The following is a 57,671-nucleotide window of genomic DNA, read 5'->3' as shown; positions in this document are numbered from 1 at the left end:
AACACCACCAATTACCAATCGGCTCTTCGAGACGCTAATAGTATTACTGGCGAGTTGGCTGCTATCGATGATCCAGCGCGACGGTACAGGGTTACTGCCAGCCACGACGTCACTTATGAGCTTCACGCTGGTGCCTTCATTCAACCCGATCAGGTACTCACCTCCTGCCCCCTTGATTTCGTAATGCAGATAGCCGTGCAGTTCTTTAGGAAGCTCCGGCACGATCAGTTTCCTGTTGCGTTGATCGAGTACCACTTCGATCGGGGTTGCTACATATTCCTGATGGATCCTGCGGATCGTCGCCTCACCCGGGAAAATGTAAAAATCATAATCAAAGCGTTTATCCTTTTCGAGTCTGCGAATGACATCGAAACCCGTGTCATGACGCGTAGTTGCACCAGGAAGTTGCATATATTCGTACCTGATAAAGGATTTGGGTGTCCCCGGCAGGATTAATACGCTACTGTCACTGTGATCGAGTTTATGAGAGGCATCCTTGTAGCCGATCCCGCTACGTATCTCGATCGCCTGGCTGCGGTCATGAACCATCTTGGGAAAGTCGCCGACCCAGAAGAAATAATTGATTTCTCCTGAACCAGTAGGGCCTGAATGGGTGCGATAAATGTACTGACTGTCAAAGCCAATCTGATTATTGCGTAGATCCAACGTCTTAATCACCGCCCCAGCTAATGGTATCAACACCTTATTTTCGCTGTCATACCGATAGCCATTGCCCTTGTAAGCCTTGTCGAGCATATCGAAGTAACGACCCACCTCTTTAACATCGTCAGCAACGGCACCAAACGCTTGCGCCAGCGCGGTAAAGCCCACGGCAAGCCCACCAAGGAGCACTCCTGCGCCACCCAATACAGCGGAGGCCGTTGAGGCACCAAGCAGCCCCGCACCCACCCCGGCAGTACCTGTAATAAAGCTGGCCGAATCGAATGCGAGCTGGGTTCCGAACACCGCCTTTTGTGTATCCGTTTCGGCATGGGCGAGTTCATAGGCATCCAACCCAACCAAAGCTCCACCAAGAAGCACGCCTATACCTTCATTAGCGGTATGAGCCAGAGTTGAAGAAAACTGATTGAGCGAGGTTTCAGCAACCACCACTTCACCACGTAATGCCGTGCGCACCAACTCGATAACGTTGGTGGCATCGTTCACACCAGCGTGAATCATCTGGGCGTAGTTAAGGTAACTGTGGATTTTGAGTGCAGTGGCCAGATCAGGCGAAACATTATCATGGGTCGCATCATTGCGATTTTTGTCGGCAAACCATTGAATTAGCGTCTGTACTGCAAATCCAGCATTCAATCCATCAACCGGAGCTACCTCACCACCAACGCCATTAAACTGTAACTTGCCGCGTTCAAGATCAAAATGTTTACCCAAAGTGAGTATATGTTCATCGACAAAGCGGCGGAATTCGAAAACAGTGGCATCGTTACTGCTCACCAAAAGCGTCTCCTCAAGCTGATCGCGATTGATGAATTGGACACTATAACGGCCTTTCTCTTGTTCCTTAATGCTGCCAATTACTGGCATCCAACGATGATCAAGCTTATGTTCCTGAGCCAGCGCTGTAATGGCCTTATCAAATTTTGCTCCCCACTGTTCGGTATCAAGAGTAGCCAATGAGGTGCGTAACTGAGCATCCTCGGCAATTTTCACTTGAGCATTGACTGCTTGCTTGACCCACTGTCGTTGTTCTATCACAGTGGCAAGTTCGTCTGGGCGGGTTAAATCGGCAACATCTAAGCCATTGCCTACGGGGACACTTGCCATTTTGGCGGGATCAATCTCCACCAGATTGAAGGTAGGTGCAGACTGGCTACCAAACGCACTATAGTGAACAGCCAGGCCACGCTTCACTAAATGTTTTTCCATCGCACGTAAAAAATTAGCTGAATTATCGAATGCAAATATCCCGAAATTTGGATCATAGAAATAGTAACGACGCCCTTTAGCGCCGACAGTGCTCCCCACCATCATGGCATGGTTTTGGGTATTGAGAGCGAACGTCGAAGTTCCGGTCGCTTCCTGCAACAAAGAAACCACCTTAGACAAGGTAACCTTTTCTTCCAGCACTTTTGACGCCTGACTAGCCTCAACATTAGAGTGCAGTCTTGCCAGACTATTTTTTAGCAGTGTGGAACTGCCCGCCTGGGGGGAAGCGGCGGCAAAGAAGAGTTTTTCCACCAAACTATTGATACTTGTTTCACCACCATTGGCGAGTGCTACCGCCATAGCCCTGACCAGGGGATAACAGCGGCCACCAGATGCGTCCCCAACCAGCGACAGATAGAAATCTTGTGGTATCAGACGACTGAAGCTGCTACCGGCCCGCTGAAAGTCTTCACTGAACACCGCTGTCTGTTTCAATACCTTGTCGATATATTCAGCCCGACTAACTTCGGTAATACGACCGCTCAAAGCTCCTCGTTGTTTAGGGGTAAGCGGGCTGTCAAGAAACAGTTTTTTCATCTCCAGGATTGACATTCCATCATTAAAACCTGGAATAGTGATATCCTGAAAGTTCTGTAATCCATCAGAAAATTCAGTGCTTCTCGGCCCACTTCGCTGATAAGCTTCGACAATAGCATAGCGCTCACCCACGTTATAATCGTGTTCCTGCCCACCTTGAATAGCGGTATCATCAATCCGCACTACTGCATCTGTACCATTTTTGGACTTGATCTGCTGCCACAACCAGCTTTGTTCCACAGAAAACACTTCGCGCAAAACTGAATCGTATTTCTCCTTGTAGTGATCCAACGTGATATTGATATACCTTATCTTTTCATCAATCCGAGAAATCTCAGAACTGTCTCTGGTTTTTCTTCGCTTTTCATAGAGTGTACTGCGGGTATCCACCAACGGCTGGGTTTCTGCTCCAATCGCAGCCTGAACCTGGTCACGCAACTTAAGCCACCCAGTAATTGCCGGATGATGAGGAGAAAATTCCCCTTGTTCATATACACCATCCGAGATCCCTTCAACTGACACACCAAACTGCTCAGCAGCCTTTTTCAGTTTTTGATGGATCTTCTCACGATAAGTGGCGAATTGAGCCTTGCTACGCTCAATCGCTTGACTGTCAACTTCCTGAATTAATATGGGTTCCTCACCACGACGCAATGTCGGCCAAATATTCTGACCTTCTCGCTGATACTCCTGACGTTGGAACACCAATTGCCATTTACCCTCAACATATTGCATGTAGGCCGCAGCGAGACCTTCAGCGGTGTTTGCTACCTGATAATCCTTAAAATCCACTGCCATGACCACGTTATCATAGAGCAGCGAACTGTTGACCCGTCCGTCGTGATAGACTCGGTAAGTATCAGCATCAAGGTCGGTCACCACCAGTGAACATCCCGACAACGATCCCGTGAACAGAAAACTTCCCGGAATGGGATGCTTAGGAATATCTACATAGGCCGGCAACGCATTAGCCTGATTTGCACCGTTATAGCCAAGGAAATAGGCTGGCACGCTGTTAGCATCACTACCGGCTATCTCATTCGGGCTTCGATCAGCATATTCAATCTCGTATAAGCCTGACTTAACTTTCACTAATTTGGCGTTTCCCTCTGTCGGAAGTCGCCCTGCTCTAACCAGAGTCTCGGCACTGATAGTGTTGGATTTTGCAAATAATTCAGGATTGATAGCAAACTGCTGGATATCAACACTGCCCTGGCGGGATACCGCCTGAGCGGGCGCAAGCAGTGACGGGTAGCTGTTATTGGGCATGAACACTTCTCCTTATAAAAAAATCCTACTGATGCTCTTTACGGGGTTACTTTTTCTTTCATCTGCAAGGCCCACAGCCGGGCATAGAGTCCGCCCATGGCAAGCAATTGCTCATGGCTGCCCTGCTCAACGACTTGCCCCTGATCGAGTACCAAAATTCGATCAGCATGGCGCAAGGTATTGAGGCGATGAGCAACACTGATCACAGTGCGACCTTGAGCAATGTGCTGCAAGTTGGCTATCACCGCCGCTTCCGATTCATAATCCAAGGCACTCGTGGCCTCATCCAGCAGCAGAATACCTGGATTAGTCAGCAAGGCTCTGACCAGAGCAATACGCTGACGCTGTCCACCAGACAGGAGCACGCCCTTCTCACCCACCTGAGTGCTGTATCCCTGTGGCAGGTGGCGAATAAATTCGTCTGCCCCAGCCAAAGTCGCTACCTGAATCACTTCAATATCACTGGCTTGCGGCCGACATTGGCGGATGTTTTCTGCCACCGAGCCTGAAAACAGTAAACTCTCTTGTGGTACGACACTCATGTTGCGACGCAGCTCCACCGGATCTGCAATCGCCAGGTCGATCCCATCCACTAATACTTGCCCGTGTTGGGGGATATAAAGGCGTTGTAACAACCGCGTCAGGGTGGATTTGCCCGAACCTGATGGCCCTGTAATACCCACAAATTCACCAGGTCTAATTTCGATATTGAGGTTACGTAATACTTCCTGACCTTCCTCGCTATAGCGAAAACGCACACCTTTGAAGCTCACCCCACCTTGCAACTTGGGGATTGAAGCCAGACCTCCGCTACCGTTTTCTCCCTCTTCATCGAGGATGTCACCAAGCCGGTTCAATGAGATTAACGTGTGTTGAAAGTCCTGCCAGACCTGGGCTAAACGCAGGATCGGTTGGGTAACGTGCTCCGATAGCATATTAAAGGCCACCAGCTCCCCCAGACTGAGTTTTCCCTCCATCACCATAATAGCTCCCCACCACAGTAGCAGGGCGGAGGTCAGTTTCTGGATCAACCCTATCCCCTGTCCGGCGAGGAGTCCTACCACTTTGGCGCGAAACGAGGAATGAACAAACGCAGATAGCTGGCGCTCCCAACGACGCGCGAAACCCGCCTCAGTCGCACTGGTCTTAATCGTTTCAATGCCGGTCACTGATTCGATCAGGAAAGCAGTGTTGTCAGCCCTTAACTCATATTCCCGCAACACCCTGGCACGCAGCACAGGTCCAACGATCATCCAGAACAGGAAATAGAGCACCAGAGAGCCGAGTACCAGCCATGTTAGTTCAGGGGCATAGAAGAACATCACCGCCACAAACAAGCCGACAAAGGCCAAATCCAGTACCATCGTCAGTGCTGAACCGGTAAGAAACTGCTGTATCTGGCTCATTTCACGCACTCTGGCGATGATTTCTCCCGTCTGACGCTGCCGGAAATAGTCCATTGGCAGGGCAATTAAGTGCTGATAGAGACGACTGGAAAGCTCAGCGTTGACTTTACTGGCAAGGTTAGCGAACAGCCAGGAGCGGAGAAAACTATAAACAGGCTCGCACACGGCCAAAATAAGCATGGCAAATCCGAGCACCTGTAAACTTGACAGACTGCGGCTGACCAGCACCCTATCGATCACATTCTCGAACAACATAGGGGTGACTAAGGCAATCAACTGTAGCATCAAAGACACGAAGAGCACGTTTCTGAACTGGGCGGCATGCTTACAAATGGAAGGTATAAACCAGCCAAAACCAAATTTCTGTCGTTTCGGTTGCTCGGCCGCCTCCGCCAGTAACACAACCCTGCCTTGCCAATGGCCGGCGAGAAAAGTCCGGGGATAGTGCTTCTCTTTACCCAAGTTTGGCTGATACAAGACAACAAACTCGCCTTCAACCCTTTCCAGTACTAACCACCCCTGTTCTGTATCCAATAAGACAGGGAGGGGAAGATGTTCGAGACGACTCATCTCTGTAGTGATATAGCGAGCCTTTAAACCGATCCACAGGGCACAACGGCAAAGATCTTGGTAGTCCGTGCGCCCTTGAGTGTGTCCGAGACGGTGACGCAATAACTTCGGCTCCACCGCCACATTGAAATGGCGGGCGGCGTAGGCCAGAGCCAAAAGACCACTATCTACGACGGTAGACTCGTCTCCGCCAGATGGCTCTAATAGGGTAGATTCGATAGCTGGCATTAGCGTTCCTTCAATGCTTCGGACTGGTACTGTTGCAACGGACTGATCAGGTAGTCGATTACCCGTCTATCCCCGGTACGGATTTCGGCGGTAACACTCATACCTGCTTGTAATGGGACTTCACTCTCATCCACTGCAATAGAGGTTCGCTCCATTCGAACCCGAGCAGGGAATACCAGCCCCAGCTGCTCATCCTTAACTGCATCCTTAGAGATATGAGCCACCTTGCCCCGTACGGTGCCATAACGGGTATACGGGAAAGCATCGACCTTAATTTCTACCGACTGACCTGCGTGCACAAATCCCACATCCTTGTTCAAGACCATCACTTCGGCTTCAAACAGAGTATCATCAGGGACGATCACCATCAGTTGTTGAGCCGATTGCACGACGCCCCCCAACGTGTGGATCGCCAATTGCTGCACCACCCCATCAACGGGTGCCCGCAGGGTATACAACCGCAACTTTTCGCGAGTTTTAATTAACTGCTGCGCCATGACAGCGATTGCGGTCTGTGCTTCATTCAACTGGTCATAATATTCGCGGTTGATCTTCGCCAGGTAGCGCTCTCGGCTTTCCTGCAATCCTTGATATTGCTCCTCAAGGACAACCAATTCGGCATGTTGTTGGGAAAGAGAACGTTCTACCTCCAGCCTTTCTTTCTCTTGCCCCAGTAGCTCAACTTTTGATAGCAGATTTTTGGCAGCTAGGATCCGGTGCGCTTCAAGACGTACCTTGATATTGGCTGCAAGATCCGCCAATGCGGAGATATCGGCACGACAAGCGTACTGGTTCGCCTGATTAACCTTCATTTCGCCATCCAGACTGTTTAGATTGGCAACCACTTCTTTCCAGATACTCGCCAAATGCTCTCTCGCTTGCATGGTCTGTGCTGGTGGCGTACTTTGCGGAACCACGAAATTTTCGATAGGAGCATCGGTCAACAGGGCCTGCAATCTCGCCTGTTCCAACTGTTTGAAGTTAAGCTGCTCCTGCAACTCCTTCAACTCAGCTTCAACGCCTAGGGTGTTGAGTTTGATAAGTACATCTCCCGCTTTTACTCTCTGGCCATCGCGAACGAATATCTCTGCAATTTCACCAGTCTCAAGGGGCTGAATTACCTTAGAATTGCTGGATACAAGTAATTTCCCCACAGCATTGGCATGGATATCTAGCCGACCAACAATTGACCAGATCAAAGCGATTAGTAATAACAGAGTCAGTGCCCCCGCAGTGAGCCTTGCCCAAGGTGCTGGAGGACGTTCAATGATCTCCAGATAGCCAGGCTGAAACTCGTATTCGTCACGGGTACGCTTTGGTGCCTTGGGTGCATAACGTTCCTGACGCCAGGCCAAAAGTGCGGTTTTCAGATGCTTGAACGACATCACACCACCTCCTGCCTCAGTTCCTGTTGCAACTGCCACAGTCTGGCGTAGCAACCGCCCTTAGCCAGCAACTGGTGATGGCTGCCCGATTCAGTGATCTGGCCCTGTTCTACCGTGATGATGCGGTCACAATCACGCACCGTAGACAGGCGGTGAGCAATGGTGATAACGGTACGTCCCTGGGAAATCTCAGCCATGTTAGCCTGGATTAAGGCTTGAGACTCATCATCAAGGGCGCTTGTCGCCTCGTCAAAAATCAAAATCTTGGGATTAGCCATCAGCGCCCGAGCGATAGCAATGCGTTGGCGCTGCCCTCCAGACAGAGAACTACCTGCTTCAGCCAGCACAGTGTCATAACCCAGAGGCAACTGGAGGACAAAATCATGAGCACCTGCTAATTTGGCAGCAGCTATCACCTCCTCCAGCGAAGCAGTAGGCTCCTTGAGTGCAATGTTATGGCGCACACTGCGGTTAAACAGGTAATTCTCCTGCAATACGACTCCGATCTGGCTACGCAGGCAGGTAGGATTGAGTTGATGCAGAGGAATACCATCGATCAAGATCTCTCCTCCATCTGGAGCATAAAGTCTTTGTAGCAGACGGGCCAGAGTGCTTTTCCCTGAGCCGGAAGGACCAACTATTCCCAAAGACTCGCCGGCCTTGATATGCAGATTGACCCCTTTCAGTACAGGCTCTTGATCGGGTTGATAACGGAACACCACATTACGCAGCTGTAAATCACCGTTAAGCGGCGTCTGGGGATAAATATCCCCTTGCGCCTGCTCAACAGGCAGATTGAGCATGTCGCCAAGTTTGTCAACAGCGACTCTGGTCAGGACAAATTGCTGCCACAGGTCGATCATCTTAGCGATAGGTTGGCTGATGTGTGACACCATCATATTGAACGCGATTAGCTGACCAATGGTAAGCTCCAGAGCAATAACCTTGTTCGCTCCTAACCAGATAATCCCGACACTCGTTACCTTCTGTAGCAACATCACCCCGTGGCTGACGAAGCTATTAAGAACTTGGGTACGGAAACTGGCTTCAACCATATTTGCGGTTTGAGACTCCCAACGCCGCTGCATATTGGGTTCCACCGCCAGGCTCTTGATGGTTTCGACACCGCTAACGGATTCGTTCAAAAAAGAAGTATTGCAGGCCGCAGTCTGGAACTGCTGTTCAATCCGTTGTTGCAGCGGTTTTGAACTCAACCAGGCCAGCAAGAAATAGAGAGGCAATAACGCCAGTACCACGCAAGTCAGAGGCCATGACAGCCAGGCCATGACTCCAAAGAAAACAAAAGTGAAGGCAACATCTACACATAAGGTCAGCATAGAGCCAGTCAAAAAGTCACGAATACTATCAAGCTCTTGCACCCGAGTGATAATAGAGCCTACCTGACGGTGTTTGAAGTAGAGCAGGGGCAAACCCAGCAAATGCCGGAAGAGTTTAACGCCCAAGGTAATATCGATACGGTTAGCGGTATGCGCAAACAGGTATTCACGTAATCCTCGAAGTATCACTTCGAACACCCCTACCACTATTAGCACGATCACCAGCACATCCAGGGTGGACAATGCCCTGTGTACCAACACCTTATCCATCACTACCTGGAAAAGCAAAGGAGCCACAAGCGCGAGTAGTTGCAACATCAGGGAGAAAATCAGCACCTCACCAAGGAGGTGACGGTGATGAATAAAGGCAGGAATAAACCAGGAAACATCGAACCTGTGGCAACCCTCCCGCAACTGGATCACTTCACAACTCCACCTGGCTTCAAGTTCATCAATAGGAAGCACTTCAGGTGAAGCAGAATAAGGAGACTGGATCAGCGCCTGATTAGGAGAGAGGCGTACTAATACAACAAACCCTCCCTGTTTGTCCCGAAAAGCCAAAGGTAACTGTTTTGGTGTTAGCTTATGGAATTTTAAACGGCATAATGCCATATCAACATTATGTACTTTACCGTATTCTTTTACTGCAAATTTCAGCTTGCTATCAGAGGACAAAGAAGGCGTTTCTTGAGCTTCGCCTTTAATCAACTGCAACAATAATCGGCAACAGTTAAGGGCAGAAGACAACGTATCGGTAGATATATTGTCCTTATCAATCGTAGTACCCATCATGTGATTCCATTCTCATGTTATTGGAAAAAAGCATATTAATAGGATGGTTAATCCACATTAACTAAGGATATCTGTATGGCTGTGGAAAAATTTTTTCATAGTTAAAATAACTAAAAGGTATGATCACAAATAATGATAATTACAAATACTATAATTATTACCAACATCAATCCAGAAAAATAATAACCCTTAAAATCAATTACTTAAATTAAAATAGCAATATTTGTTATTGGATTGTTTTTTATTTCTGCCTGTTTTGTATCTATATAAGTTGCAATTGACAACACGATATGAAACCTGATTTCTCCCCGCTTCGCGGGGAGAAATTACACGCATCTTGAAGTTGGATTGGTATAACTCAGCAATAATCATCATGTTCTGCTACAGGAAACTAAATAACATCGCCTTGTACCAGATAGGTTGGATATATGACGATGATTAAACAACGATTGGATGCCCTTCTTCATTACATTGATGAACATATCGATACACATATGGATGGAGAAAGTTTGAGTAACATTGCAGCTTGTTCTAAATATCACTTTCACAGATTGTTTTCCGCAACTTACGGTATTGGTGTTGCTGCATATATCAGGCAAATTCGATTGAAAAGAGCTATTTATGAATTAGCGTATAACGATAATTCAGTCATAGATATTGCTCTTGCATGTGGATATGAAAGTCCTGAAGCATTCTCCAGGGCGTTCAAAAGTTCGGTTGGTCAAAGTCCTATTGAATTCAGAAAAAAACCTGATTGGTCTGTCTGGCATAGCCACTACCAAATCATAAATAATATTAGGACTAAAATGATGAGTGAGAAATTATCTCCTGTTGAAGTAAAAATCGTCAATTTTCCAGAAACCACCGTGGCAGTAATGGAACACAAAGGCCCACCCTCAAATATTGGTAATACAATTAGAGAGTTCAAGGCGTGGAGAATAAGCAATAAATTATCCCCAGAGCGTCACCGAACTTTTAATTTTGTTTATGCAGATCCTGCAAACGTTGAACCACAAGAGTATCAGTTTGATTTGTGTGTAGAGATCTCGCCAAAGTTTGAGGTTAAGAACGAAATAATTGCATTAAAAACCATTCCATCAGGAAAATATGCTTATGTTAGATACACGGGTTCAGATGAGGGAATCACCCCCATAGTCAATTACTTATATAGAAATTGGTTATCAGAGCATAATCAGGAAGTTCGGGATTTCCCACTATTTTTTGAACGAGTAAAGTTGTTCCCAACAGTGACTGAAGCCGAAGCTATCACTGATATTTACCTGCCTCTGGCGTAAAGTTTTGCTACGTTAGCTTGACGATAGTTCCAGTCTCTTAATCAGATCTCTTCGATTAAGAGACTGGCTACTAGTTCAGAAAATTCGCCATCCAGAATAGATATTCCTATCATATTTAATATGGTATTAAGAGGAATACCAATTAGATGACAGATGAATGTTTTTCTGTTAAATAGCAACAGCAAACTTGAAAATATAAATGAATTTCCCTGGTGATGCCCTAATCGGACGCTACATTTTTATAATAAATAAGGATGGCAGACAGTTACTACGGAACGGTGAATTTCGCATTTTCTGTCTCCATCACCCTAATTAAAGATAATCATTTTTATCGTAAATTAAATGGGTGAAAAACACTCTTGAAATTAAATTAAAAAGATGATAGCGATTGCTTTAGGGGAATTTTAGTTTCATTTACAAACAATTATATCCAAAATTATTACAATGGAAAGGTATCTTTCAAAATGAAAATACATATTACTGACACTCCAAATTCCCTAGATGAAGCATATGTCATTCAAAATCTCTGGGCACATAACCAACAATATAGTGATGTTGATATCCGACCACTATTTCTCACTATCACTGATGATAATAACCAAATTATTGCCGGCCTCGTTGCTAAAACCTGGTGGGGAGGTCTTGAAATTCAATATCTTTGGGTGGATGAGAAACACCGTAAAAAAGGCTTTGGAAGACAACTTATGTTACAAGCTGAAGAAGAAGCATTAAAAAGACACTGCCATATGGCTTATGTTGATACTTTTAGCTTTCAAGCCAGAGGTTTTTATGAAAAGTTAGGATACAAAGTCTATGGAGAGCTTGGAGAATACGCCCACAAGTACACTCGCTTTTATCTCGCGAAAAAATTCAGTGTGTCCAATCATATGAGATAAAAAATGAAGTTTCCCTACAACAATAACAACTCCTATCTAAAGGGATTAATCGCCATGATGGAACATCTGAGCGAACCTTGGGGAATTAAAGATTTGAACTCCCGCCATATCTACATGAACAAAGCTGCATATTTCTACACTAATACCCCCATAAATTTTGATATAGAGGGAAAGTTTGATAATGAGTTTCCGGCTGACTGGGCTGAATTGGCCGAAGATCTAACAAATCATGATAAAATGACCGAAGAATCCCAAGATAAAGTTTCTGTTATAGAAACACATTATTGGTATGGTCGGGACAGTTTAACACCATACATTAGTGAAAAGTATCCAGTATACAACAGCGACAAAAAATGTATTTGGATCGTATGGAATGCTAAGCCTCTAAATACATTGTCCCCTTTACAATATATCAATCAACATAAACCCAGCGTTTTGACTACAGAAATTGATACCAAACTGTTTACCAGAGCCGAGATGGATATCATTTTTTTTATGCTTCACCGATTTTCAAATAAGGAAATGGCCAAAATATACAATGTGAGTAACAAAACCATAGAAAACAGGATATATAACATTTACCAAAAAGCCAATGTCCATTCTCTCCAACAATTTGAGGAATTTTGTAGGCATTTACATCTGGATAACTACATCCCCGAACGCCTAATTGAGAAAGGTATTCTCTTTATCTAAACTCCAGAGGAATCACGAAATATCATGGTCAAAATTGAAAATTATCCATTGAGCCGAGTACCACAAACACAACGTGTGTCATTGTTAAGCGTGGCTATTGTGCATATGGGCATGTTGACGGCATTGGACCAATTTATGCTTGGAGCTGTGTTGGGCAACTCTATGGCTTTAATCGATGCTTTTATTGCTATTTTCGTCGGCAGCTTGATCTTTGGCATTGTCACATTTGGGCTCGGTTTCGCGGGAATGCGTGAAGGCTTATCCGGCAGTCTATTGGCTCGGTGGTGTGGTTTTGGTCGCATAGGATCTGTATTAATAGGCCTAGTGATTGCAATCAGCTTATTAGGCTGGTTTGGTATCCAAAACGCAATTTTCGCCCACTCCCTTAATTTTGCCTCCGGCGATAAACTTGGGTTTGGCTGGTCAGCAGCTTTCTCCGGCACTTTATTGACAACACTGGTCGCTTTTGGCTTTAAGGCATTGCGTTTTACCGCCAGAATCGCTGTTCCTCTGTTCATTTTGTTGGTTGCTTATATCTCCACTATAGTACTGTCCGGTAACACCACTCAGCAGCTACATGAAATTATTAACTTACCTTATTCTGGTGATACCTTAACCATTAGTGCAGGTATTACGATCGTCGTGGGTGGCGCAATTGTTGCAAGTTTAATGACGCCTGATTTGACTCGCTACACCAAATCAGGCAAGCATGTTTTTGGGATCACCTTGCTGACCATTATTGCAGGAGAATTTGTGATTAATGGCCTGGCGATCCTTATCGCAAAGGCTCTGAATACGTCAGATGTGGTCACTATTATGTCACAAGTGGCAGGAGGAGCAGGTCTTTTAGTTGTCGTTTTCTCCACATTGAGGGTCAACGATTTAAATCTGTATTCTTCATCATTAGGTATTATCAATGCCGTAGAGGGTATTACTGGCAAAAAACTCCGTTATCCCCCAACGACCGTAATTATTGGAATACTTGGAACGCTACTTTCTATTCTGGGTATCCTGGAACGGTTTGTGGATTTCCTGACTGTGTTGGGTGTTGTTTTTCCACCCATTATTGGGATTATGTTGGTTGATTACTATATTCTGCGTTCCCATCGCAAGATATTAGATGAGAGCCGAGAGCAAGGCACACTTCCGCATGAAACACCAACTATCGGCTGGGCTGCCATTATTGCCAGTGTTATCGGCAGCGTAATTGGCCTGGTGGCAGAATGGGGTGTTCCAGCAATTAATTCATTATTGCTAGCGAGCTTAACCTATGGGCTATTTAAGTCAGTTTGTAAACGCGTTTAGCAAATCACTCTATGATATTGCTCCCCTAAATGGGAGCAATACCTAACGGCTGGCATGTTTCTCCGCATATTCTTTGCCATTAACCCATTGATGATCTTTTTCCCAAGTAAATAACCACTTGCGTGTCGGACCAGCCATAACATTGAGGTAGTAACTGTCATAACCCGCGATGGTAGCCACAGGATGATACCCTTTTGGCACCATCACCACATCCTTGTTATAAACCGCCATTGTTTCATCCAACGAGCGGTCGTCGGTATAGACTCGCTGGACACAGAAACCCTGGGGGGGATTCAGGCGATGGTAGTATGTCTCTTCCAAGTAAGTTTCTTGCGGCTCGTTGTCAGTATCGTGCTTGTGGCTAGGATAAGAACTGGTGCATCCTTCATCGGTATAGACTTCAACAACCAGCAGACTATCCGCCGGTTGATCATCTGGCAGGATATTATGGACATAGCGTCGATTATTACCATTGCCACGCTGTTCAGCCCCAATATCTTGTGGGGCGATTAAGCGGGTGGGATAACTGCCTTTTCCTTTCGCCTGACATACCGCCAGTTCCAGTTGAGTCTCGGCAACGATTTCCATCATTTCATTAGGTGCCACATAGACGGCATAAGGCTTTTTGCGCTCAAATGGATCCATGCGCTCCCCAATTTTTTCAAACCGTTGCTGAGGTGTCACTACCGTGGCTTTTCCTGCCACCAGTACCAAACACGTCTCATTTCCTGAAGCGGGTAAGGTGATGATTTCCCCTACATTCAATTCATAAACCGCAAAATGAACATATCCCCAGTCTGCTGTTTCCGGCGTAATATGCTGCGTTCGTTTGCCCTGATTTGGTGCGTGGTATTTTGACAGTAGTTTAGACATTTAACCTCCTCCCAATCTCCGCGTTTAAATCAATCCCGCTGCTTTGGCAAATTTATGCAAATTGCGATATCCCATCGTGGCATAAGTCAATGGATGGGCAACAGCAGGATCTTGTTCTGCTTCAACCACTAACCAGCCGTGATAGCTATTTGCTTTCAAAATAGCAAAAATGGCTGGATAATCGACGCAACCATCTCCTGGTACGGTAAAAACACCACTTAATACCGCATCAAGGAAACTGGTTTTACGATTTTTGACATCTTTTAACACGTCAGGCCGAATGTCTTTGCAATGCACATGATTAATACGTTTGCACCAACGTTTTGCCACTGTTAATGGATCATCCCCCGCAAAGGTCAGATGCCCTGTATCCAATAACAATCCCACTTCTTCACCTGTATTTTCCATCAGGTTATCGATATCTTCCGCACTTTCAATCACCGTTCCCATATGGTGGTGATACGCAACCTGTACACCTTGTGATTGAGTATAACGGGCAAATTTTGTCAGTTTTTCACCATATTCCTGCCAACGCTCTGCCGGAAACAGTGGTCGAAGATGCACTGGCTTTTCCTGATTGCCATGAATGCAGTGGGTCACTTCAGCAAATACCATCACTGTAGCCCCTAGTTCGCGCAACAGGGTCAAATGCGGCTGAACTGCGACAATCTCTTCTTCAACACTGCGTGTCAGAAGTTCAGCGGAATACCAGCCAGACACGAGCTTCAAATCATGAGCAGCCAAAATGGGGCCTAAAATCTGTGCCTGACGAGGGAATTTATTGCCCAGCTCGAAACCTGCAAATCCTGCTTGTCGCCCTTCTGTCAGGCAAGTTTCCAACGGTGTTTCTTCCCCCAAGGATGGCAAGTCATCATTGGTCCATGTCAAGGGGTTGATGCCAAGTTGAACAACCATGAAGATTCTCCTGTAAAAAGTGCTGTTTTATTCGCTTTGTTATTCAGCTATCCGCGCTGACGCCAGTAGTCAATCAGGTTGTGATAATTAGTTTTTATTTTCTGGATAAGCGTTTCATCATCTATTTCTCCCGCCAACCATTGCAGTGACGGTTGACCGAATAGCGTTCTGCCAACGGCAAAACCTTTGACGATAGATTTACCCGCTGCTGCATTGAAACTGGCTTTTAAGATCGTTTCCGGTGCATCAAGGCCAAGGATCACAACCCCATGACAATAAGGATCACGCTGTCCAATTAATGCAGCGATTTGGTCCCAGGTTGCAGATTGCATCGGTGGCAATTTCCACCAGTCCGGTTTAATACCAAGATTGTAAAAACGCTGGAGCGCCCGTAGATAAAGCTCATCAGAATGGGGCATATCGACTGGCAAAATCACTTCCAGCAACAATTCATGACCAGACTGACAACAGGCGGCATAAACTTCTTGTACGGTTTTTTCCTGTTCCAGACGCAGTGGGTGGCGATCTTCTGGATGAAAGAACACTAAACATTTAACAATATGTTCCCGCGGCCAACTAACTAGCTGGGAACCAATATCACCATGTTCGAGGCAAAGTGGTCGGGAGCCAGGCAGTTCAATCGGACGACCAATCCATAACCCTTTCCCTGTTGCAGCATTCAGTACATCTTGACCAAAACTGCTGTCACATAATATCCCCGCTCTTCCTGCCAAATAAGCTTCTGTGCTGACTTCCTGACTGGCACGGAACAGGAGTTGTTTCAACTGTGGAATTCGCTCAAGACCAGCATTCACCTCGCGCGCCATTTCGACAAACTGGATACGATGATCAAATGCCATGACACATAATTCATCCCATTGTTTATGACGATTGCTAACCCGATGCAGGTGATTGAGATGTGGATCTAAATCTGGGGATCGTACTTCTGTTGCTCGCCTTAAATAGTTATCTAACTCCGTCTTATCTGGCATAGCGGGCGCACACCCATGACGGGAAACAACCAACGCTCCACAAGCATTGGCATAAGTGCAAGCCTGTTCCCAACTTTCGTTATTAAGGTAGCCGCGCAATAAACCAGACATAAAGGCATCCCCAGCCCCCAAAACGTTCAAGACTTCTACCTTGACGCCCCGTACAGTGATCCCCTCGTCTAAGGTATCGGGAATATTGGCAGCAAATACCGAACACCCTAATGCACCACGCTTACAAACCAATGTTGCCGCCGTTAATGTCCGTATTCGACGCAAAGCTTCGACAGTATCCGTAGTGCCACCCGCAATATGAAATTCCTCTTCGGTTCCCACAATCAAGTCAAACAGGGAAAGCACTTCTTGCAATTGTGCTGTCACTGGTTCAGAAGCGATATAACGAGTTTCACCGTCACCTAATGATGTCAATCCCCACAGTACCGGACGATAATCGATATCAATAACAGTCCTGACACCATTGCAGCGGGCGTAAGTCAGAGCAGTCAAAACAGCATCACGAGTTTGTGGATGGGAAAGGTGAGTTCCGGTGATCGCCAGACAACGGGCAGATGCAATATAATCTTCGTTGAAATCATCTCGGGAGATCGCCATATCAGCACAATTATCACGGTAAAAGATCAGCGGAAAAGTTTCGTTATCTTTAATGCCGAGTAAAACCAAAGCCGTTAACCGCTCTTTGTCGGTGATCAAATGGCTGGTATCACAACCCACCCGCTCCAGTTCTTCACGCAAAAAGCGGCCCATGTGTTCATCACCAACCCTTGCCAGCATTGAGGATTTTAATCCTTGACGTGCTGTTCCATAGGCGACATTACCCGAAGAGCCACCTAAGTATTTTGCAAAGCTTGTCATGTCTTCCAGACGGGAACCAATTTGTTGACCGTACAGATCAACCGCAATACGTCCCATGCAGATCACATCCAACTTTCTATGCTGTTCCATTGATTCACCTCTTACCGGATACGCTATTTTGCTGAACGCCTTATATTGTTCGCTTTCGTTACCCCTTTGAGCCTACCGGAAACCAGACTTTAGTTAATTTCAGTGACATTAACCCAGCATTTCTCTTGGTGGGAGCACAAGATAGCGTCCAAAATGCGTGAAACTTTCCAGCCTTCAGTAAAATCAGGCCATATGTCTTTACCCAAAGCGATACCATCTATCAGGTCTCGAATTTCCACGGTTTTTTGGTCATTGAAGCCGATGCCATGCCCTGCACCATTGCAGAAAGGAGCATAATCGGGATGCTCAGGCCCCACTAGAAGAGTTTTAAATCCCTGGCGATTTGCAGGCTCGTCATGACGATAAAGCTGCAACTCTGCCATCCTTTCCTGCGTAAAACTCAGTGTGCCTTTAGTGCCTGTGACTACATAACTCAACCCCATTTTGCGGCCACACGCGATACGGGATGTTTCAATGACTCCCATTGCTCCTGTATCGAAACGCACCATTGCATGTGCCTGATCTTCATTTTCAACCGGGAGCATCACAGAAGAGCCTGCTTTTTCAGGGCGCATTTTCACTACCGTTTCCAGATCACCACAAACAGTCACAATATTCCCCACCAAATAGTGCGCCATGTTGATAATATGGGCTGCTAAATCTCCCAAGGCTCCCAATCCTGCATGTGCTTTAAAACAGTGCCAGTGGATTGGGCTAAGAGGATCAGCCATATAGTCCTCATTATGAGTACCGTAAAAATGCACAATCTCACCAATTTCACCATTGGCAATAATCTCTTTCGCCAACTGTGCTGTAGGGTTTTTCATGTAGTTAAAGCCAACCAGAGTCTTAACTCCTGCTTGAGTGGCAGCTTCTACCATCTGTTTTGCATCATAAGAGTTCAATGCCAATGGTTTTTCACAATAGACATGCTTACCGTGCCTGATAGCTTCCAACGCCATTTCTTTATGCAAAAAATTAGGCGTGCAGATATCAACAACATCAATTCTCGGATCAGAAACTAATTCATGCCAGTCGCCTGTCGAGCGCTTAAATCCAAGGACTTTTGCCTGTTCACCAGCCTGCTTTGCCGTCACATCAGCAACCATTTCACGTATCAATCGCCCCTTTAGCGGAAATACTGTAGGCGCCTGGGCATAAGCAATAGTATGAGTTCGGCCAATATAGCCTGTGCCAATTAATCCGATACGAATCTCTTTCATGCAATTGATCCTCTATGCTTTTAATCTTTGGTTTCACTATCTGGGTTCTTAGCTTTGTTCTCCAGCTAACCAACTGAGATTGATTGCAATTCCTTCTGATTCCACAAGAAACATTTATTTTAAATAAAATTGGGAACATAAATTTGACATCGTGATCCAGTAAGGACTTTTCTGCTAATTGCGCTCTTATTTTTCTGATATCCCTGTTTTTTCTGATGTGCTCGTCACCACCGGACGTTTAAATAACACCCTGCCTATCTGGTAGAAAACATAGCCCAATATACTAGCGACAAAGAGATAGTAGAGCGCCATCACATAAGCCGGCACGTTCTCAGCAAGGAAAACATACATGGAGACAACAGCCAGTGTAATTAAGCATCCTGCCGGTTTAACCATCGACCAAGGGGTAATATCCACCTGTTCTGTATACACTTCCTGATAAGATTCAGCTGGGAAAAAATACCCAATCGTCAACATGAAAATGATATTCAGGACAAACAGAATGCCAACCAGATGGAAGAAATGAATATTGAAGTTCAAGATAAAGTGACAAATGATGTAAGCCGACATACCAAACAACAATCCCAGCTTTGCTGCAATCGGGGGAACCCGTTTTGTCATCAGCCCAACCAGAACTACACTGAGGATCGGAGCATTGAAGATCCCTTGTAGCTGTTGAATCAGGTAGAACAAGCCATCAGGCGCGTTAGCGACAAATGGGGCAATGAGCATCGTTGCCAGTGCAAGACCAATACCTAAATATTTACCGACTGTCACAGCCTGTGTTTCAGTGGCATTCGGGTTAATTCGTGGCTTGTAAATATTGACGGTAAATAATGTCACGGAAGAGTTGAGACCACCGCTGAATGTCGAAAATACAGCTCCCACAACTACCGCAGCAAAGAAACCAACCAACACTTTAGGCAATACCAATTGCACTAATGCAGGATAGGCATTATCTGGGTTGTCTATTTGGCCATTAAAAATATGGAATGCAATTATCCCTGGTAAAATAATAATGGTAGGAATAATGAGCTTAAATAAAGCACATAACATTACGCCTTTTTGCCCTTCCGCCAGATTCTTAGCGCCCAATGATTTCTGCACAATGGATTGGTTAGTACACCAAAAGAACATGTTGGAAATCAGTAGTCCTGTGAACAGGGTCGAGAATGGAACAAGTGAATCTTCACTGCCGATGGAATTAAACTTCTCTGGGTGGGTCTGATAGACATCAGTTAATCCTTTCCATACACTGCCATCTCCCACATACAACAGGGCAAATACCGTTACCATCAAGCCGCCCACAATCAAGCCTACGCCATTAATGGTATCGGCCACTGCAATCGCTTTGATCCCACCAAAGATTGCGTAAATTGCCCCCAATCCTCCCACTCCCCAAACCATGATCCAGAGTGCCGTGGTTTTATCGACCTGAAAAACCCGGGAAACCTGAAACAGACTTTCCAGAGCAATCGCTCCGGTATACAGAACGATAGGTAATAATGAGATCACATACATCGCCAAAAATAGGATTGATGTAATTAACAACGTGTTTTTATCAAACCGGCGTTCAAGATATTCTGGGATGGTTGAAATACCTAATTTCAGATATTTCGGCAAGAAATAAATAGCAAATAGGACAATAGTTAAAGCCGCAATCACTTCCCAGGCCATAACAATAAACCCAGTCCTTAACGCCAGCCCATTCAAACCGACCAAATGTTCTGTAGACAGATTCATGAGCAACATAGAGCTGCCGATATATATTCCTGTCAAGGAACGCCCGCCAAGAAAATAGCCTTCAGTCGAATCACTTAAGTGTTTGTTGTGCGTTTTATAATAAGCAAACCCGGCTACCAATAAGGTAAAGCCAATAAAAGAAAGAAAAGCTAACATATACCCTCCCCCCTGATTAACCGTTTAGAGCCATATAGTTACCTCCGCTGAGGATTATTTCCTTTGCCACCGCCCTCAGAAATCTATTGGGTACAAAACGGCCTGCCGAAGTTATGGCTGCCGGAACAGATATGTGATTTTTATGAAATAAATGTTCCAGTAATGTTTGTTATTGAATATAATCGTTATAGTTTGATTTCCTTACCGGCTTGCAAGGATTCGAGTGCCTTGTCTGCGAGATATAAAGCCCGTTCTCCATCAATACCATTTGTCTCAGGCATTACCCTGCCAGCCATGACATCAACAAAATGGCTCCATTCCGCGATGTATGCGTCACGGTAACGTTGCAAAAAGAAATGTTCTGGTTTCGCGGCGGTACAACCGTTTTCTCCCCAGAATTCCACACTGTTTTCCTTTATATTTCCGGCAGTCAGAAGCCCTTTTTCGCCATGCAGTTCCAACCGTTGGTCATAACCATAACCGGAACGACGGCTATTGGTGATGGTTGCCATTACCCCCGATGGAAATTGCATGACAATAAACGCAGTATCGATATCACCCGCCGTACCGATCGCTGGGTCAACCAGATTGCTGCCCTGGGCATAAATAGCACATGGCTCTTCACCAATGATAAAACGAGCCATATCTAAGTCATGAATGGTCATGTCTCTGAACATACCACCAGACACACGAACATATTCTGCGGGTGGCGGGGAAGGATCACGGGAGATAATAAGTAAGGATTCTGCCTTACCAACCGTTCCTGCATCAAACAGGTTTTTCAGCCGACGAAATTGCGGATCGTAGCGACGATTAAACCCGACAAACAGAGGAACCTGACACTCTTTTACCGTCGCAAGACACTGATGAACTCGTTCAAGATCAAGGTGAACCGGTTTCTCGCAGAAAATCATTTTATTGTGTCGGGCGGCCAGTTCTATCAGATCGGCATGGGTATCTGTTGCTGATGCAATCAGGACACCATGAACATCAGGATCTGACATCGCTTCTTCAGTGGTCTGTATTTTAGCCTGATATTGGTGTGCCAATGTCTTAGCACTTGTCAGATGTGGATCTATCACAGAATAGAGGTTAGTTTCTTTATGGTTAGCAATGTTAACAGCGTGAACCTGCCCAATTCGCCCAGCGCCAAATAATGCAATATTGAACATGAATGCTCCTTGATACCTTGGTATCTGCTTTTTGGTGTGGATGAAAACATATCAAATAAAATATTTATTTCAATTTTGTTTTATTTGAAAATTTTATTTTTTAGAGCTGGCTCATATAACTTTCACCAAAGAGCGCCTTGCCAATAGTTTCATTCATAATCTATTTCTAAACTTTATCATTTTAAGTAAATTATAGTATTTTTTAGTAAATATGATTTTTTAATAAATTAAAAAAGTTAGATTGCCATTTTTCATAAAAATATTTTCTAAGGCTATGTGTGCAAGGTTTATTAATAGAAAAAATGAGTTTATCTGCAAATAATGAAATTTTTGAACATATACATGCGTTATTAGTTAACCAAAGAGGAACATTATTGACAGAAGAATATTTCTCAGGTCGTGACGAGGTATGGGGTGAAGATATTGGCAAAATAGATTTCAATAAAGATACCTTACATGACATAAGATCAGTGACAAAAAGCATTGTCTCTATTTTATATGGCATAGCTATGGAATATCAGCAGGTTCCTCATTTAGGAAGTTCGATAATTGAGCACTTCCCCGAATATCGCAAAGATGCTAATTTCGATCATATTAATATAGAACATGCGCTTACTATGACAATGGGCATAGAGTGGAATGAAAATTGCTCTTATCATGATATCAGCAATGATGAAATAGGTATGGAATTGGCACAGGATAGATATGGATATATTTTTTCCAAAGCAGTGACAGGTAGAGCTGGTGAAACATGGTGTTACTCGGGGGGAAGTACTGCTCTCTTAGGTCGCATAATAGAAAAATATACGCATTGCACTTTGCCTGAATTTGCCAATAAAGTATTGTTTAAGGAATTAGGTATTACGAACTTTAAATGGCATAAAGGAATAGATGGCGTCGCATCTGCGGCTTCTGGATTACGTCTAACTGCGAGAGATTTATTGAAGATAGGTCAGTTGATATTAAATAAAGGCAGATGGTCAGGAAATGACATTGTTCCTGCCATATGGATAAAAGAATCTATTACCCCCCGATTTTTCACAGGGACAGAACATTATGGCTATCTTTGGTATATTGATCAATATAAATCCCCTGTAAGTGGTCATACATATGATTGGTACGCGGCATTTGGCAATGGTGGACAGATATTATTGATTATCCCTGATCTAGAATCTGTTATTGTTATTTTCAGTGGCGAATATAATAAAGTTGACATATGGAACAGTTTATTTTCCTTGTTAGAAGAAATTATATTCCCCAGGCTAGAGGAGAAAATATAATATTATGTGGCTGTCCTAGATAACAATTACATTTCCAAGTTCAGTTATGAAAAAGATGATTTAAACTTAACAAAAAAACCAAAAAAAATGAAATTCAGATTAAAATTAATCTTGTCAAAAAATAGATTCATTTGGTCTATTTCAAGGATATTATTAACTCATAGAAAAAATACCATATCTGACTAAGTAAAAATCTTATAACTCTTTAAACAATCAATAACATATAAGGCCTGAATAAACAGGCCATTACGTTATCGGCTAATACTGACGCGCTTTTTTCTCCACGTATTCCCTGATTTTTTCCGCTGATGCAGCAATTTCTGGATTATCAGCAAGCTGCGCAGTTCCTGTTCTCCACCATGATGCATAATCATGTGTCATGGTTTTGGGCAGTACTTTAATATCGATTAGCGTCGCACATGGCTGCTTCTGCGCATCCTGCAATGCTGCGATCAGTTGTTGTTCATCATGCACCCGATAGCTTTTACAACCATAACTTTCCGCATTCTTGGCAAAATCCACCGGTATCAAAGCGCCGTCCAACCTGCCATTTTGCTGATTACGATAACGATTTTCCGTGGCAAAACTTCCCATGCCTTGGCTCATTTGTAAGTTATTGATGCAACCAAATCCCGCATTATCAAACAGTAGCACGGTGATCTTAATGTTTTCCTGAATAGCCGTTTGTAATTCACTGTTTAACATCAAATATGAACCATCACCGACCATTGCGTAAACTGGCTGTTCAGGACAAGCGAGTTTTGCCCCCAATGATGCAGCAATTTCATATCCCATACAGGAATAGCCATATTCAAGGTGATAAGTATCAGGCACTTTCGGTTGCCAAACACGCTGTAAATCTCCCGGCAGAGAACCCGCAGCTCCCACAATGATAGCGTTGGGTTCCAAATACTGATCCATCAAGCCAAGCACACGGGTTTGAGTCAGATTGGTTTGCAACGTTTCGCTGTACTCTTCCAATTTTTCATCCAAATGCCCCGCGATCTCCGGCTTAAATCCAGCCTGATATTGAATGAAAAATAATCGTTTCAATTCCCGTTGCCAATTTGCCTTCGCCTGAACAATTTCTTGTTGCCACTCTGAACGCCATTCTGTTTTTGACAGTGCCTGTGTGATGGCATTGAGTCCTTCTCTGGCATCTGCCAGTACACCTACGGCATCCAGTTTGCAGGCGTCAAACTCTGCTACATTGATGGTAAGGAATTCCACTTCCGGGTGTTGGAACAGTGATTTTGAGGCCGTCGTAAAATCGGTAAAACGGGTGCCAACACCAATAATCAAATCGGCTTCCTTAGCAAGCTGGTTCGCTGCCAAACAACCCGTTGTGCCAATGCCGCCGCAATTCAGTGGATGGGCAGCCACAACCGTACTTTTTCCCGCCTGAGTTTCAGTAAATGGGATATGGAAGGTTTCAGCAAAATGGCGGAAAGCTTCATGAGCTTCGGAGTAACGTACACCACCACCACAAATCAACAGCGGCTTTCTCTTCCGCTGAATCAGTGTAATTGCCTCTTGAATACGCACCTGAGAAGCTGGACGGCGTTCAATCTGGTGAACCCGTTTCTGGAAGAAGTAATCTGGGTAATCCCATACTTCTCCCTGAACATCTTGCGGAAGGCAGATCGTGACAGCACCCGTATCTGCCGGATCTGTTAATACTCGCATAGCGTGCAACATGGCTGTCATCAATTGCTCTGGCCGCGAAATGCGATCCCAATAACGGGATACCGGACGGAAGCAATCATTGGTGCTAATGGTGCCATCGCCATATTGTTCAATCTGCTGTAAAACGGGATCAGGCTGGCGGCAAGCAAAGGTATCTCCCGGCAATAATAGTAATGGAATACGGTTCGCTGTTGCCGTTGCAGCAGCCGTCACCATATTGGCCGCCCCAGGCCCGACAGAAGAGGTTACGGCAAAAATCTGCCGACGTTTTTTCTGTTTGGCAAATCCCGTCGCAATATGTGCCATTCCCTGTTCATTACAGCCCTGATAAACGCGAAGATGTCCCGATTCCTGTTCCAATGCCTGCCCTAAACCTACCACATTACCGTGACCAAATATCGTGAGCACACCTCGAATAAAAGGGTATTCTTCTCCATCAACATTGATATATTGCTGGTTAAGGAATTTGATCAAGGCTTGAGCCATTGTCATTTTCTGCGTGTTTATTGCTCTGTTCTTCATAGGATAGCTACTCCATCGTTGGCATCACAAAATGGCTATCGTGATGTTCCAAACGCACACTGGCGAGCCAACGGCTGGTGACGGTTTTCATACGGGTATAGAAGCGCACTCCATCATTACCATGTACATTCAACGGCCCAAAAATGGAACGCTTCCAGCCACCGAAACTATGAAATGCCATCGGTACTGGGATAGGAACATTCACGCCGACCATACCCGCTTGAACGTCTTCACTGAATTGGCGTGCCGTTTCGCCATCACAGGTAAATATTGCCGCTCCATTGCCATATTCATGCTGGTTAATCAAGTTCAATGCAGTGTCATAATCCGGTACGCGGACAATGGCAAGCACAGGGCCGAAAATCTCTTCTTTATAGATTTTCATTTCTGGCGTGACATAATCAAACAGCGTCGGTCCCACGAAATAACCATTTTCATGGCCTGCTACCTGATACTCTCGCCCATCAACCAGCAATTTTGCTCCCTGCTCTACTCCACTGCAAATGTAGTCACAAATTTTTTCCCTGTGCTGCTGAGAAATCACTGGCCCCATGTCATTTTCTTTCCCATTGGTAATGCCTATTTCTCGGTTAATACCAGGACCAACTGACATTTGGGCTATTTGTTGCCGGAGTTTTTCTACCAATGTATCAGCAACTTCATCCCCAACCGCTACGACAACAGACAATGCCATACAACGCTCTCCTGCCGCACCGAATGCCGCCCCCATGATGGCATTTGCAGCCATGTCCATATCTGCATCTGGCATCAAGACGCTATGGTTCTTTGCACCACCTAATGCCTGACAGCGTTTCCCGTACGCTGATGCAGTGGTATAGACATATTCTGCAATCGGAGTTGAACCGACAAAACTCACAGCCTGAATGCGAGGATCGGTCAGCAGCACATCAACAGCTTCTTTATCCCCTTGCACAACATTAAACACGCCATCCGGCAAACCAGCTTGTTGCAATAATTTCGCCAGTTCAATTGAAAGAGATGGATCTTTTTCAGAGGGTTTCAGGACAAAGGTATTTCCCGTCGCCAACGCGACAGGAAACATCCACATTGGCACCATGGCAGGAAAATTAAATGGCGTGATACCGGCACAAACACCCAAAGGTTGCATCAGGGAGTGACTGTCAACTCCCGTTCCTACATTGGCAGAGTGCTCCCCTTTTTGCAGATGCGGGATACCACAAGCAAATTCGACCACTTCTAGACCGCGAGTTAATTCACCCACAGCATCGGAATAAATTTTTCCATGCTCTTCAGAAATCAGCTTTGCCAATCTATCTTGGTTTTCTTCAAGTAATGATTTGAATTTGAACAAAACCCGAGCACGTTTCAATGGGGGTATTTTTGACCATTCCTGAAAGGCCAGATGGGCAGATTCAATGGCATGTTCAGTCTCATGAACTGTACTCAGGGCAACTTTTCGAATCTCCTGTCCCGTGGCTGGATTGAAAATGAGTGAAATGCGATCACTTTGGCTATCAACGAGTTGCCCGCCAATAAAGTTTTTAATCTGTTCCATTCTGAGCCTCTCTAAATACAATGACCTAAATTTAATTAAGATTGAACTATAAGCGTTTAATCACGATGCTACAGATATATGAAATATATATTTCATTTTCAATTGAATTTGAAATGCTCTTCAATTAATGTGATCAACACGCTATTTTTGCATATGGGGGACTGATGTCTGCTGCGTCTAATCTGAATGAACTTCAAGAACAAGTACGATCCCGTTATGGTGAGTTAAGTAAACGGTTACAACAAGTTGCAAAATATGTACTGGATAATACGAATAGTGTCGCATTTGATACTGTTGCCGTTATTGCCAAAGAAGCCAATGTTCCACCTTCCACTTTGATCCGCTTCGCCAATGCCTTTAATTTCAGTGGATTCAATGAAATGAAGCAACTGTTTCGCCTGAATTTGGTGGAAGAGACCGCCAGCTATACCGATCGGGCACGGCTGTTTAAAGAGCTGGATAACGATCATCAGATACCAGAAGATCCTCAGCATATTTTACAGGAGTTTGCTCATTCCAACGCTCAAGCCATGCAGCAACTCGCAGCCCGTACTCCCGCAGAGGATTTGGATAAGGCAGTGAGTTTGCTGGCGAATGCCGACAATATTCACATTATCGGCCTGCGCCGCTCTTTCAGTGTTGCCTCATATTTTGCCTATGCCCTCAGCCATCTGGAATGCCGCCCCCTGCTTATCAATGGCTTAGGGGGGATGTTCCACGAGCAGATGAATATGATTGGCCCTCAAGATGTCGTGGTATCTATCAGCTTTACGCCGTATGCCGAAGAAACAGTGATGGTCAGTGAAAAAGCGGCACAGGCGGGTGCGAAGCAAATTGTCATCACGGATAGCCAAATTAGCCCACTCGCAAGTTTTAGCGATATTTGCTTTGTGGTGAAGGAAGCCCAAGTTGATGCCTTCCGTTCTCAATCTGCCACCTTCTGTTTGGTGCAATCTTTAACGGTAGCACTGGCGTATCGGCAGGGATAATAAGGGGGCAGACAACACAGTTTTCATAAAACCGGAAATAAGTGTCAGCGTGATCATATGAGATTAAAGCATATTGATCACGCCTACCATGATCAACACAGCCATTAAATAACTGCCACTAAAATTTTAGTTCTTAATATTTTATGGATATTGATTTACTTAAAATAGTCTTTAATCGTTTCCGAGCTATAGGTATCCTTTTCAAACACATATACCAATCTAACTTCAAGATGTATATGATTTCTCCCCGCTTCGCGGGGAGAAATCAGGTTTCATAGAGTGTTGTAAACTGCAACTTGAAGTTTAATGCGTATAACTTAATAATGGCAAAATTGCATCAATGAATAAGTTTTTTATAAATCAATGCACTGACAAAAAAATCCCCTTCTTTGCCAGACAGAAGAATCAAATTAAGAAAATGTATAATGTCATAAAGCGGTAATATTAAATATCAATAAATTACTTCCTGCGATAACGATTAATTTCATTATTGGAGTAGATTTAATTCACTGTTCTTTTCATTTAACAAATGATACGGACTAAATATGCTTAAAAACAGTTATCAGTCTGTATTGAATATAATTTATAATCATAGCGGAGTATTCACATGGACAAGATTTTGGCTTCTCCATTTATTCATTTCTTTTGGAAATCATGGGTTCTCGAACCTCACTCACCTAAATACAATATTGTTATAGAACAGAATATTAAGGGAAATTTAGATGAAAGTAGATTAAAATGGACTCTGCAAGAATTTATTAATCTTTATCCTTTATTCAAATATCGGATTGAAGAAGAAAATGATGAGTTATATTGGATATTTGGCTCAGATGATATTGAGTTTACATACCTTTCTAATAATGAAGAACAATTGAATCAGTTTGCTCTGCGCCCATTTGACCTCAGAAAAGGGCCAGTAGTTCGTTTTGGTTTAATCAAAGAGACAGAACAGCAATTTCACTTGTTCATTGTACGGCACCATATCATCTGTGATGGACAAGGTATAGAAGAGTTTTTTCACAATATCGCTGATCTGTACAACCAACGTCCTCTGCGCCATTCCCCCATGACGCTGCAACAAGCATCAGAGAAATTTGAACAAGATCGTCAACTTTTACAATTATTGGGCAAATATAACCCCAAACAATACTGGAACAAATATTTGTCAAAAATAACGACCAGTAATCCATTGCCCTATTTACCTCAACAAGCGATAGGTGAGCCTGAATTACCTAATGAATTTCGTTTCAACTTGCCATTGGAAGATTGGAATAGTCTCACAAAATCTTTATCCCCTTGTAAACCGTTCCTCGTATTTAAAACGTTATGGGCAACATTAGTGGCCCAGTATACTGGAACTGGTGACGTTCATCTTATTTATCCTATTGCAGTCGCTGGCGGGGCATCCGTTTCGCTCGGTGCACAAATCAATGCGACTATTTTCTCCCTACATTTTAGTGAGATGGATAGTTTTAATTCTCTCTATCAGGCTACGTTAAACTATAGCGCATCATTGAAGGCTCAGCCTGATTTGCGTTTTTCAAGTTTGCCTATATTCCAAGCCGTACCCACCGATCTTATCAATAAGTTCAATGTCGGTATCAATCAGGCCAGTTTTAAGGATCTCAATCTGGAATTAGACGGATGTGAGGTCCATTACGGTAATCGTTTCAATAACGATTTAGCCGTCACAGAATGGATATTAGAATATCATCTGAAAGAAGGTCATTGGGCTTTTCGCATCCGCTATCATCCTAACCTTTTCCATGCAAAACAAATCAAAGCGTTAGGTGAACAATTCCAGCAATTGTTGGTTAATGCCTTGTCTCATCCCGAAACGCCAATATTACAGTTTCCTTTACTAACGCCTGCTCAGATACAGACATTACTGGAATACGGTAGATCAAAACAACCCGATCCTCTATTGTTTGATTTGGTACGGAAACATTATCAACAGGCAATTGGACAATCACAATCTGCTGAAATATCAGATATCCAAGCCTATGTGTTGAATGAACGATTACAAATGGTGCCTATGGGGTTAAAGGGTGAGCTTTATCTCTCTGGGCCAGGATTGGACAATAAATATTGGGAGCAATCAGTATTGGCAGCAAAACAGCTTATTGCCAACCCGTTTGTTCAATATACCAAGCATAAGTGGCTCTATCGCACTGGCGAGCAAGTACGCTGGTTGCCAAATGGAGAGCTGGAATCTCTGGGAGCAAAAAACTACGATTTTCTGAAAGAAGCAAGTAAAATTAACAACTGATAAAGCAACGGCGTGATCATTATGCTAACCAAACCTACGGATCACGCCAAATTATTACAGCATCAAACGCTACATGACTACGGTTTATTCACTACCACTTATTCAAAATCCTTAAAAGTCGGGCCTTGGAAATAAATAGCTTTAATGTGGCAACTACGGGGTTGAGTGACAACAAACCGGATGGTTTCCCATACTGAACGGCCATTCAGCAATTTCTCCCCCATTTTTTTCTGGTTATCCAGACTTTCATCAAAGCCATTAAGTTCAAAGTCAGGCGGATAAAGTCCGGTCACGCGAATATTTTCTTTGCTTAAATGATGAGCTAAGTTCTGACTAAAGCCACTCATGGCATGTTTGGCGGCAAAGAATGCCGGATGAGCGACAGATTCGGTAAATTGGGGAATACCACAAACCGATACCATAGCAACAATATCGGCACCTTGTGACTGGCGCAAGCTCGGCAATAGCGCTTTGGTCAGCAGGATAGAACCTGTTATACCTGAATTCACCGTATTGACGATATCGGTGTCATTATCACCTTCTCCCAAATACCCTTCCAGCCATTGAGCCGCACTTAAGATCAAAATATCGATGGGTTGATTATCTTGCAGCAACTGAGTAGCAAAATCGTTAACGGATTGAGCATGACTCATATCACATTGATAACCTCTGGCAATGCCACCTTCACGGCGAATAATCTCACATGTTGCTTCAGCACGGGTTAATTGGCGGGCACAGAGATCAACATGTGCACCTTCTCGTGCCAGCCAAACAGAGACCGCTTGTCCAAAATCGCGCCCTCCGCCTGTTACCACCACGCGTTTACCTTGTAACTCACTCGATCCATTAACTTCATTAAACTTCATGTTGGCTTTCCTTATATCAGTTATTAAAGCTGGATGAGAAACCGTCACTTTGTCGGTTCGATTTATTGATAATTCACTGTCTAGAAAGACAATCTTACTTGAGAATTATCCCTCTGGTTCTATTATTTTGTGCTCATTGCTCTGATTGCAGAAGATCGCATTTAAGTAAAAATAAACAAATTCTACTTTACGGCTGACTCTGGGAAGCACGCTGAAAATCGAAAATGTTTACATCTGCTAAACTTTAGGCAACAGATAACGTCAATCGTGTGCTCTGGATTACTGTCATTCTTAACACCATAAATCACAACCATTACCTGTGAAGGGGGTTATATGAAAGCACTTGTTTATCATGGAGCCGGAAAAAAACGCTGGGAAGAAAAGACTCCACCCCAACTCATTGAACCAACAGATGCTATCGTCCGTATCGTCAAAACCACCATCTGTGGTACAGATCTGCATATCCTCAAGGGCGATGTTCCTACTGTCGAGCAAGGCCGAATATTGGGCCATGAAGGTATTGGGATCGTTGAATCAACTGGGGAATCGGTACGCAATATCAAAGTCGGTGATAAGGTAATCATTTCCTGTATCACCGTCTGCGGCAGTTGCAACTATTGTAAACGCCAGCTTTATGCGCACTGTAAAGATGGTGGCTGGATCCTGGGACACAAAATTGATGGTACACAGGCAGAAAAAGTGCGTATTCCCCATGCTGATAATAGCCTGCATCGCCTGCCAGAAGGCGTCGATGAAGAAGCAGCATTAATGCTCAGCGACATTCTGCCAACTGGCCTTGAAATTGGTGTTATCAATGGCAAGGTCCAACCAGGCCAGACTATCGCTTTAATTGGTGCTGGGCCAGTTGGGCTATCGGCGTTACTGGCATCACAATTTTACTCCCCGGCACATATCATCATGATAGATACTGATGATAACCGCCTTAGCGTCGCCCGGCAGTTTGGTGCTAATACGGTTATCAACCCGGCAAGACAAAACGTCGTAGAAGCTATCAATAAACTGACTGACGGCATTGGTGTAGACGTGGCTATTGAATGTGTGGGTATCCCTGCGACCTTCAAAATATGCCAAGACATCATTGCAGCAGGTGGATTCATTGCCAATGTTGGTGTCCACGGCAAATCTGTTGACCTGCATCTGGAAAGCCTCTGGATCAAAAACATTACCATTACCACTGGACTGGTAAACACAAGCAGTACTCCCATGCTGCTGAAAAGCGTTCAATCCGGCAAAATTGCACCTGAAAAGCTGGTCACTCATCATTATCCATTGAGTGAAATAGAAACCGCTTATGAAATATTTGGTAATGCGGCTCAAGAAAAAGCACTGAAAATTGTCTTGTCAGCTTAGTGGGTATAGCAAAAAGAGGGCAATCCGACTCCCTCTTTCTGCTAAATTATGAGCTATACGTTTCGACTGATACAGAAAAGCCGCCGCAATATACTGCATCAATACTCTTGTGCAATTCATTACGGCGGCCTTTATACTGTACCTGGTATTAAACTTGATTTTTTGGTGAGTTAACTAATTCACACATTAATGAACCTTCAAGCTACAGTTCGCATTCTTCATCCAAATCTTGTTGAGAAAGGTTCCCAATAGCAATAAATTCATCCAATAACCCTAAAAGTTGGGCCAATTTTTCTGGAGAAAAAGCGTCCTCAATCGCCTTATATCCCTCAGCAATCTGTCCTTTTGCTTGCTCATAAAGCTCTTGCCCAGCCGGAGTCAAAGAAACATACAGCTTACGCTGATCATTCATAGGCTTCAGGCGGAAGATAAGCCCATCACGCTCCATACGTGTCAAAATGCCTGTCAGACTTGGGCGTAAGATACAAGTGAGACAAGCTAAGTCATGAAAATCAATAGAACGGCTACTCGCAAGTACACGAATAATACGCCATTGCTGTTCAGTTAAGTTATAGCTCTTCAAAATAGGTCGAAAAAAACCCATAGCGGTTTCTCTCGCTTGAAGCAATGCAATTGTCAAGGATTCATGCATAAGTAAAAGTGACTCTTTAGTTAATCGCTAGTCATTCTCTATAAGTTTAAAGCCCATGCTATTTATTATAGACAACATGAACACCAAAAAGCCTAACACGCTCAAAATCATCCACAAAGGGGAAAGACTTCAATATTAACAAATAAATAAAATCATCCCACCCACAAAAAGTTAAATAAAAGTTAAATTTAATCTCAAATGACCTTGATTAAAAATATAACAAGCTGATCTTTATGTAGTAAAAATGATCAACAATAAAGTGTTGTTACATAGATCACAATTAAAATTAACAATGCATTTAACATATTGAAGATTGCCCACACATGATTTATTAATATATTAATAAGTGATCTTGCAACACGTCATCCAGGTTTCAAGGAGCTGTTCATGAAAGGCACTGTCTTCGCCGTTGCCCTCAACCATAGCAGCCAGATCAATTTCTGGCATGAGGCATTTAACAAAGAACCTTATAAAACACCACCCAAAACACCTATTTGGTTTATCAAACCCCGTAATACCGTGATTAGTTCAGGGGATGTTATTCCTCACCCTGTCGGGGAAACGGTACAGAGCGGTGCAACCCTAGCGCTATTTATTGGAAAAACAGCACGCAAAGTTTCAGTTCAGAATTCCGAACAGTATATTGCTGGTTACGCATTGGCAAACGAAATTAGCCTGCCTGAAACATCATTCTATCGTCCTGCCATTAAAGCAAAATGTCGGGACGGTTTTTGTCCGATAGGTCAAATGATCAAAGCCAACTCGGTAGCATCACTCGATATTGTCACTGAAATCAACGGCCAGGAAGTTGATCGCTGGTCTACCCAAGACCTTATTCGTTCAGCAGCTGAATTATTGGCAGCATTGTGCGAATTCGCCACCCTAAACAAGGGTGATGCCATTCTATTGGGAACGCCCCACCAGCGCGTTACCCTTCATCCTACCGATAAAGTCACAATCAAGGCCAACGGCTTCCCTAACTTAGAAAATACGGTTGTATTGGCAGGAGGTCAGGCATGAGATACGCCAAAATTCATTATCAGGGACAAGATCTCAATGTCACCGTTGACGAACAAGAAAATGTCTTCTTACCAGATGGAAATATGGTCAGTGGTGAAGAGGTTATTTGGCTTCCCCCTGCCAGCGGAACGCTGTTCGCATTGGGACTGAATTATGCCGATCACGCAACAGAGCTGGAATTTAAGCCCCCAGAAGAACCCCTGGTATTTATCAAAGCAGCCAATAGCTTAACTGGGCACCGCCAGGTTTCTGTCCGTCCTGATAATGTGGAATATATGCATTACGAAGCAGAATTGGTTGTCGTGATGGGTAAACCCGCTCACAAAGTTGCCAGAGAAGAGGCCATGAATTACGTTGCGGGTTATACCGTTTGTAACGATTACGCCATTCGTGATTATCTGGAAAATTACTATCGGCCTAACCTACGGGTAAAAAGCCGCGATACGCTTACTCCAATCGGTCCGTGGATCATAGATAAACAACAGATCGCTGATCCGCATAATCTAACATTGCAAACATGGGTGAACGGTGAACTCCGTCAACAAGGTACAACCGCCGATTTGATCTTCGATATTCCTTTCTTAATCACCTATCTCAGCGATTTTATGACATTGCAACCAGGCGACATGATCGCCACCGGAACACCTAAAGGGTTGTCCAATGTTGTTCCTGGGGATGAAGTCATCGTAGAAGTCGAAGGTGTTGGGCGCTTAGTTAATCGTATTGTCAGCCAGCAAGAATATGAGGAGAGTTTGTCATGACCATGATTAACCATTGGATCAACGGCAAGAATGTCGGCAGCAAAACCTATTTCACAACGACTAATCCTGCAACAGGCGAGGTGTTGGCTGAGGTTGCATCAGGCGGGCAGGAAGAGATCGCCCAAGCCGTTGCGGCAGCCAAAGAAGCGTTCCCAAAATGGGCAAATACTCCAATGAAAGAACGCGCTCGTTTGATGCGCCGTTTGGGTGAATTAATCGACCAAAATGTTCCCGGTATTTCTGCGCTGGAAACCAAGGATACGGGCCTTCCCATCCATCAGACACAAAATGTCTTGATCCCACGGGCTTCGCAAAATTTCAATTTTTTCGCAGAAATTTGCCAGCAGATGAATGGGCGCACTTATCCTGTTGATGACACAATGCTCAACTACACATTAATCCAGCCTGTTGGTGTTTGTGCATTGATTTCCCCATGGAATGTGCCTTTTATGACGGCGACGTGGAAGGTTGCGCCTTGCCTGGCTCTGGGAAATACGGCTGTTTTGAAGATGTCCGAACTTTCCCCATTGACAGCCAACCGCTTAGGCGAATTGGCGTTGGAAGCCGGCATTCCGGCTGGGGTATTGAATGTGGTACAGGGCTACGGTAACACCGCAGGCGATGCACTGGTAAAACATCATGATGTGCGTGCAGTCTCTTTCACCGGTGGAACTGCAACAGGTCGCCTGATCATGCAAAATGCCGGACTGAAAAAATACTCTATGGAATTAGGCGGAAAATCCCCTGTCCTCATTTTTGAGGATGCAGATATTGAACGCGCACTGGATGCCGCTCTGTTTACCATTTTCTCCCTTAATGGCGAACGTTGTACGGCAGGTTCCCGCATTTTCATCCAAGAAAGTATTTACCCCGAATTCGTCAAACGCTTTGCTGAACGCGCTAATCGGTTACGTGTCGGTGATCCCCAAGATCCGCAAACTCAAGTTGGCAGCTTGATAAGCCAGCAGCACTGGGAAAAAGTCTCCAATTATATTCGGTTAGGGATCGAAGAAGGCGCCACCCTACTGGCTGGAGGCCCCGATAAACCTGCCGATTTACCTGCCCATCTAAAAAATGGCCACTTCTTACGTCCTACTGTCCTGGCAGATGTGGATAACCACATGCGCGTAGCACAGGAAGAAATCTTCGGCCCTGTCGCTTGTCTGCTGCCATTCAAGAGTGAAGAGGATGGGCTACGCATGGCTAATGATGTGGAATATGGCCTTGCTTCTTATATCTGGACACAGGATGTCAGCAAAGTTTTGCGTCTGGCACGTCATATTGAGGCCGGCATGGTGTTCGTTAATTCCCAAAACGTTCGCGATCTACGTCAGCCATTTGGTGGCATAAAAGCTTCCGGTGTGGGGCGTGAAGGCGGGGAATACAGTTTTGAAGTGTTTGCTGAAGTGAAAAACGTCTGTATCTCAATGGGAGAGCACCCTATACCTCGTTGGGGTGTTTAAATAACGGCCATCCTGATTCCAAGTGAGGGTTTATGGGAAAGTTAGCGTTAGCAGCGAAAATTACACATGTCCCTTCTATGTACCTGTCTGAATTGCCAGGCAAACATCACGGTTGCCGCCAAGGCGCTATTGATGGACACAAAGAGATCAGCCGGCGCTGCCGTGAAATGGGTGTGGATACGATTGTTGTCTTCGACACGCACTGGCTGGTTAATAGCGCCTACCATATTAACTGTTCCGACCATTTCTCCGGCATCTATACCAGTAATGAATTGCCACATTTTATCCGCGATATGACCTATGAGTATGACGGCAACCCCGAGCTAGGCCGGATGATTGCACAAGAAGCACGCCAGATGGGTGTTCGTGCCCAGTCACACGAGATCCCAAGCCTGAAACTGGAATATGGCACGCTGGTCCCCATGCGTTATATGAACAGCGACCGCCATTTCAAGGTGATTTCAATTTCGGCCTTTTGTACTGTCCATGCGTTTGAAGACAGCCGCAAACTAGGAGCAGCGATTTTACGGGCAATTGAGAAATACGATGGTACGGTTGCGGTGCTGGCTAGCGGTTCGCTGTCACACAGTTTCATTGACGATCAACGTGCCGAAGAGGGCATGAACAGCTATACCCGTGAGTTCGATGAGCAGATGGATCGCCGTGTCGTGCAGCTTTGGAAAGAAGGCAAGTTCGAGGAATTTTGCAAAATGTTACCGGAATATGCGCAATATTGTCGAGGAGAAGGCAATATGCATGATACCGTGATGCTGCTAGGGCTGCTTGGATGGGACAAGTATGACGGCAAGGTGGAATTTTTGACGGAATTGTTCGCCAGTTCAGGGACAGGACAGGTTAACGCGGTTTTCCCGCTGCCGGATTATATTGTGAATCAAAACAAAACTGATGCCTGACAGGAGAAGACCGTGCCACATTTTTACGCTGAGTGTACTGAAAATATCCGTGAAGAAGCCAGGTTGCCGGAATTATTTACCAAAGTGAATCAGGCGCTGGCAGATACGGGCATTTTTCCGCTGGGCGGTATCCGTAGCCGTGCCATTTGGCTGGATACCTGGCAAATGGCGGATGGTAAGCAAGATTATGCCTTCGTTCATATGACACTGAAAATTGGTGCCGGACGCAGCCTTGAAGATCGGCAAAAAGTTGGAGAAATGTTGTTTGGCTTAATCAAGGCGCATTTTAGTGAATTGATGTCACAGCGTTATCTGGGCCTCTCTTTCACCATGGAAGAACTTGATCCGGTGCTGAATTATAAATCCAATAACGTTCATAGCCTATTTAAAGCAAAAGAGTAACGGCAATAGAGCATTCCAATGCTATACCAATCTAGCTTCAAGATGCATGTGATTTCTCCCTGCTTCGCGGGGAGAAATCAGGTTTCATAGCGTGTTGCAACTTGAAGTTTCAAATCGCGGTCAACAAAGTTATGGCTTGCAAGATGAGGGATATAATTGGAGGACACTAAATTTATTCGCCTTTATTTATTGAGAGGAAACTATGACAGATCATCTGGATACAACTTTGCTGCGTCACCAGGCCTATATCAACGGTCAATGGGTTGATGCGGAAAATAAAGCAACTTTTGAAGTTATTAACCCTGCCAATGGTAAAGTCATTGCTAATGTCAGTGATCTGGGAACCAAAGAAACACAATCTGCCATTGAAGCTGCCCAGAATGCCCTTCCTGCATGGCGATCATTGACAGCAAAACAGCGTAGCCAAAGGCTTAAACAATGGTTCCATCTGGTGATGGAAAACCAAACTGCCTTAGCGAAAATACTGAGCACGGAACAAGGTAAATCTCATACCGAAGCAATGGGGGAAATTGCTTACGGTGCCAGTTTTATCGAATGGTTCGCAGAAGAAAGCAAACGCACTTATGGCGAAACATTACCGTCCCCAATGCCGGGCCGCCGTCTCGCTACGATCAAACAACCGATTGGTGTCGTTGCAGCCATTACACCGTGGAATTTCCCTAATGCAATGATCACCCGCAAAGTTGCACCTGCGCTGGCGGCAGGATGTACAGTTGTCCTGAAACCTGCTGCTGAAACCCCCCTTTCTGCACTGGCTTTAGTCGTCCTGGCGGAACAGGCGGGCATTCCAGCCGGCGTTTTCAATATTGTCACGGGAATGGATGCCAAAGCGATTGGTGAAGTACTGACCTCAAGCCCCATCGTGCGCAAACTTTCGTTCACCGGCTCTACGCGGGTCGGCAAATTATTAATGGCACAAAGCGCCGATACTGTGAAAAAACTCTCCCTCGAACTGGGTGGCAATGCACCTTTTATTGTGTTTGATGATGCCGATCTTGATGCTGCGGTAGAGGGTGCCATGGCGGCGAAATTCCGTAATAGCGGGCAAACCTGTGTTTGTGCCAACCGTATTCTGGTACAGGAAGGCATTTATGAGGCTTTTGCAGAACGTCTGGCACACGCGGTGAAACAGCTTCGTGTTGGGCCAGCCACTGATAGCTCATCACAACAAGGTCCACTGATTAATCAAGCGGCAGTAGAAAAAGTACGAACACATATCCGTGACGCGGTTTCCAACGGTGCGCACCTGCTGGCAGGAGGAAAATCCCACGCGCTGGGTGGGTTGTTCTTTGAGCCAACAGTGCTGGCAAATGTGACCGATTCTATGTTAGTTGCCCACGAAGAAACCTTCGGCCCGCTGGCACCACTGTTCAAATTCCGTGATGAAGAAGAGGCTATCCGTATTGCTAACAGCACTGAATTTGGCCTGGCTGCTTATTTCTATTCCCGTGACATTGGCCGAATTTACCGTGTGGCGGAAGCGTTGGAAAGTGGCATGGTAGGTATCAATGAAGGTTTGATTTCCAATGAAGTAGCACCATTTGGCGGCATTAAACAATCGGGGCTGGGACGTGAGGGGTCACGTTACGGTATTGAGGATTATCTGGAAGTGAAATACCTCTGTTTTGGAGGGTTGGAAGCGAAAGGAGCTTAACCCCTATGCTACAGCAAGAAATCGTATCACGAGTCGCACGCCGTTTACATCAGGCAGAACAAAGCCGTGAGCAAATCCGACAAATCTCACTGGATTATCCAGAGATAACGATTGAGGATGCTTACGCCATTCAACGTGAATGGGTAGATTTAAAAATCAGGGAAGGGCGAATTCTGAAGGGACATAAGATTGGCCTGACATCCAAGGCCATGCAAGCCAGTTCACAGATTAATGAACCGGATTATGGTGTCTTGCTGGATGATATGTTTTTTCAGGACGGCGGTGATATTCCTTGCGAACGCTTTATTGTGCCCCGCATTGAAGTTGAACTGGCCTTTGTGCTGGCAAACCCCCTGCGAGGCCCGAACTGTACGCTGTTTGATGTGTATAACGCAACAGATTACGTCGTTCCTGCATTGGAACTCATTGATGCCCGTTGCCACAACATCGATCCCGAAACCCAACGTCCACGCAAGGTATTCGATACGATTTCTGACAATGCCGCCAATGGCGGTGTGATTATTGGGGGGCGGCCGATCAAGCCAGATGAATTGGATCTGCGCTGGGTCAGTGCGCTGCTCTACCGCAATGGCGTGATTGAAGAATCCGGCGTCGCCGCCGCGGTTCTCAACCATCCCGCCAATGGTGTGGCATGGCTTGCCAATAAACTGGCACCGCATGGTGTTCAACTAGAAGCAGGCCAGATTATTCTGGCTGGATCTTTTACCCGCCCTGTTCCTGCGCGTAAAGGCGATACCTTTCATGTGGATTATGGCGTGTTAGGTTCAATTAGCTGTCATTTTGTTTGAGTCTATTGAGGTAACACCATGGATCAGCTAACAAATAAATTTAAACATGCCCTGAAAGCAGGGCGTCCACAAATCGGATTATGGCTTGGGCTATGCAGCGGGTATAGCGCGGAAATACTGGCAGGAACGGGGTTTGATTGGTTGTTGATTGATAGTGAACATGCTCCCAATGATATTTCCACCATTCTTGCCCAATTACAGGGGATCGCCCCTTATTCAAGCCAGCCTGTTGTTCGTCCGGCATGGAATGATCCCGTGATCGTCAAACAGTTGCTGGATATTGGTGCACAAACGTTATTGTTCCCGATGATTCAAAATGCCGCGCAAGCGCGTGAAGCTGTCAGGGCAACTCGCTATCCTCCCGCGGGTATTCGTGGCGTAGGCAGTGCCCTGGCACGCGCTTCTCGCTGGAATCGCATTCCTGACTATCTGTCCCGTGCTAATGATGAAATATGTGTATTAGTACAGGTAGAAACCCGTGAGGCTCTGCAAAACCTACCGGAGATAGCGGCTGTCGAAGGTGTTGATGGCGTGTTTATTGGCCCGGCCGATCTCAGTGCGGATATGGGACACCTCGGTAACCCGCAACATCCTGAAGTTCAGGCTGCCATTGAACAAGCTATTGTTCAGATACAGTCTTCCGGCAAGGCCGCTGGCATTTTGATGACCAATGTCGATACAGCTAAACATTATCTTAATTTGGGTGCGCTGTTTGTTGCCGTAGGGGTTGATACCCTCTTGCTGACCGGAGCAGCCAATGCTTTGGCAAAGCATTTCGGCAAATAAGCAGTCAATCATCGGCAATAAACAATGCCCCAGAATGGCTGATGTTGATCGCGACACCAGCCATAACAATTGAAGTTCCTAATCTCTGTGCAAACAATCACATATAGCCAATAGATTTCAAATCCCCGCTCGAAGGAAAATCAAACCACTAACAAAACAAGGAAACACCGATGAGCATTTCACCTGACACGATACCAAAATCCGAAAATCCCTCCCAACAACCTAACAAGCTGACCGCCCAACAGCAAAGTGTTATCAATAAATTATTCCGGCGCCTGATCCTCTTTCTCTTTGTCCTGTTCGTTTTCTCTTTTCTGGATCGCATCAATATTGGATTTGCGGGTTTGACGATGGGAAAAGATATTGGTTTAACATCCACCATGTTCGGTTTGGCCGCTACGCTGTTTTACGCTACTTACGTTATTTTCGGCATTCCCAGCAATGTGATGTTGAGTATTGTGGGAGCGCGTCGCTGGATCGCGACCATCATGGTGTTATGGGGGATCGCTTCTACCGCCACAATGTTTGCCACTGGTTCCACGAGTCTGTATATCTTGCGGATGCTGGTGGGCATTGCGGAAGCCGGCTTTTTGCCGGGTATTTTGGTTTACCTGACTTATTGGTTTCCAGCCTATTATCGCGCACGCGCCAATGCGTTGTTTATGATTGCCATGCCCGTAACGATGGCGTTTGGTTCACTCATTTCCGGTTATATTTTGGCAATGGATGGCATCTGGGATTTGCGCGGTTGGCAATGGTTGTTTTTGCTGGAAGGCTTCCCTTCTGTTTTGCTGGGTTTTGTTGTCTGGTTTTACCTGGATGACTCACCAGAAAAGGCCAAATGGTTAACTCGTGAAGATAAGCAATGCCTTCAAGAGATGATAGAAAACGATAAACTTTCTATCACCCAGCCCAATGAAAAGATTCAACAGCAAAAAACCAACTTATGGCGCGAGGTTTTTACCCCAATTGTATTGATGTACACCTGCGCTTATTTCTGCCTGACCAACACCTTAAGTGCTATTAATATCTGGACGCCACAGATTATGCAAAGTTTCAATCAGGGCAGTAGTCATGTAACCATTGGCATTTTGACTGCCATTCCACAATTCTGCACGATTTTGGGTATGGTTTACTGGAGTCGCCGCTCAGACCGTCTGCAAGAACGCAAAATGCACACGGCCTTGCCCTATCTATTTGCTGCCGCAGGATGGATTTTAACTTCACTGACGGATAACAGCATAGTGCAACTGTTGGGGATCATTATGGCTTCCACCGGATCGTTTACAGCTATGGCGGTATTCTGGACAACGCCAGATCAATCGATTAGTTTGCGCGCCCGTGCCGTGGGGATCGCTGTGATCAACGCTACCGGCAATGTGGGATCTGCCGTCAGTCCTCTGCTAATCGGCTGGTTAAAAGATCAAACGGGAAATTTTAACGCTGGACTTTATTTCGTAGCCGGATTACTAATCATCGGTGCATTAATCGTTTTTCTGATCCCGATGAAACATTCACAGCCACAGGTAAAATTGTAAATAACGAGCAATATATTGATATACCTTAGCCAACAATAAGATACAGGAGGAAATTGATGACTGTATCCAATGTGCTCAAAGCCAATAAATCCATCATCATTAATATCGATATCAGCAAGGACTATGATGAAACCCGGGGATCGGATGATGTTCACTACCAAACCTTTGGTCGTATGGCGGCATTTTTCGGGCGTAATATGCAGGCGCATCGCCATAATGGGTTTTTCCAACTCCATTATCTGGTGACAGGACGAATCGAACTGCAATTAGACGCACAGCATTATTCCGTACAAGCCCCTCTATTTATCCTGACTCCACCTTCCGTTCCTCATGCTTTTTTTACGCAGGAAGATACGGATGGTTATGTACTGACCGTCCGTCAGGAGCTGATTACATCCTTGCTTAATTCTCTTTATCCCACCCATCGAGAACTCGCTGACATTCCGGCTATCTGTCTTTCCGTCGCGGATAAATATGATGAATTGGAAACATTCAACCATTATTGGGCACTGATTGGGCGTGAGTCTGCCAACCAATTTACCGGACGAGAACAAGCACTAACTTTCCTGGCTCAATCTCTGTTTACCTTTTTGCTACGTAGTATTCCCCTTGACGATCATCATTGCGGTAGTGTCAGAGGAGAATTGAAACTATTTCAACATTTTAACCAATTGATTGATCAACACTATCATCAACATCTTGCCGTGCCAGAATATGCAGAAAAATTGGGAATTACGGAATCACGGCTAAAGGATATGTGCCGACGCTTTGCCAATCGGCCACCAAAAAAGCTGATCTTTGACCGACTATTGAGGGAAGCAAAACGGTTATTGTTGTTTAGTGATAGCCCCGTATTTGAGGTAGCGTATCAGCTTGGATTTAAAGATCCTGCTTATTTTACCCGATTTTTTAATCGGTTAGTGGGATGTTCACCGAGTGTTTGGCGGGAAAGAAATGTAATTAGGGGGGATAAAATAGAGTGATGAAATTATGGATAGCCCACCAAGAAAAAAGTGAGAACACGTCTAAATTCAAGTTACGTATTCAACACGTTGAATATACGACCGCCAAAATTATTGGCATACCAGTTATCACTTTAGTACTACAGACATCACTAAAAAAACAATACGTTAATGCTGAGAAAATCTCTTACGGCTGTAGTACTAAATGTCTGAAATCACGCAGGCAGCAACTGTAAAATAGTGGGTATTGTTACCAGTGCAATAAGCAGAGAAATGATAATAGAAAAAGAAACAATTTCCTGTTTAAAACCATACTTATTAGCAAAAACATAAACACCCGCTCCTATAGGCTGTGCAGCCATGACAATCGCGGTAATCAGCCAAATATTATTTGCCTGCTGCATACCGAATAGATAGTAAGCACAGATAAACGTAATCAACGGCTGTATCCCTAGTTTGAGTAACAACATCGGTATAGCCAGTTTTAACGCATCTCTGTTGATATGTTCTTTGACTTTCAGACGAGATAACCCCAATCCCAAGGCGAACAACGCTGTTGGACCTGCGGCATTACCCAGAAATTCAGCAAATGTTTGTAAAAACATCGGAACGGGAATACCGAAACAAACAAAGATCAATCCCGCAACCACTGAGATCGTCAAGGGATTGCTCAATATCGTCTTTAATGCCCCAGCGAAACTTTGGTTAATGGATATTCTCCCACCTGATTGGCGGGTAGAAAAAATATCGTAAGTAATAATAACAGCCATGATAGCAGGAATATTATGCAGTATTGTAGCAATAGCGGCAGGAAGCGCGGCGGATTCACCATAAACCGCAATCAGTATTGGAACCCCCATATATCCAGTTGTACCATAACATGCCCCCATACTTAGAATCGATGATTGTGGTAAACCAACCCCCATGATTTTTGCCGCCAACATTCCCAAAACATACACTACACAAATACCAGCAAGAGTGGCAACGATAAAACCCCACTGTTGTAGTTCACTAATATCTGCACGAGCAATGGCAAGAAACAATAAGGCAGGGAGTGCAATATAGAGTACATAATCATTGATTAATTTATCGGAAAGCCCACTATCAGGACGCAAACGCCCAAAACAATACCCAATAAATATAACCAGAAATATTGGCGCAACTATCATAAACATTTAAAGCCAGCCTCATATTAGTTAAAAATATGACAACATACTCCCCCAGATTTAACTGGGGGAGTATGTTATTTTAAGAACTCCCTAGTATATTTTCCAACAAAAGATGTATATAAAACATCGGTAGCATAGAACTGTTCTAACTGATTTCTAATTTGCTCAAATTCCTTTTCTTTTCGTGAATAAATTTCAACTAACATGCTATCAAATCTTTCTTTTACTTGCTGAACAAGCCTAGGATCATTCACAGCATCAAACACCCCTTCATCAGACATGATTTTTTGTAATGTTGCATCATGTAATCCTATACTATTCAAAAAATAAGGAACATCACGAGCAGCACCAAGGAATGAAGGAATATTAGCTACTCCCATATTTTCTTGTTCAACAATATGCCCACTGATAGGCCTATACAAATCAGGAATAGATAAAAATGTACGTTCAGTCAACCGTGCGGCATCCAATACAAGGGAACTATCAAGATATTTACCATTAATAGAAATTGATTTCTCTTTGAAAATAAAATTTAGAATTTCAATTGCAGGCAATCCAGATCTATTTCCAGTACCAGCAAATCCTCCTTCAATTAAATTGAATCCGTTATAAATAGATACTAAAGCATTCTGTAATCCCAAGCCTCTATCATTATGGGCATGCAGGCAAAAATTAACTAAAGGGTAATCATGGCGTAGGTTAGCAGCCAATATAGCCATTGCTTCAGGATATATCGTTCCTAATGAATCATTAATTCGAACTACATTGATATCCATATGTAGTGTTCGATCAATCTCTTTTATTATTTTTTCATAAGATATTTCATCCACCCCTGAGCTAAAATTGTTTAGCAAACTCACTCTAAAATTTGTAAAACCATAGCCACGAAGTTCCTCCGTTGCTCTTTCAAATGTTTTTTCATCTGATTTATATGAAACCATTCCAAAGCTGATAGTTACATATTTTTTAAATTCATCAGGAAAATATTTAAATTGCTTCATAAGAGGTTCATGGCAATTTAATAGCATGATAAATGAAAATTTAGCATCAGATGGAAGTTTATCTTGATGAACAAGTTGCTTTATAACAGAGGCTAAATCTGTTGGATTTTTTGGGCCAGAACCAAAAACAATATCTCTTATCCCTGTTTTAAATATATTTGATATTAAAGGTATTTTTCTATCAGTTTGTACCGAAAAAGGACATCTTTCTGATCCTTCTCTCAATGTTTCATCCAAAATACCATCAATATTAAAATTTGAAAATCTTGGTTTATGATTCTTAGGTAGCGTCAATAAGGCCATATCGTAACCTCTTTCTTAATTTAATTAAAAATTATTCGACCCAACAATGTTGCTTAAATGTTTTTATTTTGTTAAATGAATAATTTCTTTCTTATCATTGAATTTATCAATAATAGTGACGAGGGCGGTGCTATGAAACAGGATATTAGTACTAATCGTTTCGATGGACGCAGTATTACTCTTGAGCAATTACGTGCCTTTGTGTTTGTTGCTACACATGGGGGATTTGCTAAAGCTGGTGAAGAACTGGGAAGAACACAATCTACACTCAGCTTCAGTATCAAACGGCTTGAAGACGATATCGGTTGTCGTTTAATCGATAGACGTCAGGGGAGTATTATCGGATTAACTCACGAGGGAAAGCAGCTTTTACCTGCAGCAAAGGAAATTCTTTCTCGTATGACGCAAGCGCTACAGTTAGTGAAAAAGCTCCAATTGAGAGGCAAAATTACGCTCGGTGTACCTAACGATTTCAGTATTACAAAATTGCACAAAGCAATTTCTTATTGTCTAACTGAACATCCTGAATTGAAAATAGAGATTACTGCAGCTTCATCACCTGTACTTTCTGCGTTATTGGAAAACCAACAATTAGATATGGCGATAACAAAAGAAATAGCAGGACAGCCGATTAACACCAATGATAAAAGTATTTTGCTCATTGAATCATTGCACTGGGTTGCCTCAAAACACTTATACTTCAGCGAATTACCAGAAATTCCTCTGGTTATTTTTCCCGACGGTTGCATCATCCGCCAATACGCTATAAAAACGCTGGAACATGTGAACAAACCGTACTTCTTTTCATATGTCAGTTCTTCATTTGAAAACATAAAAAGTGCAATAGCACATGGGTTAGGGATTGGATTATTGCCACGTAGTGCATTAACCAATGAGCAATGTATATTATCCTCCGAACATGGAGTACCTAGTATTCCAGCCATTCAGCTTGTTTTAAATGTTGCAGTTCAGAGTGATTTGCACACGCTTTTTGCTAATTATCTGCGCTTCTCATTATCAGAATAATGACGGGGCAAACTTGCACTGGATAATTGTTTGACCAAGAAAGCAATCTTTACTAGCGGCTCATTACATATAATCCTTCACCATCCATGTATCACTCTAGAGGCTAAAATGGATGGCCTCTAGCGTATTCAAATGAAAAATACTTTAGTATCTCTAAAGAATCTCCGTCAGATACAGAAAAATCTCAATCTTAAAAATAATAATCTACTGTTATCCAATAGATTTCAAATTGCAGATCTACGACCAGGAAAAGGGCTATCAGAAACATAGCCAACGATGTAACTGGGATAAACGAGCGAGCAAAAAATAATTATTACCAAAACACAAAGTCGGTCACATTTACGCAACAAACTATCGGTTTTTATCGAAAAGTACCAGTAAATCCTCCGAAAGTCTCTTCTAAAAGGGCCGTTTAATCGCTTCAATCAAACAATGAAATAAACATAAAATTAACACCCTTCCCCCCATATGGATAACAAATCAAAATAAGGGGATTTTTTGGAACATGAGGTTGCTATGAGACTAGAAAATTTGCGTGCTGATAATAAACGCCCATTTACCAGTAAAGAATACCTAAGTTCACTTCAGGATAGCCGCGAGATTTACATCTATGGTGAACGGGTCAAAGATGTTACAACACATCCAGCTTTCCGCAATGCGGCTGCTTCAATCGGTCAACTGTATGATGCCCTTCATGCCCCAGAAACCCACGATGTACTCTGTTGGGATACCGATACTGGAAGTGGTGGCTACACGCACAAATTCTTCCGTTTCGCCACCAGCTCTGATGATATCCGCCAGCAGCGCGATGCTATTGCCGAATGGTCACGCCTAAATTATGGCTGGATGGGGCGTTCACCCGATTATAAAGCGGCATTCTGCTGCTCGTTGGGGGCTTATCCTGAATATTATGGGCAATTCGCTGATAATGCCCGCATCTGGTATAAGCGCATTCAGGAAAGCTGCATCTATTTCAATCATGCGATTGTTAATCCACCAATTGATCGCCATAAGCCCGCTGATCAGGTCAAAGATGTTTTTATCAAGATAGAAAAAGAGACAGATGCTGGAATTATTGTCAGTGGCGCTAAAGTCGTCGCAACCAATTCAGCCCTGACTCACTATAATTTTATCGGTTTTGGCTCTGCACAAGTTATGGGAGATAATCCCGATTTTGCCCTCATGTTTGTTGCACCAATGGATGCCGAAGGTGTGAAATTAATCTCCCGCGCCTCTTATGAATTAGTGGCCGGTGCTACTGGCTCACCTTTTGATTACCCCCTTTCCAGTCGGTTTGATGAAAATGATGCCATTTTGGTCATGGATAAGGTATTAATTCCGTGGGAAAACGTGTTAATTTATCGCGATTTTGATCGTGCCCGTAATTGGGCGGTGCAAAGTGGTTTTGCGCGACTATTCCCCATGCAAGCCTGCATACGCCTTGCCGTTAAACTCGATTTCATTACGGCACTGTTGCAAAAAAGCCTTGAATGCACTGGCGTGGTGGAGTTCCGCGGTGTTCAGGCCGATTTGGGAGAAGTCGTTGCGTGGCGCAATCTGTTCTGGTCACTGACAGATGCGATGTGGGCAGAAGCCAAGCCGTGGGAAAATGGTGCTTACCTGCCTGATACTCAAGCGATTCAGACTTATCGCGTGATGGCGCCCATGGCTTACACAAAAATCAAGAATATTATTGAAAGCAATGTCACCAGCGGCTTGATTTATTTACCATCCAGTGTCCGTGACATGAATAATCCTGAGATCAATAAGTATCTTGAAAAGTATGTCCGTGGCTCTAATGGTATTGACCATGTAGAACGAATCAAGATCTTGAAATTAATGTGGGATGCCATTGGCAGTGAGTTCGGTGGTCGCCATGAATTATACGAAATTAATTATGCCGGCAGTCAGGATGAAATTCGCCTACAATGTCTGCGTCATGCCTATGGCTCCGGCAATATGAAGAAAATGACGGAATTGGTTGATCGTTGTCTTTCTGACTATGATGTGAATGGTTGGACTCGTCCCCACTTACACAATAACTATGATATTAACCTGTTAGATAATCTACTGAAATAAATCAGTAGCAGAGGAGGCCTATTATGTCTGTAGAAAATAAACATCGCTTGCGTTTCAGGGATGCGATGGCAAGCCTTTCCGCTGCGGTGAATATCATCACCACGGATGGTTCTGCTGGGCGCTGCGGTATGACTGCAACGGCGGTATGCTCTGTGACAGATACGCCTCCGACTTTGATGGTATGTATCAATCGCAATAGCGCCATGAACCCGATAGTTCAAAAAAATAGCCACTTGTGTGTCAATATCCTGAATCATGAACAGGAATTGATGGCACGCCATTTCGCAGGCATGACGGGTATCAGCATGGAAGAGCGCTTTAATTGGGATATCTGGAAAACGGGAATACTGGGACAACCCTTGCTACAAGGGACACTCGCCAATTTAGAGGGCTGTATTAAGCAAGTACAAGAAGTCGGTACTCACTATGTATATCTGGTAGAAATAAAACAGATTATTGTTCGTGAAGAAGGCCATGGTCTTATTTACTTTAAGCGTAATTTTCATCCAGTGATGGATGAAAATATGGCAACCGTTGTTTAAAACAAGCACATTAAAACAGAAAGATTCTCAATATCGCCTCCTAACATGAAGGTTCCTTAACAAAGAGCCTTCATTTCTAAATTCTTATCAATCTCTTTTTAATTGATATTTAATAGGATTAGTACTGAATATCAGCCTGAAATTTCAGTCTAAAGATCCACAATCCCATCTCAAAATACATAACAAAAACTTTACATATAGATTAAAATGATTCAATTTCATCCTCATTTTTATTTAATCTACCTCTTTTCAACAAACAATAAACGAAAGGGATTAAATAACAATCAAATTGATTTTTTAGTGAGCACAAATCCACTTATTAACAATTTTTGATATTAATTTAGTGAATATTCTGCCAGATCCGGCATTACTTTTTTTCGTTAGTGTGATCAACCATCGAGAAGATACCATACCAGTATATTAACCTACCTCACCTCACAATCACTTTGAATAAATAAACAAAATAACAACTTTTTCGATACATTTAAGTTAAAAATATATTAACAACAGTATAATTATCTGAATATATATTTAGTTGAGTGTACTGCCCATCTAATGATAGCAAACAGAGGCATCACTATGAGTAAAACCGCTCCGATAGGTTTATGGGATCAACCCAAGCCTTTCTTCATGATATTTTTTGTAGAATTGTGGGAACGATTTGGCTACTACGGCGTTCAAGGTATTCTGGCTGTTTACTTCGTTCAACAGCTCGGTTTTTCAGAAGCACAATCATTTATCACTTTTGGTGCATTTACTGCGCTGGTTTACGGCCTGATCTCCATTGGTGGTTATGTCGGTGATCACTTACTGGGGACAAAACGTACCATTGTTTTGGGAGCTATCATACTAGCAATAGGTTATTTTATGATTGGCCTTTCCATCATAAATCCTGAGTTGATTTTTTATGCCTTGGGAACCGTCGCTGTCGGTAATGGCCTTTTCAAAGCTAACCCAGCCAGTCTGCTGGCAAAATGTTACTCGCCGCAAGATCCACGTTTAGATGGTGCATTCACACTATTCTATATGTCCATCAATCTTGGCTCTCTGGTTTCCCTCTCTCTTGCCCCCGTTATTGCTGAAAAATATGGTTATGCAGTCACCTACAATATCTGCGGTATCGGTCTGATTATTGCTTTGCTGGTTTATATTGCCTGCCGTCGTATGGTACATAGCATCGGTTCAGAGCCAGACCATGCCCCTTTGAACTATGCCACCTTATTTTTGGTTCTGGTGGGTGCAGTAGCTATGATTGGCGTCTGTGCATGGTTATTGCACAATATCAAAATTGCCAATATTGCCCTCGTGGCAATCTCAACCATTGTTGTGATGATTTTTTTCTGGCAGGCATTCAAACAGGATAGAGTCGGCCGCAATAAAATGTTTGTGGCATTTATTCTGATGCTTCAGGCTATTGTGTTCTTTATCCTGTATAACCAGATGCCAACTTCCCTCAACTTCTTCGCCATCAATAATGTTCACCACCAGATCCTCGGTTTTAATGTCAATCCCATCAGTTTTCAAGCACTGAACCCATTCTGGATCATCGTCGCTAGCCCTGTTTTGGCCGTGGTTTACACCAAACTGGGTAACAAAGGTAAAGATTTTTCCATGCCAACCAAATTCACCTTCGGCATGTTCTTATGCTCCCTGGGTTTCCTGACCGCCGCGGCTTCTGGCTTATTTGCCGATCGTAGAGTAGGCCTCAAGTTTGATGTCATCTCCCCAGCGGCCCCTCGTCAAACCGTGCGTGCGGTTTTCCCGCACACGGCTTTCCGACTGTCTTCTTCCTGCTGCATTACGACGTTACAAGGCGAGCATACCGACTGACTTCGTTTCCGTTTATCGACAGACTATACAACTTAAATAACCCGTGATACTTGTAGAACCAGCTCGGCGGATGGTCCCTCCATCCTTTAGTTCGCTTCTTGTGCTTCTTCCTCAACATAATACAGAGTGTCCATATCGTGTAATTTGCGATGCTTTTGAAATGCATCCGGGAGTTGCACGTCTTGAAATAATTACCCCACCCTCTAAGGATTGGGTTTATTTCTGTTCTGATTAGCTCCGGAAGATCCCGATGCTGACCTTTTCGTGTCACTTCACGAATCTTTCGCTTTACTCTTTTCATCGCTTCTGGTGAGGGGTAGTAATAGGTTCTCAATTTTCCATCCCTTTTGGACGGCTGCACTGCAAACCTGTGCCCCAGAAAGTCAAACGGTGACTTTATTGCATGAACGACTTTCGTCTTTTCGGTATTTAGCGTCAATCCAAGCTGATCAAGTACCTTACAGGCTTGAGCCAGATAAAACCTCGGTGCTTTCTTACACAAAATGACAAAGTCATCGGCATAACGAACAAGATGAGCGTCATGCTCACGCTGATTGAATCCCTCTTTTTCCCAGATATGATCCAGCCAGTGCAGGTAAAGATTAGCCAGTAGTGGAGATATCACGCCTCCTTGTGGAGTTCCTGCTATCCCCGCTTTCAGGTTTCCCTCTTCCATTACTCCAGCTTTCAGCCACATTTCAATCAGTTTCACAACTGAGCGATCTATGACTCTGGTTCTCACCGATAACAGCAATTTATCATGGGGGATAGTGTCAAAATAAGACTTCAAATCAGCATCTACCACCCAGTAACATTTAAAATTTAGCCACTTATAGATTTCTCTCAGCGCCTGCTGCGCATTTCTGCGAGGCCGAAAGCCATATGAAAAATCTTTAAAACTCGCTTCGAAAAGCGGTTCTATGACTATCTTTACTGCTGCCTGAACTACACGATCTTCAATAACAGGTATGCCCAGTGGTCTTTCCTTTCCATCCGGTTTAGGAATGTAAACCCTACGCACCGGTTGAGGAGAGTACTTCTTTTGAACTAGCTTCTTCTGGATGTCTTGCAGAAAGTTACCTACACCAATTTCAGTTTCAATCTTATCGATTGTTAACCTATCAATTCCTGAAGAACCTTTATTGGCTTTAACCTGCGTCCATGCCATAACAAGCACACGACCACTACATACCTTGTCATACAGAACACCAAATTTACGTTTTGGATCCGCCTTGGCTGCCAGGTATAGCTTGCGTTGCAGTACTCGTACCTTTTCAAATGCCGTGTTTAGAGCTTTCGCAATCACGTAGTACCTCCTGTAACAACAGGCATGACAGAAGTAGAGGTCCTTCCCTACGGTAAGGTTATGTTGTCCCTACCATCAACAGTACTATGACCTCCTCCGACTCCTCTATCCTGCATCTCTCAGAATTTCAGCGGTTACCTTATATCTTTGATTACGCAGTGGGTTAGACTACGACAGGTAGAGGTCTCGTTCGTTCCACTCAGTGCTATACATGCATCCCATCCTCAATACCCCGGATCCCTGTCATGACTTCATATGGTTGTTAATCCATCATGATTCACTGGCCTTCGCCCCCATTCTAAAGGCTCGGCAGGATCACCCTACACCACACTCTCCCAGCATAACTGTATGGCTGAAATTTACGAGGCTTGTTCAGGTTCACTTGCGTTACGGGCTGCATACTTGCGCGCACCCACAGTCTGGGTCAGGGGTCACGTTTATCCGGCGTTGCTCCCGTGTTTCAGTCACCATCCACACGTACGCCATAGCTACGCAGTCAAATCAACCAACTACTGCGGCAGGACTTTCACCTGCAAGACACTGAGCAGCTTAGCGAACCGCTCAGAATGGTATTACATCGCCATGGTTTATCGTACTGGTGTATTTGTTCCAGAGCGTCGGGGAGTTAATGATCAGTGCGTTGGGATTGGCAATGGTGGCAACGTTTGTTCCTAGCTACCTGACAGGTTTTATCCTGGGCATGTGGTTCCTGTCACAAGCCGCAGCATCAGTATTGGGTAGTTATGTAGCGACCTTTACTGCTGCACCAGAAGGCGTGACGAATCCACTGCAAACCCTGCCAATTTACACTAGTGTATTTAGTAAAATTGGGATTACCACCTTGATTGTCGCCGTGATTATGGCCTTTATGGTGCCATGGTTAAACAAAATTATGAAAGCGTAACCCGTTTAACCCTGTTTGATTAAGCAAATATTCTACTGATTGATAAGCCAAATAACGGGAGGGAAAGGCTGGCTAATTCAAGAAGAACTTAGCCAGCTTTTACATGTGCTGAGTAATAAATTTTATCTAAATAACAATGTATTACAGCACATCAATCGCATTCAGTTCTTTAAAGGCCTGCTCCAGACGAATAACCATAGACGCCTGAGCAGCACGCAGCCAAACACGTGGATCGTAGAACTTCTTGTTAGGCTTATCTGCGCCTTCCGGGTTACCCAACTGGCCTTGCAAGTAGCCTTCGTTCTTTTTGTAGTAGTTCAGGATACCTTCCCAAGTTGCCCACTGGGTATCAGTATCGATATTCATTTTAACTACACCGTAACTAACGGCTTCCTGAATCTCTTCTGCGGTAGAGCCTGAGCCACCATGGAAGACAAAATCCAGGCTATTGTGTGGCAGGTTGAATTTTTCAGAAACGTAGTCCTGTGAGTTGCGCAGAATTTTTGGTGTCAGTTTAACATTACCTGGTTTGTATACACCGTGGACGTTACCGAAAGATGCTGCAATGGTGAAACGCGGGCTAATGGCGTTCAGTTTCTCATACGCATAAGCTACATCTTCCGGCTGAGTGTACAGGGAAGAGCTGTCCAGATGGGAGTTATCAACACCATCTTCTTCACCACCAGTACAACCCAGTTCGATTTCCAGTGTCATGTCGATTTTCGCCATGCGTGCCAGATATTGGCTGCAAATCTCGATATTTTCTTCCAAAGATTCTTCTGACAGGTCGATCATATGAGAAGAGAACAGAGGCTTACCCGTTTGTGCGTAGTGTTTCTCACCTGCTTCCAACAGTCCGTCGATCCATGGCAGCAGTTTACGTGCGCAATGATCGGTATGCAGGATAACAGGCACACCATAATATTCTGCCATCTGGTGAACGTGGTGAGCACCAGAAATAGCACCGATAATCGCTGCTTGCTGACCTTCTGTTTTCAGACCCTTACCGGCAATGAAAGAGGCACCGCCGTTAGAAAATTGGATAATGACCGGAGCACGTACTTTTGCCGCCGTTTCCAACACTGCGTTGATAGAATCAGTACCAACACAGTTAACTGCTGGTAACGCGAAATTGTTCTCTTTAGCGACGGCAAAGACTTTTTGAACATCATCACCAGTGATGACACCCGGTTTTACGAAATCAAAAATTTTAGACATGTTACGTGGTCCTGTATTGACATTGAACAGGCAGCCAATGCTGCCTGTTATTACAACTTAATTACTTTTAGCACGTTCTTCCAGCATCACAACGGCTGGCAGTTTTTTGCCTTCAACGAACTCAAGGAAAGCACCACCACCAGTAGAGATGTAAGAGATCTTGTCAGCAATTTCGAACAGATCGATTGCCGCCAAGGTATCACCGCCACCGGCAATTGAGAAAGCATCGCTTTCAGCAATTGCGCGGGCAATAATTTCGGTTCCTTTACGGAAGTTAGGGAATTCAAAAACACCTACCGGACCATTCCACAAAATGGTCTTGGCGCTTTTCAGGATTTCAGCCAGACGTTCGGCAGAAGCATCACCCAGGTCAAGGATCTGCTCTTCATCTTTAATTTCGCTGGTGGATTTCAGCGTTGCTTCTGCAGTCTCAGAGAACTCTGTCGCAACACGAACATCGGTAGGAACCGGGATGTCACAGCTTTCCATTAATTTTTTCGCTTCCGAGATCAAATCATCTTCATACAGCGAACGGCCAACGTTGTGCCCTTCTGCGGCAACAAACGTATTAGCAATCCCACCACCTACAATCAGCTGATCGGCAATTTTGGACAGTGAGTCAAGAACAGTCAGTTTAGTTGAAACCTTAGAGCCTCCTACAATCGCCACCATTGGACGGGCAGGATTGTGCAGTGCTTTACCCAACGCTTCCAGCTCGCCAGAAAGCAGAGGGCCAGCGCAAGCAATTGGGGCAAACTTAGCAACGCCGTGCGTTGATGCTTGCGCACGGTGCGCCGTACCAAAAGCATCCATGACATACACATCACACAGTGCAGCATATTGCTTTGATAACGTTTCATCGTCTTTTTTCTCACCTTTATTGAAGCGAACGTTTTCAAGCACAACTAATTCGCCTTCCGCCACTTCAACACCATTCAAATAGTTTTTTTCCAGACGAACAGGAGAAGAAAGTGCTTCTTTCAAATAATCAACGACAGGTTGCAGTGAGAACTCTTCGTTGTATTCTCCCTCAGTTGGGCGTCCCAGGTGAGAAGTAACCATGACCTTGGCTCCCTGATTCAACGCAGCCTCAATCGTCGGCAAAGACGCACGGATACGTGCATCAGAGGTAACTTTACCATCTTTTACAGGCACATTCAGATCAGCACGGATCAATACGCGTTTACCCGCTAGATCTAAATCAGTCATCTTAATTACAGACATGGTGAATCCTCTCATTGATTCTTTATAAAATTACTCAATCTTCTGCTGTGGGCTGTTTGTGACACAACAAATGATTATTTGAAACCGGTTGCGGCCATTGCCAGCGTCGTATCAATCATGCGATTGGCAAAGCCCCACTCATTGTCACACCACACAAGGGTTTTAATCAGGTGCTTACCGCTAACCCTCGTTTGTGTACCATCCACAATAGCACTGTGGGGATCGTGGTTAAAATCCGTTGAAACCAACGGTAAATCAGTGTAATTCACTATACCACGAAACTCCCTGGCCGCTGATTTTTGCAGGAGCCGGTTCACATCTTCCACACTCACAGCCGAACAGACTGTTACGCTCAAGTCAATGGCTGTCACATTGATAGTGGGTACTCGAACAGAAATCGCCTCAAACCGATCATTAAATTTAGGGAAAATACGTGTGATCCCCGCCGCCAGTTTTGTATCAACAGGAATAATGGATTGACTGGCTGCCCGGGTTCGACGTAAATCACAGTGATAAGCATCAATCACGGGTTGATCATTCATCGATGCGTGAATGGTTGTCACCGTACCAGATTCAATATTGAACGCATCATCCAACACTTGGATAATTGGAATGATGCAGTTTGTTGTACAGGATGCATTAGAAACAATACGATCTTCGGCAACCAATGCGTGGTGATTAACACCATATACGACAGTTGCATCCAGATTATTTCCTCCCGGATGTGCAAACAGGACTTTCTTGGCTCCGCTGGCGATATGAGACTCTCCGTCTGCCCTTTCACCATACTTACCTGTGCAATCAAGAACAATATCAATACCCAACTCTTTCCACGGCAGAGCCGAGATATTCGGTTGATGAAATAACCGGATACTGTCGTCCCCTACTTGCAGTAAATCATTATTCAGGCGTACATCCCATGCAAAACGCCCATGACTGGAATCGTATTTCAATAAGTGAGCAATGCCTTGTGCATCTGCCAACTCATTGATAGCGATCACTGAAATTTCAGCTTGACGCCCTGATTCGTAAAGAGCACGCAAAACGCTGCGCCCTATTCTTCCGAAACCATTAATCGCTACCCTGATAGTCATGTTACTCCCTGAATTTCTCTGTAGTTACGCAACCGCTTAGGATAACTGAGCAATGTCTACTTGTACTGATAATTCATCATAAAATTAACCAGATTGTGACAGACAAAACATTTTATTATCTAATTTATGCACCTAACTGAAACGGTTCAGCAACTATAAAAAGCAGATTACGAGAAAAAAGGAATGATGGCAAGCGCCATTCGTCACATTATGGAAGAAAAGTTGAACAAAAAAAGAGCGCACTCGCTCTAAAATTGATACGAATGCGCTTATATGGATTATTTCAGCAAAGCTGTTGCCTTGGCTACTACATTTTCAACAGTGAAACCAAACTCTTTGAACAGAACATCAGCAGGTGCAGATTCACCGAAAGTATTCATACCAACGATAGCGCCATTGATACCAACGTATTTGAACCAGTAATCAGAAATACCCGCTTCGACAGCAACACGAGCAGAAACTGCGGCTGGCAATACTGCTTCACGATATGCAGCATCTTGCTTATCAAAAGCATCGGTTGATGGCATAGAAACCACACGAACCTGACGACCTTCGGCGGTCAGTTGCTCAGCCGCTTTCACTGCCAATTCCACTTCGGAACCCGTAGCAATCAGGATCAATTCAGGCTGGCCTGCACAATCCTTCAGGATGTAAGCCCCTTTCTCGATATTCGCCAATTGCTCAGTAGTACGCTCCTGCTGTACCAGATTTTGACGAGAGAAGATCAGTGAAGTTGGGCCATCTTTGCGCTCAATGGCATATTTCCACGCAACCGC

The 57,671-nt window shown here is 44.3% G+C and carries 43 protein-coding genes and 2 pseudogenes (2 of these 45 running past the window's edge); 24 read left to right on the top strand and 21 right to left on the bottom strand.

Going from position 1 to position 57,671, the window contains the following annotated elements; translation table 11 throughout:
- The 3 genes in view from AAC853_RS01775 to AAC853_RS01765 are tightly spaced (at most 38 nt apart) and all read right to left on the bottom strand, a layout consistent with a single transcriptional unit that may run on beyond the window.
- Positions 1-3,756, bottom strand: partial view of a TcdA/TcdB pore-forming domain-containing protein gene (locus AAC853_RS01775; RefSeq protein ID WP_340613510.1) — the 5' portion only. The gene continues 2,526 nt to the left of window position 1, outside the view; only the first 3,756 of its 6,282 coding nucleotides appear in the window; the start codon lies at positions 3,754-3,756; its stop codon lies beyond the left edge, outside the window.
- A 38-nt stretch (positions 3,757-3,794) separates the two neighbouring features.
- Complete coding sequence (locus AAC853_RS01770) at positions 3,795-5,960, bottom strand: type I secretion system permease/ATPase (protein WP_340613509.1); 2,166 nt, start codon at positions 5,958-5,960, stop codon at positions 3,795-3,797.
- Positions 5,960-7,228, bottom strand: a complete 1,269-nt coding sequence (locus AAC853_RS01765) for an HlyD family type I secretion periplasmic adaptor subunit (protein ID WP_422824164.1) — start codon at positions 7,226-7,228, stop codon at positions 5,960-5,962. Before AAC853_RS01765 ends, AAC853_RS01770 begins: the two co-directional genes overlap by 1 nt.
- Between AAC853_RS01765 and AAC853_RS17740 the strand changes: the two are divergent.
- Positions 7,214-7,396: pseudogene (locus AAC853_RS17740) on the top strand (hypothetical protein); the annotation flags it as partial. The gene AAC853_RS01765 and the pseudogene AAC853_RS17740 overlap by 15 nt on opposite strands.
- Here the strand turns inward: AAC853_RS17740 and AAC853_RS01760 are convergent.
- Positions 7,345-9,471 carry a type I secretion system permease/ATPase gene (locus tag AAC853_RS01760; protein WP_340613507.1) on the bottom strand — a complete coding sequence of 709 codons (2,127 nt, stop codon included), beginning with the start codon at positions 9,469-9,471 and terminating at the stop codon, positions 7,345-7,347. The pseudogene AAC853_RS17740 and the gene AAC853_RS01760 overlap by 52 nt on opposite strands.
- Positions 9,472-9,908: 437 nt before the next feature.
- Here AAC853_RS01760 and AAC853_RS01755 point away from each other — a divergent pair, with 437 nt between their 5' ends.
- The 4 genes from AAC853_RS01755 (at position 9,909) to AAC853_RS01740 (ending at position 13,663) form a co-directional block, all read left to right on the top strand.
- Positions 9,909-10,769: an AraC family transcriptional regulator gene (locus AAC853_RS01755; protein WP_340613506.1), complete on the top strand. Its 861-nt coding sequence runs from the start codon at positions 9,909-9,911 to the stop codon at positions 10,767-10,769.
- A 464-nt stretch (positions 10,770-11,233) separates the two neighbouring features.
- Positions 11,234-11,665 carry a GNAT family N-acetyltransferase gene (locus AAC853_RS01750; RefSeq protein ID WP_340613505.1) on the top strand — a complete coding sequence of 144 codons (432 nt, stop codon included), beginning with the start codon at positions 11,234-11,236 and terminating at the stop codon, positions 11,663-11,665.
- Between the two features lie 3 nt (positions 11,666-11,668).
- The gene (locus tag AAC853_RS01745) at positions 11,669-12,358 is read left to right on the top strand and encodes a helix-turn-helix transcriptional regulator (RefSeq protein ID WP_340613504.1); all 690 of its coding nucleotides are present in this window, start codon (positions 11,669-11,671) and stop codon (positions 12,356-12,358) included.
- A 24-nt stretch (positions 12,359-12,382) separates the two neighbouring features.
- A complete protein-coding gene (locus AAC853_RS01740) occupies positions 12,383-13,663 on the top strand; it encodes a cytosine permease (RefSeq protein WP_273557933.1) in 1,281 nt (426 codons plus the stop codon).
- 42 nt (positions 13,664-13,705) lie between these two features.
- On the opposite strand, the gene iolB is transcribed toward AAC853_RS01740, so the two are convergent.
- From iolB to iolG, 6 genes are all read right to left on the bottom strand, one after another.
- Positions 13,706-14,536 carry a 5-deoxy-glucuronate isomerase gene (iolB, locus tag AAC853_RS01735; RefSeq protein ID WP_340613503.1) on the bottom strand — a complete coding sequence of 277 codons (831 nt, stop codon included), beginning with the start codon at positions 14,534-14,536 and terminating at the stop codon, positions 13,706-13,708.
- A 24-nt stretch (positions 14,537-14,560) separates the two neighbouring features.
- Positions 14,561-15,451, bottom strand: coding sequence for a myo-inosose-2 dehydratase (iolE, locus tag AAC853_RS01730; protein WP_340613502.1), 891 nt, complete (start codon positions 15,449-15,451; stop codon positions 14,561-14,563).
- A gap of 47 nt (positions 15,452-15,498) precedes the next feature.
- Complete coding sequence (locus AAC853_RS01725; RefSeq protein WP_340613501.1) at positions 15,499-17,403, bottom strand: bifunctional 5-dehydro-2-deoxygluconokinase/5-dehydro-2-deoxyphosphogluconate aldolase; 1,905 nt, start codon at positions 17,401-17,403, stop codon at positions 15,499-15,501.
- Positions 17,404-17,492: 89 nt separating this feature from the next.
- Entirely contained in the window at positions 17,493-18,626 is a 1,134-nt protein-coding gene (locus AAC853_RS01720) for a Gfo/Idh/MocA family protein (protein WP_340613500.1), read from the bottom strand.
- A 186-nt stretch (positions 18,627-18,812) separates the two neighbouring features.
- Entirely contained in the window at positions 18,813-20,525 is a 1,713-nt protein-coding gene (locus tag AAC853_RS01715; RefSeq protein ID WP_340613499.1) for a solute:sodium symporter family transporter, read from the bottom strand.
- A 185-nt stretch (positions 20,526-20,710) separates the two neighbouring features.
- A complete protein-coding gene (iolG, locus tag AAC853_RS01710) occupies positions 20,711-21,697 on the bottom strand; it encodes an inositol 2-dehydrogenase (protein ID WP_340613498.1) in 987 nt (328 codons plus the stop codon).
- A 278-nt stretch (positions 21,698-21,975) separates the two neighbouring features.
- Between iolG and AAC853_RS01705 the strand changes: the two genes are divergently transcribed.
- Entirely contained in the window at positions 21,976-22,977 is a 1,002-nt protein-coding gene (locus tag AAC853_RS01705; RefSeq protein ID WP_340613497.1) for a serine hydrolase domain-containing protein, read from the top strand.
- A gap of 258 nt (positions 22,978-23,235) precedes the next feature.
- On the opposite strand, the gene iolD is transcribed toward AAC853_RS01705, so the two are convergent.
- Together iolD and AAC853_RS01695 are read right to left on the bottom strand one after the other, a co-directional pair.
- Positions 23,236-25,170 carry a 3D-(3,5/4)-trihydroxycyclohexane-1,2-dione acylhydrolase (decyclizing) gene (iolD, locus tag AAC853_RS01700; RefSeq protein WP_340613554.1) on the bottom strand — a complete coding sequence of 645 codons (1,935 nt, stop codon included), beginning with the start codon at positions 25,168-25,170 and terminating at the stop codon, positions 23,236-23,238.
- Between the two features lie 22 nt (positions 25,171-25,192).
- A complete protein-coding gene (locus tag AAC853_RS01695; RefSeq protein ID WP_340613496.1) occupies positions 25,193-26,722 on the bottom strand; it encodes a CoA-acylating methylmalonate-semialdehyde dehydrogenase in 1,530 nt (509 codons plus the stop codon).
- 164 nt (positions 26,723-26,886) lie between these two features.
- On the opposite strand from AAC853_RS01695, the gene AAC853_RS01690 reads away from it, so the two are divergent.
- Both AAC853_RS01690 and AAC853_RS01685 read left to right on the top strand, forming a co-directional pair.
- Positions 26,887-27,711: a MurR/RpiR family transcriptional regulator gene (locus AAC853_RS01690; RefSeq protein ID WP_340613495.1), complete on the top strand. Its 825-nt coding sequence runs from the start codon at positions 26,887-26,889 to the stop codon at positions 27,709-27,711.
- 607 nt (positions 27,712-28,318) lie between these two features.
- Positions 28,319-29,980, top strand: coding sequence for a condensation domain-containing protein (locus AAC853_RS01685; protein WP_340613494.1), 1,662 nt, complete (start codon positions 28,319-28,321; stop codon positions 29,978-29,980).
- Positions 29,981-30,078: 98 nt separating this feature from the next.
- Here AAC853_RS01685 and AAC853_RS01680 read toward each other — a convergent pair whose 3' ends face one another.
- Positions 30,079-30,846: an SDR family oxidoreductase gene (locus AAC853_RS01680; protein ID WP_340613493.1), complete on the bottom strand. Its 768-nt coding sequence runs from the start codon at positions 30,844-30,846 to the stop codon at positions 30,079-30,081.
- 333 nt (positions 30,847-31,179) lie between these two features.
- Here AAC853_RS01680 and AAC853_RS01675 point away from each other — a divergent pair, with 333 nt between their 5' ends.
- The gene (locus AAC853_RS01675; RefSeq protein ID WP_340613492.1) at positions 31,180-32,217 is read left to right on the top strand and encodes a zinc-dependent alcohol dehydrogenase family protein; all 1,038 of its coding nucleotides are present in this window, start codon (positions 31,180-31,182) and stop codon (positions 32,215-32,217) included.
- Between the two features lie 202 nt (positions 32,218-32,419).
- Here the strand turns inward: AAC853_RS01675 and hpaR are convergent, their stop codons facing one another.
- The gene (gene hpaR, locus AAC853_RS01670; RefSeq protein WP_340613491.1) at positions 32,420-32,869 is read right to left on the bottom strand and encodes a homoprotocatechuate degradation operon regulator HpaR; all 450 of its coding nucleotides are present in this window, start codon (positions 32,867-32,869) and stop codon (positions 32,420-32,422) included.
- Positions 32,870-33,256: 387 nt separating this feature from the next.
- Between hpaR and AAC853_RS01665 the strand changes: the two genes are divergently transcribed.
- The 10 genes from AAC853_RS01665 to hpaA all read left to right on the top strand — a co-directional run bounded on the left by AAC853_RS01665 (position 33,257) and on the right by hpaA (position 43,220).
- A complete protein-coding gene (locus AAC853_RS01665; RefSeq protein WP_340613490.1) occupies positions 33,257-33,889 on the top strand; it encodes a fumarylacetoacetate hydrolase family protein in 633 nt (210 codons plus the stop codon).
- The gene (locus AAC853_RS01660; RefSeq protein WP_338883145.1) at positions 33,886-34,650 is read left to right on the top strand and encodes a fumarylacetoacetate hydrolase family protein; all 765 of its coding nucleotides are present in this window, start codon (positions 33,886-33,888) and stop codon (positions 34,648-34,650) included. The genes AAC853_RS01665 and AAC853_RS01660 overlap by 4 nt, the downstream gene beginning before the upstream one ends.
- Positions 34,647-36,113, top strand: coding sequence for a 5-carboxymethyl-2-hydroxymuconate semialdehyde dehydrogenase (hpaE, locus tag AAC853_RS01655; RefSeq protein WP_340613489.1), 1,467 nt, complete (start codon positions 34,647-34,649; stop codon positions 36,111-36,113). Before AAC853_RS01660 ends, hpaE begins: the two co-directional genes overlap by 4 nt.
- Before the next feature lie 32 nt (positions 36,114-36,145).
- Positions 36,146-37,027 carry a 3,4-dihydroxyphenylacetate 2,3-dioxygenase gene (hpaD, locus tag AAC853_RS01650; protein ID WP_338883147.1) on the top strand — a complete coding sequence of 294 codons (882 nt, stop codon included), beginning with the start codon at positions 36,146-36,148 and terminating at the stop codon, positions 37,025-37,027.
- 12 nt (positions 37,028-37,039) lie between these two features.
- Positions 37,040-37,429: a 5-carboxymethyl-2-hydroxymuconate Delta-isomerase gene (locus AAC853_RS01645; RefSeq protein WP_340613488.1), complete on the top strand. Its 390-nt coding sequence runs from the start codon at positions 37,040-37,042 to the stop codon at positions 37,427-37,429.
- A 202-nt stretch (positions 37,430-37,631) separates the two neighbouring features.
- Positions 37,632-39,104, top strand: coding sequence for an NAD-dependent succinate-semialdehyde dehydrogenase (locus AAC853_RS01640; RefSeq protein ID WP_340613487.1), 1,473 nt, complete (start codon positions 37,632-37,634; stop codon positions 39,102-39,104).
- Positions 39,105-39,109: 5 nt separating this feature from the next.
- Positions 39,110-39,913: a 2-oxo-hept-4-ene-1,7-dioate hydratase gene (gene hpaH / locus AAC853_RS01635; RefSeq protein WP_338883150.1), complete on the top strand. Its 804-nt coding sequence runs from the start codon at positions 39,110-39,112 to the stop codon at positions 39,911-39,913.
- 18 nt (positions 39,914-39,931) lie between these two features.
- Positions 39,932-40,699: a 4-hydroxy-2-oxoheptanedioate aldolase gene (gene hpaI / locus AAC853_RS01630; protein WP_338883151.1), complete on the top strand. Its 768-nt coding sequence runs from the start codon at positions 39,932-39,934 to the stop codon at positions 40,697-40,699.
- A gap of 170 nt (positions 40,700-40,869) precedes the next feature.
- Positions 40,870-42,237, top strand: a complete 1,368-nt coding sequence (hpaX, locus tag AAC853_RS01625) for a 4-hydroxyphenylacetate permease (RefSeq protein WP_340613486.1) — start codon at positions 40,870-40,872, stop codon at positions 42,235-42,237.
- A 56-nt stretch (positions 42,238-42,293) separates the two neighbouring features.
- Complete coding sequence (gene hpaA, locus AAC853_RS01620; RefSeq protein ID WP_340613485.1) at positions 42,294-43,220, top strand: 4-hydroxyphenylacetate catabolism regulatory protein HpaA; 927 nt, start codon at positions 42,294-42,296, stop codon at positions 43,218-43,220.
- A gap of 194 nt (positions 43,221-43,414) precedes the next feature.
- Here the strand turns inward: hpaA and AAC853_RS01615 are convergent, their stop codons facing one another.
- Positions 43,415-44,374, bottom strand: a complete 960-nt coding sequence (locus AAC853_RS01615; protein WP_340613484.1) for an AEC family transporter — start codon at positions 44,372-44,374, stop codon at positions 43,415-43,417.
- A 68-nt stretch (positions 44,375-44,442) separates the two neighbouring features.
- Entirely contained in the window at positions 44,443-45,672 is a 1,230-nt protein-coding gene (locus AAC853_RS01610) for a beta/alpha barrel domain-containing protein (RefSeq protein ID WP_340613483.1), read from the bottom strand.
- 132 nt (positions 45,673-45,804) lie between these two features.
- Between AAC853_RS01610 and AAC853_RS01605 the strand changes: the two genes are divergently transcribed.
- From AAC853_RS01605 to AAC853_RS01590, 4 genes are all read left to right on the top strand, one after another.
- Positions 45,805-46,698, top strand: a complete 894-nt coding sequence (locus AAC853_RS01605) for a LysR family transcriptional regulator (RefSeq protein WP_340613482.1) — start codon at positions 45,805-45,807, stop codon at positions 46,696-46,698.
- A 516-nt stretch (positions 46,699-47,214) separates the two neighbouring features.
- Positions 47,215-48,777 carry a 4-hydroxyphenylacetate 3-monooxygenase, oxygenase component gene (gene hpaB / locus AAC853_RS01600; protein ID WP_338883157.1) on the top strand — a complete coding sequence of 521 codons (1,563 nt, stop codon included), beginning with the start codon at positions 47,215-47,217 and terminating at the stop codon, positions 48,775-48,777.
- A gap of 23 nt (positions 48,778-48,800) precedes the next feature.
- The gene (gene hpaC / locus AAC853_RS01595) at positions 48,801-49,319 is read left to right on the top strand and encodes a 4-hydroxyphenylacetate 3-monooxygenase, reductase component (protein WP_340613481.1); all 519 of its coding nucleotides are present in this window, start codon (positions 48,801-48,803) and stop codon (positions 49,317-49,319) included.
- A 579-nt stretch (positions 49,320-49,898) separates the two neighbouring features.
- Entirely contained in the window at positions 49,899-51,149 is a 1,251-nt protein-coding gene (locus AAC853_RS01590) for an oligopeptide:H+ symporter (protein WP_340613480.1), read from the top strand.
- Here AAC853_RS01590 and ltrA read toward each other — a convergent pair.
- Positions 51,118-52,455 (bottom strand): group II intron reverse transcriptase/maturase, encoded by a 1,338-nt coding sequence (gene ltrA, locus AAC853_RS01585; RefSeq protein ID WP_340613479.1) that lies wholly within the window; start codon positions 52,453-52,455, stop codon positions 51,118-51,120. The genes AAC853_RS01590 and ltrA overlap by 32 nt on opposite strands.
- Before the next feature lie 568 nt (positions 52,456-53,023).
- On the opposite strand from ltrA, the pseudogene AAC853_RS01580 reads away from it, so the two are divergent.
- A pseudogene (locus AAC853_RS01580) lies at positions 53,024-53,359 on the top strand (POT-type proton-dependent oligopeptide transporter); the annotation flags it as partial.
- Between the two features lie 141 nt (positions 53,360-53,500).
- Here the strand turns inward: AAC853_RS01580 and fbaA are convergent.
- The 4 genes from fbaA to tkt all read right to left on the bottom strand — a co-directional run.
- The gene (fbaA, locus tag AAC853_RS01575; RefSeq protein WP_338883161.1) at positions 53,501-54,577 is read right to left on the bottom strand and encodes a class II fructose-bisphosphate aldolase; all 1,077 of its coding nucleotides are present in this window, start codon (positions 54,575-54,577) and stop codon (positions 53,501-53,503) included.
- A 57-nt stretch (positions 54,578-54,634) separates the two neighbouring features.
- Positions 54,635-55,801, bottom strand: coding sequence for a phosphoglycerate kinase (gene pgk / locus AAC853_RS01570; protein WP_338883162.1), 1,167 nt, complete (start codon positions 55,799-55,801; stop codon positions 54,635-54,637).
- Between the two features lie 74 nt (positions 55,802-55,875).
- Positions 55,876-56,895 (bottom strand): erythrose-4-phosphate dehydrogenase, encoded by a 1,020-nt coding sequence (epd, locus tag AAC853_RS01565; RefSeq protein WP_338883163.1) that lies wholly within the window; start codon positions 56,893-56,895, stop codon positions 55,876-55,878.
- A gap of 278 nt (positions 56,896-57,173) precedes the next feature.
- Positions 57,174-57,671, bottom strand: the final stretch of a protein-coding gene (gene tkt, locus AAC853_RS01560; protein WP_338883165.1) for a transketolase. The gene runs 1,497 nt beyond the window's last position; only the last 498 of its 1,995 coding nucleotides appear in the window; its start codon lies beyond the right edge, outside the window; it ends in the stop codon at positions 57,174-57,176.

Origin of the sequence: Xenorhabdus thailandensis, from assembly GCF_037996785.1 — a bacterium.
Lineage (GTDB): Bacteria > Pseudomonadota > Gammaproteobacteria > Enterobacterales > Enterobacteriaceae > Xenorhabdus > Xenorhabdus griffiniae.
Note: the sequence above shows the minus strand (reverse complement) of the source record. Positions and strands in the feature narration are given on the sequence as shown.

What these genes read in the sequence shown, in the direction of transcription:
- hpaH (WP_338883150.1), top strand. Translation starts at nt 39,110, where the DNA reads ATGCTACAGCAAGAAATCGTATCACGAGTCGCACGCCGTTTACATCAG.
- hpaI (WP_338883151.1), top strand. Translation starts at nt 39,932, where the DNA reads ATGGATCAGCTAACAAATAAATTTAAACATGCCCTGAAAGCAGGGCGT.
- hpaR (WP_340613491.1), bottom strand. Translation starts at nt 32,869, where the DNA reads ATGCATGAATCCTTGACAATTGCATTGCTTCAAGCGAGAGAAACCGCT.
- AAC853_RS01615 (WP_340613484.1), bottom strand. Translation starts at nt 44,374, where the DNA reads ATGTTTATGATAGTTGCGCCAATATTTCTGGTTATATTTATTGGGTAT.
- AAC853_RS01675 (WP_340613492.1), top strand. Translation starts at nt 31,180, where the DNA reads ATGAAAGCACTTGTTTATCATGGAGCCGGAAAAAAACGCTGGGAAGAA.
- AAC853_RS01745 (WP_340613504.1), top strand. Translation starts at nt 11,669, where the DNA reads ATGAAGTTTCCCTACAACAATAACAACTCCTATCTAAAGGGATTAATC.
- AAC853_RS01725 (WP_340613501.1), bottom strand. Translation starts at nt 17,403, where the DNA reads ATGGAACAGCATAGAAAGTTGGATGTGATCTGCATGGGACGTATTGCG.
- AAC853_RS01740 (WP_273557933.1), top strand. Translation starts at nt 12,383, where the DNA reads ATGGTCAAAATTGAAAATTATCCATTGAGCCGAGTACCACAAACACAA.
- AAC853_RS01695 (WP_340613496.1), bottom strand. Translation starts at nt 26,722, where the DNA reads ATGGAACAGATTAAAAACTTTATTGGCGGGCAACTCGTTGATAGCCAA.
- hpaE (WP_340613489.1), top strand. Translation starts at nt 34,647, where the DNA reads ATGACCATGATTAACCATTGGATCAACGGCAAGAATGTCGGCAGCAAA.
- AAC853_RS01610 (WP_340613483.1), bottom strand. Translation starts at nt 45,672, where the DNA reads ATGGCCTTATTGACGCTACCTAAGAATCATAAACCAAGATTTTCAAAT.
- AAC853_RS01690 (WP_340613495.1), top strand. Translation starts at nt 26,887, where the DNA reads ATGTCTGCTGCGTCTAATCTGAATGAACTTCAAGAACAAGTACGATCC.
- AAC853_RS01680 (WP_340613493.1), bottom strand. Translation starts at nt 30,846, where the DNA reads ATGAAGTTTAATGAAGTTAATGGATCGAGTGAGTTACAAGGTAAACGC.
- iolE (WP_340613502.1), bottom strand. Translation starts at nt 15,451, where the DNA reads ATGGTTGTTCAACTTGGCATCAACCCCTTGACATGGACCAATGATGAC.
- hpaC (WP_340613481.1), top strand. Translation starts at nt 48,801, where the DNA reads ATGTCTGTAGAAAATAAACATCGCTTGCGTTTCAGGGATGCGATGGCA.
- AAC853_RS01685 (WP_340613494.1), top strand. Translation starts at nt 28,319, where the DNA reads ATGGACAAGATTTTGGCTTCTCCATTTATTCATTTCTTTTGGAAATCA.
- iolB (WP_340613503.1), bottom strand. Translation starts at nt 14,536, where the DNA reads ATGTCTAAACTACTGTCAAAATACCACGCACCAAATCAGGGCAAACGA.
- pgk (WP_338883162.1), bottom strand. Translation starts at nt 55,801, where the DNA reads ATGTCTGTAATTAAGATGACTGATTTAGATCTAGCGGGTAAACGCGTA.
- hpaX (WP_340613486.1), top strand. Translation starts at nt 40,870, where the DNA reads ATGAGCATTTCACCTGACACGATACCAAAATCCGAAAATCCCTCCCAA.
- epd (WP_338883163.1), bottom strand. Translation starts at nt 56,895, where the DNA reads ATGACTATCAGGGTAGCGATTAATGGTTTCGGAAGAATAGGGCGCAGC.
- iolG (WP_340613498.1), bottom strand. Translation starts at nt 21,697, where the DNA reads ATGTTCAATATTGCATTATTTGGCGCTGGGCGAATTGGGCAGGTTCAC.
- AAC853_RS01715 (WP_340613499.1), bottom strand. Translation starts at nt 20,525, where the DNA reads ATGTTAGCTTTTCTTTCTTTTATTGGCTTTACCTTATTGGTAGCCGGG.
- hpaB (WP_338883157.1), top strand. Translation starts at nt 47,215, where the DNA reads ATGAGACTAGAAAATTTGCGTGCTGATAATAAACGCCCATTTACCAGT.
- AAC853_RS01760 (WP_340613507.1), bottom strand. Translation starts at nt 9,471, where the DNA reads ATGGGTACTACGATTGATAAGGACAATATATCTACCGATACGTTGTCT.
- AAC853_RS01720 (WP_340613500.1), bottom strand. Translation starts at nt 18,626, where the DNA reads ATGAAAGAGATTCGTATCGGATTAATTGGCACAGGCTATATTGGCCGA.
- fbaA (WP_338883161.1), bottom strand. Translation starts at nt 54,577, where the DNA reads ATGTCTAAAATTTTTGATTTCGTAAAACCGGGTGTCATCACTGGTGAT.
- AAC853_RS01660 (WP_338883145.1), top strand. Translation starts at nt 33,886, where the DNA reads ATGAGATACGCCAAAATTCATTATCAGGGACAAGATCTCAATGTCACC.
- AAC853_RS01605 (WP_340613482.1), top strand. Translation starts at nt 45,805, where the DNA reads ATGAAACAGGATATTAGTACTAATCGTTTCGATGGACGCAGTATTACT.
- AAC853_RS01640 (WP_340613487.1), top strand. Translation starts at nt 37,632, where the DNA reads ATGACAGATCATCTGGATACAACTTTGCTGCGTCACCAGGCCTATATC.
- AAC853_RS01750 (WP_340613505.1), top strand. Translation starts at nt 11,234, where the DNA reads ATGAAAATACATATTACTGACACTCCAAATTCCCTAGATGAAGCATAT.
- hpaD (WP_338883147.1), top strand. Translation starts at nt 36,146, where the DNA reads ATGGGAAAGTTAGCGTTAGCAGCGAAAATTACACATGTCCCTTCTATG.
- AAC853_RS01665 (WP_340613490.1), top strand. Translation starts at nt 33,257, where the DNA reads ATGAAAGGCACTGTCTTCGCCGTTGCCCTCAACCATAGCAGCCAGATC.
- AAC853_RS01770 (WP_340613509.1), bottom strand. Translation starts at nt 5,960, where the DNA reads ATGCCAGCTATCGAATCTACCCTATTAGAGCCATCTGGCGGAGACGAG.
- AAC853_RS01590 (WP_340613480.1), top strand. Translation starts at nt 49,899, where the DNA reads ATGAGTAAAACCGCTCCGATAGGTTTATGGGATCAACCCAAGCCTTTC.
- AAC853_RS01755 (WP_340613506.1), top strand. Translation starts at nt 9,909, where the DNA reads ATGATTAAACAACGATTGGATGCCCTTCTTCATTACATTGATGAACAT.
- hpaA (WP_340613485.1), top strand. Translation starts at nt 42,294, where the DNA reads ATGACTGTATCCAATGTGCTCAAAGCCAATAAATCCATCATCATTAAT.